Annotated in this window: 54 protein-coding genes (1 of these 54 running past the window's edge); 11 read left to right on the forward strand and 43 right to left on the reverse strand. The window is 73.6% G+C overall.

Features of this window, described 5'->3' with window-relative positions:
• A partial coding sequence (locus ACFFJG_RS02935; protein ID WP_378517116.1) for a M50 family metallopeptidase occupies positions 1-1,336 on the reverse strand: 1,336 nt, incomplete at its 3' end.
• Positions 1,337-1,350: 14 nt separating this feature from the next.
• Positions 1,351-2,439, reverse strand: a complete 1,089-nt coding sequence (gene dxr, locus ACFFJG_RS02940) for a 1-deoxy-D-xylulose-5-phosphate reductoisomerase (RefSeq protein ID WP_378517117.1) — start codon at positions 2,437-2,439, stop codon at positions 1,351-1,353.
• Between the two features lie 25 nt (positions 2,440-2,464).
• Here dxr and ACFFJG_RS02945 point away from each other — a divergent pair, with 25 nt between their 5' ends.
• From ACFFJG_RS02945 to ACFFJG_RS02960, 4 genes are read left to right on the forward strand one after another with little or no spacing between them, the layout of a single operon-like run.
• Complete coding sequence (locus ACFFJG_RS02945; protein WP_378517118.1) at positions 2,465-3,523, forward strand: tetratricopeptide repeat protein; 1,059 nt, start codon at positions 2,465-2,467, stop codon at positions 3,521-3,523.
• A complete protein-coding gene (locus ACFFJG_RS02950) occupies positions 3,520-4,578 on the forward strand; it encodes a tetratricopeptide repeat protein (protein ID WP_378517119.1) in 1,059 nt (352 codons plus the stop codon). The genes ACFFJG_RS02945 and ACFFJG_RS02950 overlap by 4 nt, the downstream gene beginning before the upstream one ends.
• Positions 4,579-4,598: 20 nt before the next feature.
• Positions 4,599-5,849, forward strand: coding sequence for an AAA family ATPase (locus ACFFJG_RS02955; RefSeq protein WP_378517120.1), 1,251 nt, complete (start codon positions 4,599-4,601; stop codon positions 5,847-5,849).
• An 11-nt stretch (positions 5,850-5,860) separates the two neighbouring features.
• Positions 5,861-6,913 (forward strand): tetratricopeptide repeat protein, encoded by a 1,053-nt coding sequence (locus tag ACFFJG_RS02960; protein WP_378517121.1) that lies wholly within the window; start codon positions 5,861-5,863, stop codon positions 6,911-6,913.
• Between the two features lie 9 nt (positions 6,914-6,922).
• Here the strand turns inward: ACFFJG_RS02960 and ACFFJG_RS02965 are convergent, their stop codons facing one another.
• Complete coding sequence (locus ACFFJG_RS02965; RefSeq protein WP_378517122.1) at positions 6,923-7,513, reverse strand: hypothetical protein; 591 nt, start codon at positions 7,511-7,513, stop codon at positions 6,923-6,925.
• Between the two features lie 7 nt (positions 7,514-7,520).
• A complete protein-coding gene (locus ACFFJG_RS02970; RefSeq protein ID WP_378517123.1) occupies positions 7,521-8,945 on the reverse strand; it encodes a M1 family metallopeptidase in 1,425 nt (474 codons plus the stop codon).
• 223 nt (positions 8,946-9,168) lie between these two features.
• Here ACFFJG_RS02970 and ACFFJG_RS02975 point away from each other — a divergent pair, with 223 nt between their 5' ends.
• Positions 9,169-10,065, forward strand: a complete 897-nt coding sequence (locus tag ACFFJG_RS02975) for a serine protein kinase RIO (protein WP_378517124.1) — start codon at positions 9,169-9,171, stop codon at positions 10,063-10,065.
• Between the two features lie 28 nt (positions 10,066-10,093).
• Here the strand turns inward: ACFFJG_RS02975 and ACFFJG_RS02980 are convergent, their stop codons facing one another.
• The gene (locus ACFFJG_RS02980; protein WP_378517125.1) at positions 10,094-10,681 is read right to left on the reverse strand and encodes a GNAT family N-acetyltransferase; all 588 of its coding nucleotides are present in this window, start codon (positions 10,679-10,681) and stop codon (positions 10,094-10,096) included.
• 79 nt (positions 10,682-10,760) lie between these two features.
• Here ACFFJG_RS02980 and ACFFJG_RS02985 point away from each other — a divergent pair, with 79 nt between their 5' ends.
• Positions 10,761-11,861, forward strand: a complete 1,101-nt coding sequence (locus ACFFJG_RS02985) for an LOG family protein (protein ID WP_378517126.1) — start codon at positions 10,761-10,763, stop codon at positions 11,859-11,861.
• Here the strand turns inward: ACFFJG_RS02985 and ACFFJG_RS02990 are convergent.
• Positions 11,842-13,047 (reverse strand): glycosyltransferase family 4 protein, encoded by a 1,206-nt coding sequence (locus ACFFJG_RS02990; RefSeq protein ID WP_378517127.1) that lies wholly within the window; start codon positions 13,045-13,047, stop codon positions 11,842-11,844. The genes ACFFJG_RS02985 and ACFFJG_RS02990 overlap by 20 nt on opposite strands.
• Before the next feature lie 107 nt (positions 13,048-13,154).
• Here ACFFJG_RS02990 and ACFFJG_RS02995 point away from each other — a divergent pair, with 107 nt between their 5' ends.
• Positions 13,155-13,646, forward strand: a complete 492-nt coding sequence (locus tag ACFFJG_RS02995; RefSeq protein WP_378517128.1) for a GNAT family N-acetyltransferase — start codon at positions 13,155-13,157, stop codon at positions 13,644-13,646.
• Here the strand turns inward: ACFFJG_RS02995 and ACFFJG_RS03000 are convergent.
• The 9 genes from ACFFJG_RS03000 to rpsB form a co-directional block, all read right to left on the reverse strand.
• Complete coding sequence (locus tag ACFFJG_RS03000) at positions 13,643-14,053, reverse strand: type 2 periplasmic-binding domain-containing protein (protein WP_378517129.1); 411 nt, start codon at positions 14,051-14,053, stop codon at positions 13,643-13,645. The two genes, ACFFJG_RS02995 and ACFFJG_RS03000, sit on opposite strands and share 4 nt — an antisense overlap.
• A gap of 10 nt (positions 14,054-14,063) precedes the next feature.
• Positions 14,064-15,203 carry a dual-specificity RNA methyltransferase RlmN gene (rlmN, locus tag ACFFJG_RS03005; protein WP_378517130.1) on the reverse strand — a complete coding sequence of 380 codons (1,140 nt, stop codon included), beginning with the start codon at positions 15,201-15,203 and terminating at the stop codon, positions 14,064-14,066.
• Positions 15,204-15,262: 59 nt separating this feature from the next.
• On the reverse strand, positions 15,263-15,613 hold the full coding sequence (locus ACFFJG_RS03010) for a hypothetical protein (protein ID WP_378517131.1): 351 nt from the start codon (positions 15,611-15,613) through the stop codon (positions 15,263-15,265).
• 10 nt (positions 15,614-15,623) lie between these two features.
• Positions 15,624-16,148 carry a histidine phosphatase family protein gene (locus ACFFJG_RS03015; RefSeq protein ID WP_378517132.1) on the reverse strand — a complete coding sequence of 175 codons (525 nt, stop codon included), beginning with the start codon at positions 16,146-16,148 and terminating at the stop codon, positions 15,624-15,626.
• Between the two features lie 36 nt (positions 16,149-16,184).
• Positions 16,185-17,081, reverse strand: a complete 897-nt coding sequence (locus ACFFJG_RS03020; RefSeq protein ID WP_378517133.1) for a phosphatidate cytidylyltransferase — start codon at positions 17,079-17,081, stop codon at positions 16,185-16,187.
• An 11-nt stretch (positions 17,082-17,092) separates the two neighbouring features.
• Positions 17,093-17,647: a ribosome recycling factor gene (gene frr, locus ACFFJG_RS03025; RefSeq protein ID WP_378519443.1), complete on the reverse strand. Its 555-nt coding sequence runs from the start codon at positions 17,645-17,647 to the stop codon at positions 17,093-17,095.
• 80 nt (positions 17,648-17,727) lie between these two features.
• A complete protein-coding gene (gene pyrH, locus ACFFJG_RS03030; RefSeq protein WP_378517134.1) occupies positions 17,728-18,444 on the reverse strand; it encodes a UMP kinase in 717 nt (238 codons plus the stop codon).
• A 172-nt stretch (positions 18,445-18,616) separates the two neighbouring features.
• Positions 18,617-19,429, reverse strand: a complete 813-nt coding sequence (gene tsf, locus ACFFJG_RS03035) for a translation elongation factor Ts (RefSeq protein WP_378517135.1) — start codon at positions 19,427-19,429, stop codon at positions 18,617-18,619.
• A 112-nt stretch (positions 19,430-19,541) separates the two neighbouring features.
• Positions 19,542-20,528 (reverse strand): 30S ribosomal protein S2, encoded by a 987-nt coding sequence (gene rpsB, locus ACFFJG_RS03040; RefSeq protein WP_378517136.1) that lies wholly within the window; start codon positions 20,526-20,528, stop codon positions 19,542-19,544.
• 421 nt (positions 20,529-20,949) lie between these two features.
• Here rpsB and ACFFJG_RS03045 point away from each other — a divergent pair, with 421 nt between their 5' ends.
• Positions 20,950-21,612 carry a M23 family metallopeptidase gene (locus ACFFJG_RS03045; protein WP_378517137.1) on the forward strand — a complete coding sequence of 221 codons (663 nt, stop codon included), beginning with the start codon at positions 20,950-20,952 and terminating at the stop codon, positions 21,610-21,612.
• A 416-nt stretch (positions 21,613-22,028) separates the two neighbouring features.
• Here ACFFJG_RS03045 and ACFFJG_RS03050 read toward each other — a convergent pair whose 3' ends face one another.
• From ACFFJG_RS03050 to ACFFJG_RS03120, 15 genes are all read right to left on the reverse strand, one after another.
• Positions 22,029-22,928, reverse strand: a complete 900-nt coding sequence (locus ACFFJG_RS03050) for a tyrosine recombinase XerC (protein ID WP_378519444.1) — start codon at positions 22,926-22,928, stop codon at positions 22,029-22,031.
• Positions 22,929-22,995: 67 nt separating this feature from the next.
• Positions 22,996-24,180, reverse strand: coding sequence for a DNA-processing protein DprA (gene dprA / locus ACFFJG_RS03055; RefSeq protein WP_378517138.1), 1,185 nt, complete (start codon positions 24,178-24,180; stop codon positions 22,996-22,998).
• Positions 24,177-25,775, reverse strand: a complete 1,599-nt coding sequence (locus ACFFJG_RS03060; protein ID WP_378517139.1) for a YifB family Mg chelatase-like AAA ATPase — start codon at positions 25,773-25,775, stop codon at positions 24,177-24,179. Before ACFFJG_RS03060 ends, dprA begins: the two co-directional genes overlap by 4 nt.
• Entirely contained in the window at positions 25,775-26,173 is a 399-nt protein-coding gene (locus ACFFJG_RS03065; protein ID WP_378517140.1) for a YraN family protein, read from the reverse strand. The genes ACFFJG_RS03060 and ACFFJG_RS03065 overlap by 1 nt, the downstream gene beginning before the upstream one ends.
• 183 nt (positions 26,174-26,356) lie before the next feature.
• Positions 26,357-26,665, reverse strand: coding sequence for a DUF2469 domain-containing protein (locus ACFFJG_RS03070; protein WP_378517141.1), 309 nt, complete (start codon positions 26,663-26,665; stop codon positions 26,357-26,359).
• On the reverse strand, positions 26,662-27,393 hold the full coding sequence (locus ACFFJG_RS03075) for a ribonuclease HII (protein ID WP_378519445.1): 732 nt from the start codon (positions 27,391-27,393) through the stop codon (positions 26,662-26,664). Before ACFFJG_RS03075 ends, ACFFJG_RS03070 begins: the two co-directional genes overlap by 4 nt.
• Positions 27,394-27,422: 29 nt before the next feature.
• Entirely contained in the window at positions 27,423-28,256 is an 834-nt protein-coding gene (lepB, locus tag ACFFJG_RS03080) for a signal peptidase I (protein ID WP_378517142.1), read from the reverse strand.
• Between the two features lie 58 nt (positions 28,257-28,314).
• Complete coding sequence (gene rplS, locus ACFFJG_RS03085; protein WP_378517143.1) at positions 28,315-28,665, reverse strand: 50S ribosomal protein L19; 351 nt, start codon at positions 28,663-28,665, stop codon at positions 28,315-28,317.
• A gap of 200 nt (positions 28,666-28,865) precedes the next feature.
• Positions 28,866-30,062, reverse strand: coding sequence for a tRNA (guanosine(37)-N1)-methyltransferase TrmD (gene trmD / locus ACFFJG_RS03090; protein WP_378517144.1), 1,197 nt, complete (start codon positions 30,060-30,062; stop codon positions 28,866-28,868).
• Entirely contained in the window at positions 30,059-30,661 is a 603-nt protein-coding gene (rimM, locus tag ACFFJG_RS03095; protein WP_378517145.1) for a ribosome maturation factor RimM, read from the reverse strand. Before rimM ends, trmD begins: the two co-directional genes overlap by 4 nt.
• A 124-nt stretch (positions 30,662-30,785) precedes the next feature.
• Entirely contained in the window at positions 30,786-31,028 is a 243-nt protein-coding gene (locus ACFFJG_RS03100) for an RNA-binding protein (protein WP_121139827.1), read from the reverse strand.
• Between the two features lie 5 nt (positions 31,029-31,033).
• The gene (gene rpsP / locus ACFFJG_RS03105; protein WP_378517146.1) at positions 31,034-31,552 is read right to left on the reverse strand and encodes a 30S ribosomal protein S16; all 519 of its coding nucleotides are present in this window, start codon (positions 31,550-31,552) and stop codon (positions 31,034-31,036) included.
• 201 nt (positions 31,553-31,753) lie between these two features.
• A complete protein-coding gene (locus tag ACFFJG_RS03110) occupies positions 31,754-32,410 on the reverse strand; it encodes a GNAT family N-acetyltransferase (protein ID WP_378517147.1) in 657 nt (218 codons plus the stop codon).
• Positions 32,411-32,461: 51 nt separating this feature from the next.
• Positions 32,462-33,550 (reverse strand): amidohydrolase family protein, encoded by a 1,089-nt coding sequence (locus ACFFJG_RS03115; RefSeq protein WP_378517148.1) that lies wholly within the window; start codon positions 33,548-33,550, stop codon positions 32,462-32,464.
• Between the two features lie 79 nt (positions 33,551-33,629).
• On the reverse strand, positions 33,630-35,669 hold the full coding sequence (locus ACFFJG_RS03120) for a glycoside hydrolase family 3 protein (protein ID WP_378517149.1): 2,040 nt from the start codon (positions 35,667-35,669) through the stop codon (positions 33,630-33,632).
• A 149-nt stretch (positions 35,670-35,818) separates the two neighbouring features.
• On the opposite strand from ACFFJG_RS03120, the gene ACFFJG_RS03125 reads away from it, so the two are divergent.
• Positions 35,819-37,006 carry an ROK family transcriptional regulator gene (locus tag ACFFJG_RS03125; RefSeq protein WP_378517150.1) on the forward strand — a complete coding sequence of 396 codons (1,188 nt, stop codon included), beginning with the start codon at positions 35,819-35,821 and terminating at the stop codon, positions 37,004-37,006.
• A gap of 22 nt (positions 37,007-37,028) precedes the next feature.
• Here ACFFJG_RS03125 and ACFFJG_RS03130 read toward each other — a convergent pair whose 3' ends face one another.
• From ACFFJG_RS03130 to ACFFJG_RS03155, 6 genes are all read right to left on the reverse strand, one after another.
• Complete coding sequence (locus ACFFJG_RS03130) at positions 37,029-37,391, reverse strand: hypothetical protein (RefSeq protein WP_378517151.1); 363 nt, start codon at positions 37,389-37,391, stop codon at positions 37,029-37,031.
• A 13-nt stretch (positions 37,392-37,404) separates the two neighbouring features.
• Positions 37,405-38,634, reverse strand: a complete 1,230-nt coding sequence (locus tag ACFFJG_RS03135; RefSeq protein WP_378517152.1) for an aminopeptidase — start codon at positions 38,632-38,634, stop codon at positions 37,405-37,407.
• 281 nt (positions 38,635-38,915) lie between these two features.
• Positions 38,916-40,487, reverse strand: a complete 1,572-nt coding sequence (ffh, locus tag ACFFJG_RS03140; RefSeq protein WP_378517153.1) for a signal recognition particle protein — start codon at positions 40,485-40,487, stop codon at positions 38,916-38,918.
• Between the two features lie 86 nt (positions 40,488-40,573).
• Positions 40,574-42,796: a [protein-PII] uridylyltransferase gene (locus ACFFJG_RS03145; protein WP_378517154.1), complete on the reverse strand. Its 2,223-nt coding sequence runs from the start codon at positions 42,794-42,796 to the stop codon at positions 40,574-40,576.
• 52 nt (positions 42,797-42,848) lie between these two features.
• A complete protein-coding gene (locus tag ACFFJG_RS03150) occupies positions 42,849-43,187 on the reverse strand; it encodes a P-II family nitrogen regulator (protein ID WP_121138992.1) in 339 nt (112 codons plus the stop codon).
• On the reverse strand, positions 43,184-44,491 hold the full coding sequence (locus ACFFJG_RS03155) for an ammonium transporter (RefSeq protein ID WP_378517155.1): 1,308 nt from the start codon (positions 44,489-44,491) through the stop codon (positions 43,184-43,186). Before ACFFJG_RS03155 ends, ACFFJG_RS03150 begins: the two co-directional genes overlap by 4 nt.
• A 215-nt stretch (positions 44,492-44,706) precedes the next feature.
• Between ACFFJG_RS03155 and ACFFJG_RS03160 the strand changes: the two genes are divergently transcribed.
• Both ACFFJG_RS03160 and ACFFJG_RS03165 read left to right on the forward strand, forming a co-directional pair.
• Positions 44,707-45,651 (forward strand): rhamnan synthesis F family protein, encoded by a 945-nt coding sequence (locus tag ACFFJG_RS03160; protein ID WP_378517156.1) that lies wholly within the window; start codon positions 44,707-44,709, stop codon positions 45,649-45,651.
• Entirely contained in the window at positions 45,641-48,622 is a 2,982-nt protein-coding gene (locus tag ACFFJG_RS03165; protein ID WP_378517157.1) for a glycosyltransferase family protein, read from the forward strand. Before ACFFJG_RS03160 ends, ACFFJG_RS03165 begins: the two co-directional genes overlap by 11 nt.
• Positions 48,623-48,777: 155 nt before the next feature.
• On the opposite strand, the gene ftsY is transcribed toward ACFFJG_RS03165, so the two are convergent.
• The 7 genes from ftsY to ACFFJG_RS03200 all read right to left on the reverse strand — a co-directional run.
• Complete coding sequence (ftsY, locus tag ACFFJG_RS03170) at positions 48,778-49,917, reverse strand: signal recognition particle-docking protein FtsY (protein WP_378517158.1); 1,140 nt, start codon at positions 49,915-49,917, stop codon at positions 48,778-48,780.
• 12 nt (positions 49,918-49,929) lie between these two features.
• Complete coding sequence (locus ACFFJG_RS03175) at positions 49,930-50,859, reverse strand: methyltransferase domain-containing protein (RefSeq protein ID WP_378517159.1); 930 nt, start codon at positions 50,857-50,859, stop codon at positions 49,930-49,932.
• A gap of 60 nt (positions 50,860-50,919) precedes the next feature.
• On the reverse strand, positions 50,920-51,096 hold the full coding sequence (locus ACFFJG_RS03180) for a hypothetical protein (RefSeq protein ID WP_378517160.1): 177 nt from the start codon (positions 51,094-51,096) through the stop codon (positions 50,920-50,922).
• A gap of 103 nt (positions 51,097-51,199) precedes the next feature.
• Entirely contained in the window at positions 51,200-51,676 is a 477-nt protein-coding gene (locus ACFFJG_RS03185) for an acyl-CoA thioesterase (protein ID WP_378517161.1), read from the reverse strand.
• The gene (gene smc, locus ACFFJG_RS03190) at positions 51,673-55,227 is read right to left on the reverse strand and encodes a chromosome segregation protein SMC (RefSeq protein WP_378517162.1); all 3,555 of its coding nucleotides are present in this window, start codon (positions 55,225-55,227) and stop codon (positions 51,673-51,675) included. The genes ACFFJG_RS03185 and smc overlap by 4 nt, the downstream gene beginning before the upstream one ends.
• A gap of 123 nt (positions 55,228-55,350) precedes the next feature.
• Entirely contained in the window at positions 55,351-55,815 is a 465-nt protein-coding gene (locus tag ACFFJG_RS03195) for a GNAT family N-acetyltransferase (protein ID WP_378517163.1), read from the reverse strand.
• 29 nt (positions 55,816-55,844) lie between these two features.
• Positions 55,845-56,846 carry the 3' portion of a hypothetical protein gene (locus ACFFJG_RS03200; protein WP_378517164.1) on the reverse strand. 627 nt of this gene lie beyond the right edge of the window, so 1,002 of the gene's 1,629 nt are visible here — the last part of the coding sequence; its start codon lies off the right edge, out of view; it ends in the stop codon at positions 55,845-55,847.

Consider the following 56,846-nt stretch of genomic DNA (forward strand, 5'->3'; position numbering starts at 1 on the left):
GCAGCGGCACGACGAGGTCGGCCACGATCAGCACGACCCCCATGACGAGCATGGCGAGCCCCACGACGTAGGCCACCGGCAGCAGCTTGGCGACGTCGACGTGCCCGGGGTCGGGACGCCCGCGCAGCCGGGCGAACCCGCGCTTGAGGCCCTCGTAGAGGGCGCCGGCGATGTGGCCGCCGTCGAGCGGCAGCAGCGGCACGAAGTTGAACATGCCGATGAAGAAGTTGAAGCTCGCCACCAGGAACAGCAGCGTGACCAGCTTGTCGGTGATCGGGAAGTCCTGGCTGGCCGCGGCCTCGCCGGCGAAGCGGCCGCCGCCCACGATCGAGACCGGGCCCTCGGGGTCGCGCTCCTGCAGGCCGACGATCGCCCGGCCGACGTCGTAGACCTTCACCGGCAGGTGCACCAGCGCCTGCAGGGTCTCGACGGTCATCGTGCCCATCTGCTCGGCGGTGTAGAGCGGGCCGCCCGTGGCGAGGTGGGACGCGGGCTGGACCCCGAGGAAGCCGACCTTCGTCAGGGTCTCGTCCTCCAGCGACGTCCGGCGCAGGGCCACCGTCGTGTTGGTCTCCAGGCTCAGCAGCCGGCCGTCGCGGCGCACCTCGATGACGGCGTCGCCGTCGGCGTTGGCGCGGATCTGCGACTGCAGTGCCTGCCACGTCGTGTAGGGGGTGCCGTTGAAGCTGACGATCTCGTCGCCGGGCTCGATGCCGGCCTTCTTCGCCGGGCTCACCGGGTCGTCGGCAGTGCAGGTAGTCCGCTGCTCGGCCACGGGGATCACGCACTCGGGCACGGCGGCGACGGTGGGCTCGACGACCTCGTCGCGCGGGTTGCCGTAGGTGGCGAAGAGCACCACGAAGAGGCCGAAGGCGATCGCGATGTTGACCAGCGGGCCGCCGGCCATGACCACGACCTTCTTCCACCACGCCAGGCGGTAGAACAGGCGGTCGGTCTCGTGCTGCTTGACGTACTCCCACTCCGCCGCGCGCGCGTCGGAGATGAGCTGGGTGAACATCCCGGTGTTGGAGCGGCGCACCTTGTGCACCGCCTCGCCGTCCTCGTCGTACGTCGTCTCCTCGACGAGCCCCTCGGCGCCCGGCGGCAGCATCCCGACGATCTTGACGTAGCCGCCGAGCGGGATGGCCTTGACGCCGTACTCGGTCTCGCCGATCTGCTTGCTCCACACGGTGGGCCCGAAGCCGATGAACCACTGCGGGACCTTGCAGCCGAACTTCTTCGCCGGGATCAGGTGGCCGAACTCGTGCAGCCCGATCGAGAGCAGGATCGCCACGACGAAGGTGACCACTCCCAGGGCGTAGAGCAGGGCTGTCATGAGGCTGGTCCTTGTCAGGAGATCAGGGCCGAGGCCTCGGCGCGCGCCCAGGCGTCGGCGGCGAGGACGTCGTCCACGGTGAAGTGCTCCCTCGATGGTACGTCGTGGGCGTCGAGGACCCGGGCAACCGTGGAGACGATCTGCGGGAACCGGATCCGGCCGTCGTGGAAGGCGTCGACCGCGACCTCGTTGGCCGCGTTGTAGACCGCGGGCGCCGTCCCGCCCTGCTCGCCCGCGCTTCGCGCCAGCACGACGGCCGGGAACACCTCGTCGTCGAGCGGCTCGAAGCGCCAGTCGGCCGCCTGGGTCCAGTCGATGGGCGTCTCGGCGTCGGGCACCCGGTCGGGCCAGCCCAGGCCCAGCGAGATCGGCACCAGCATGGTCGGCAGGCCGAGCTGGGCCACCACGGCACCGTCGGTGAACTCGACCATCGAGTGGATCAGCTGCTGCGGGTGGACCACGACGTCGATCCGGTCGAACGGCACGTCGAAGAGCAGGTGGGCCTCGATCACCTCGAGGCCCTTGTTGACCAGGGTCGCGGAGTTGGTGGTGATCACCCGGCCCATCGCGAAGTTGGGGTGGGCCAGCGCCTGCGCGGGCGTGACGTCGGCGAGCTCGGCGGCGCTGCGCCCGCGGAACGGTCCGCCGGAGGCGGTGAGGACCAGGCGCCGCACCTCGCCCGCCGACCCGGCGCGCAGGCTCTGCGCGATCGCGCTGTGCTCGGAGTCGACCGGGACGATCTGGCCGGGCCGGGCACGCTCCTTGACCAGCGGACCGCCGATGATCAGCGACTCCTTGTTGGCCAGCGCGAGCGTGGTCCCGGCGTCGAGGGCGGCGAGGGTCGGGCGCAGCCCGACGGCCCCGGTGATGCCGTTGAGCACGACGTCGCACGCGCGACCGGCGGCCTCGGTCGAGGCCTCCTCCCCCAGCCCCGAGAAGGCAGGGGCGAACTCGGCGACCTGCGCCTCGAAGAGGTCCCGGTTGCCACCGCCCGCGGTGAGGCCGACCACCCGGAAGCGGTCGGGGTGGGCACGGACCAGGTCGAGCGCCTGGGTGCCGATGGAGCCGGTCGAGCCGAGGACGACGATGTCGCGGACAGTCACCGCGCCAGTTTGTCAGGATGGCGCCGTGGACGACGACGGGCAGGACCTCGCGCGGGCCGAGGCGCTCGTGGAGCTGGGTCGCCTCGAGGAGGCAGAGCAGCGCTACCGCAGCCTGCTTGCGCACGACCCCGGTCTCGTCGACGCGATGCTGGGGCTGTCGCAGGTCCTCATCCTGCAGCGCCGCTTCACCGAGGCCGAGCACGCTGCCGCACAGTCGGTGATGCTCGCGCCCAGCGCGGCCATGGCCCACTTCCTCCACAGCGCCGCGTCGACGGAGACCGGACATCTGGACGGCGCGCTCCGCTCCGCGCGCACGTGCGCCGAACTGGCACCGCACTGGGCGCCCGCCCGGACGCAGGTCGCCTGCGTGCTGCTCGCCATGCCCGGTGCGGATGCGGAACAGGCGCTGGCGGACGCCGACCGTGGCGTCGAGCTCGATCCCCACGACGCCGACGCGGTCAATGTCCGGGGTGTGTGCCTCGACCGGCTCGGTCGGCGAGCGGATGCAGACGACGCCTTCCGCCGGGCCCTTGCTCTGGACCCCACCCATGTCGAGGCGCAGCGCAACATTGCCATGGGAGCCCTCGTCCGCGGCCGACTCGCCGAGGGCGTGGGGGTCCTTCGCACGGCTGCTGCCCTCGATCCGCAGGACGGGAGGATGCAGGAGGCGCTGGACGCCGCGGCGGGATCCGTCGTCAACCGCTGGCTGCTGTACCTGATGTCGGTGGCCCTCGTCCTCGGTGTCCTGGGTCGCTCCGAGTCCACGCACGGATGGCGTGTCGGCATCGGACTGGGGTCGCTCGTCCTGCTTGGCCTCCGCACGCAGCGCGTACGGCGTCAGTACCCCCGCGGGTCCCTCGGCCTCCACCGGCTGGTCAGGGGAGCGGACACGTCCATGCGCACCGACGTCGTCATGGTCGCGGTCCTGCTGGCCCTGGTGCTCTGCCTCACCTTCGCTCCTCCGGATCTCGCCGCCAGCGTCGGTCTCGCCGCCGTGCAGATGCTGACCGCGATCGCGGGACTCGGTCTCCTCGGCCTGGTCGTCGGCCTCTTCATCCGTGCCTTCGACCCGGAGCGACAGTGAGCGGAGCCCCAGAGCAGCGGCCGCTGGCCCACGCGGAGTCGTTGATGGACCTGCGGCGCCACGTGGAGGCGGCGGCGTTCCGCGACGTGCTCGCCCGCGACCCGGAGTCGGTGGCCGCGCTCCTCGGGCTCGGGTGCGCGCTGCAGCGCCAGGGTCGGCTCGAGGAGGCCGAGCAGGCGGTCCGCAGCGCGCTCGCCGTCGACCCGGAGCTGGCACGGTCCCACCACGTGCTGATCGACGTGCTGGTCGACCGGCGCAACGGGGCCGGTGCGGTCGCGGCGGCCGAGCGGGGCGTACGGCTCGAGCCCCACGACTTCACCTCGCACTACCAGCACGCCCGCGCCCTACTCGCCCAGCGCCGACCCCGGACGCGGGAGGCGTACGGCGCAGCGCTGCGCGCGGTCGAGCTGGCCCCGCACAGCGCCGACGCGCACAACCTCGTCGGGATCTGCCTCGACCAGCTCGGCGACCGCGACGCCGCTCAGCACGCCTTCCACAACGCGCTCGCGATCGACCCCCAGCACACGCTCGCCCAGAACAACCTCGCCGCGACCGAGCTCGACCGCGGGCGGCTGCGCCGGGCGGCCACGCTGTTGCGCACGGCGGTGGGAGCCGATCCCCAGGAGCGTCGCGTGCGCGACAACCTCGACGTGGTCCTCCTCGTGCTCCTGCGACGGGTGCTGTGGTCACTGGCGGTGGTCGCCGTCGTGCTCGGCGCACTTCTGGCGACGGGGGCACCGTGGTGGTCTCGTGCCTTCGCCGGGATCGCATACGTCGGCGCGGTAGGCGCGCTGCTGCAGCGCGTGCGGTCCGAGCTGCCTCGCCGTGTCGCCCGGTGGGGGCGAGGGCTGTGGCGGCGGGCCCGCTGGTCGGGTCGGTACCTGATGGGTCTGCTCGGTCTCGTCATTCCGACCGTGCTCGTGATGGCCCTTGCGCCACGTCCGGTGGCGGTTGCGGCGGGGCTCGCGCTCGCCGCCGCCCTCCGCGTCCTCGGCGGTCTCGCCGTCCTTGCCTGGATCGGCTACGCCGCGGTCAACCTCGTGCGGGGCCGATGAGCGGCACCTAGGGTGTCGCCGTGGACGACCGCCTGATCGACAGCCTCGCCGCCGCCGTGCGCGCGACACCCGACGACCTCATCCTCCGGCTCCACCTCGCCGGTCTGCTCGTCGACGCGGGCCGCGAGCCCGAGGCCGTGTCCCACGTCGCCACGGTGCTGGCCACCGAGCCCGGCTCACCCGAGGCGCTCGCCCTGATGGCCCGGGCGATGAGCGGTCCTGCCCCGTCCGAGACCGCCGCTGCGCCGGCAGCTCCCGCCGCCACGCCCCCGTCCGAGGATCCCGGAGATGACGGCACCACCGGGCGCGGCGGCTTCGACTGGCACGCCGCGGAGTCGGAGCTCGACGGTGCCGTCGGCCCGATGTTCGTCGACGGCTCGACCGAGGACCCTGGGCCCGCATACGACGTCAGGTCTGCCGGGGTCCGCCTCGCCGACGTCGGCGGCCTCACCGACGTGAAGAAGCGGCTCGAGGCAAGCTTCCTCGCTCCGCTCCGCAATCCCGAGCTCCGCGCTCTGTACGGCAAGTCGCTCCGCGGCGGGCTGTTGCTCTACGGCCCGCCCGGCTGTGGCAAGACGTTCCTCGCCAAGGCCGTCGCCGGCGAGCTGGGAGCGGCGTTCCTCCACGTCTCGCTCGCCGACGTGCTCGACATGTACATCGGCCAGAGCGAGCGCAACGTCAAGGAGCTGTTCGAGGTCGCCCGCAGCTCCGCGCCGTGCGTGCTGTTCCTCGACGAGCTGGACGCGATCGGGGGCAGGCGCTCGCTCAACCGCAACTCGGGGGCACGCACGACGGTCAACCAGCTGTTGACCGAGCTCGACGGCGTGGGGTCGGACAACGAGGGCGTCTTCGTGCTGGCCGCGACCAACCACCCGTGGGACGTCGACCCCGCGCTGCGGCGTCCCGGACGTCTCGACCGGACCGTTCTGGTGCTGCCGCCGGACCGCGAGGCGCGCGAGGCAATCCTGCGCACCCACCTGCATGACCGACCCGTCGAACGGATCGACACCCGCAGGCTCGCGAAGTCGACCGAGGGGTTCAGTGGCGCCGACCTCGCCCACCTCTGCGAGTCGGCGTCGGAGTACGCGCTCCTGGACTCCGTGGACACCGGCCAGGTCCGGATGATCGGCATGACCGACTTCGACCGAGCCCTCGGTGAGATCCGCCCCTCGATCGGCCCCTGGATGGAGACTGCGCGCAACGTCGCTCTCTACGCCAACGCGTCCGGCGAGTACGACGACCTGGCGAAGTGGCTGCGCAAGCAGCGCTGACCCGGACGCACATGGAACCCGACGCACTCGTCGCACGAGCTCGCACGCTGCTCGAGATCGGCCGCCCCGCGGAGGCAGAGGCCGAGGCACGCGCCGCGGTCGGGTCCGACCCGGCGAACCCGGCCGCCCACCTCGTGCTGTCCCGGGCGTACAGCAAGCAGAAGCGCCACGCCGAGGCCATCGGCGCGGCGCAGGCCGCAGTGGCACTGGCACCGGAGCTGGCGGAGGCGCACCTCGCCCTGGTCGGGGCTCTCCTCGGCGACGGTCCCAGCGACGACGCGGTGCGCGCGGCCCTGGTCGCCGTCCGGCTCGCACCTCACGACTGGGCCACGCACCACGCCCTGGGCTGGGCCCTGTTCGAGCTCGGCTCCCCGTGGGAGAAGGAGGCCCGCGACGCCGCCGAGCGAGCGAACGCGCTGGCTCCTTCCGTCCCCGGCACCTACGGGCTGCTCGGCCTCACGCTCGCAGCCTGCGGCAGGGCACGCGAAGGCCGCAAGGTGGTGCGGGAGGGACTGCGGATCGACCCGGACGACGCCCACCTGCACAACAACCTCGCCGCGATCGACCTCAACCACGGGGTACGTCTCGGGCGCGCCGCCCGTCACCTGCGCACGGCAGCCCAGGTCGCACCGCAGGACGAAGTGATCCACCACAACCTCGACGCGCTCGTCGTGCGCTTCGCGACGAGCCTGGCGTGGCCGACCCTGCTCGCCCTGGTGGTGCTGCGGGTGCAGGTCGACGACGTGGTCGCCTGGTCGGCGCGAGCCACGACGGGCGCGGCCCTCGTCGGCGCCCTGGTGCTTATGACCGCCTGGTTCGGCCGGCAGGTGCCGCGGGGTCACACGCCGTGGCGAAGCGGCTCGTCCGGCCGCATGCTCCTCGCCGCCACCGTCACGGCCGGGCTGGTGCTCTACCTCGCCCTCCTGGCGATGGTCACTGCGTTCGGTCCGCCGGGGTGGGCAGGCGCCAGCGCGGAGCACATCGGGACAGCGGTGCGCTACGGGCTGGGGGCACTGCTCATCGGAGGACTCGTGCGCCGCACGCCTCCGCGCGGTCGTCGCTGACCACCAGGGTCACGCAGCCGGGGCGGACGTCCAGAACCGTGCGTCGCCGATCTCGACGACGTGGAGCCCCGCGGGTGCGGCGAGGTCGTGCGCGCCGACCGCCTCGAGGACGGTGAGGGCGTCGGCGCCGCGGCGCGCGAGCACCGCGTCGCCGGGCACGTCGGCGCAGCCGGCCGGGTCGGTGCGGCCCGCTCGCATCGCCACGTCCCAGGGCAGGTCCTCGGCGTCGGCGCGGACCACGGCCTCGCCGTCGCGCTGCAGCACCGCGACGCGGGCGTCCGCGTCCTCGTCGTAGGTCGCCACGCCTCCGACGCGGGCCACCGCCAGCGCCACGACGAGCGCGGCCTCGGCCGGCAGGGCGCCGACGAGCACCGGGGCGCCGATCCCCACGCCGAAGGCACGCAGCACGCCTGCGCACGCCCCGACCTCCGCGAGCAGCCACGCGAAGGTGAGCGGCCGGCCGGCGAGGTCGAGGGCGACCTCGTCGGCCCGGCCGCGGATCACGTGCAGGTCGAGCGCCTGGTAGCAGGCGTTGAGCGTGCCCGGGTCGCCGTCCGAGGGCGTGCGGAACCAGGAGACTCCGGCGGGGACGTCAGCCATCGTCCGCTCAGGCCAGCCCGTTGTCGGCCGTGCGCGCCGGCTTGGACGGGGTGTGCAGCCACGCGGTGAAGAAGCCGGAGAGGTCGACGCCGCTGACGCGCGTGGCGGTGGCCTCGAACTCCTCGTTGGAGCCGTTGCCGCCGCGCTGCTCGCGGATCCAGGTGCGGATGATCTTCCAGAACGTCGCGTCACCGACGCGGTTGCGCAGGGCCTGGAGCGCCATCGAGCCGCGGCCGTAGACGGCGGAGTCGAAGACCTTGTCGGCGCCCGGGTCGGCCACCTGCACCTTCCAGAACGAGGAGTCGGCGTCCATGCTGGCGTAGTAGTCCTTGAGCGTCGCCGCGGCGGAGCGGCCGTCGTGCTGCTCGGTCCAGCGCCACTCCATGAAGGTCGCGAAGCCCTCGTTGAGCCAGATGTCGCGCCAGCTCTGCACGGCGATGTCGTCGCCGAACCACTGGTGCGCGAGCTCGTGCACGATCAGGCTCGTGGCGTTGCCACCCACGGCGGGGTAGGTCGGCCGGGTCTGGTTCTCCAGCGCGAAGCCGACGTCGAGGGAGGTGGTGAGGCCGCCGACGACGGAGAACGGGTACGCCCCGAGGTCCTTCTCCAGGCCACTGATCACCCGCGGCGTCTTCCTCATCAGCCGCATGCTCGCGCGCTGGTCGGCGCCGGGCAGCGCCTGGGAGACCGCCACCAGCCACGGCAGCCCGTCGTGCTTGCCCTTGGCGACGGCGAAGTCGCCGGCGGCGAAGAAGGCGAGGTAGGGGGCCATCGGCTCATCGGCGCGCCAGTGCCACGTGGTGGTGCGCTTGCCGACGTCGCGGCCCTTCAGCTCGCCGTTGGAGATCACCTCGCGGCCGTGGGGCACGGTCGTGCGGACGTCGACGATCGCCTTGTCGGAGGGGTGGTCGTTGGCCGGGAACCACCACGGCGCCATGTGCGGCTCGTTCATCGCCACGACCTCGCTGCTGCTCGCCAACCAGTTGGACTCACCGGCGTAGGAGTAGCGCGACGGCTTGTCGGCGTAGGTCACCTCGACGTCGTGACTGGTGCCGGCGACCAGCGGGGTCGCGGGCGTGATCCGCAGCTCGTGACCGCCGTCGGTCTTGGTGTACGACGCGTCGGCACCGTCGACCTGGACCCGCGAGACGCGCAGCAGGAAGTCGAGCGAGAAGCTGTGGAGGTCCTCGGTGGCGGTGAGCTCGACGGTGGTGCTGCCCGCCAGGCGCTTCTTGGCGAGGTCGTAGCGGTTGTCGATTCGGTAGGCCGTGACGTCGATGCCGCCGTTGCCGTCCAGCGGCCAGTACGCGTCACCCACGCCGGACGCCCCGTCGACCGGCACGCCGGCCTGGGCCGGGGCTGCTGCCGGGATCAGGAGGGCGGAGGCGGTCAACGCTCCGAGGGCACGGGTCACACGTCGCTTCAAGGTCACCGGACGAACGTAGCGCGTCCACCCGACGTCGTGGGGACCGGCCGACCTCCGTCGCGGATCGTGCAAATCGGTTGCGCCGCCCCGCCCCGCCATCCCACGATGTCCGCACACCCGTCCGTCGCGCCCGCGCGCGCCGGTGCCCCGTACGAGAGGAGCCGTGACATGTCCATCGCTGTCCTCGGCCTGCCCGCCGACCACCTCTCTCACACCCGGAGCACCCACGTTGCCGCAGCCCCCGTACGACCGCACCGTCCCGGAGGACTTCCTCCGGCCTGACGACCGCTCGCCCCTGGAGGGGATCGACGAGTCGTTCGTCTTCACCTACGACACCTACGCCGACGAGCTCGGCGAGCACCAGCGCTGGTCGCGCTGGGAGGACCTCGAGGCCCTGATGAGGGGTCCCGAGCCGCGCCCCGACTGGATCGTGACCTCCAGCGGCGCCATCGACACCGAGCTCGGCGTCCTCAAGACCGGCAAGGAGGCCGACGTCTTCCTGGTCGAGCGCGCGGACCCGCACCGCGCCGGCTCGGCCGTCGTGATGGCGGCCAAGCGCTACCGCACCACCGACCACCGCACCTTCCACCGCGCCGCCTCCTACACCGAGGGCCGCTCGATGAAGCGCTCGCGCGACGAGCGTGCGGTCAAGCGCAAGTCCACGTGGGGCAAGCAGGTCGCCGCGGGCGAGTGGGCGATCTCGGAGTGGAACGCCCTGCGCCGGTGCTGGGAGCTCGGGCTCCCGGTCCCCTACCCCGTGCAGATCGACGACACGGAGATCATGATGGAGTGGATCACCCACGACGGGGAGACCGCGCCGCGGCTCGCCCAGGTCCGGCCCGGTCCGGGGGTGGTCGAGGGCTACTACGACCAGCTCCGCGACGCGCTGGCCACCCTCGTGCAGGCCGGGCTGGTGCACGGAGACCTGTCGCCCTACAACACCCTCGCGGCCGGTGACCGGCTCGTGGTGATCGACCTGCCCCAGGTCGTCGACCTCGTCGGCAACCCGCAGGGCATGGACTTCCTGCTGCGCGACTGCACGAACATGTGCGGGTGGTTCCGCAGCCGGGGTCTCGACGTCGACGAGCAGGACCTGTTCGGCGAGCTGATGGCCCACGCCTTCTGATCCGCGCCGTCAGGTCCGGTCGAGGCGGTCAGGCCGGGTCCACCTGCAGCTCCATCACGCAGTTGCCCTGGCCCTTGGGGCGGACGTAGGTGAAGCCGACCCGCTCGTACATCGTGCGGGTGGCGTTGTAGAGGAACGAGGACGACATCTTCTTCCCCGGCGGGAGGTCGTGCGGGTAGGACTCGACGCGACCCCCGCCGGCCTCGGCGACGAGGGCGACCGCGCCGCGCACGGCGACCTCGGCCAGGCCGCGGCGGCGGTGGTCCTTGCGCACCTGCACGCAGGTGATCCGGTAGTCAGGGGGCACGGCGGTCTCGGCCTCCCACTGCTTGCGGTGCTGGATGTTGGGGAGCTCGGCGACCGTGCCGTACTCCGCCCAGGCGACCGCCTCGTCGCCGTCGAGCACCAGCGCGGCATGGGCCACGCCGTCCTCGACGAGCATCCGCTTGAACGCCGGGTTGCCCACCGCGGCGCGCTCCGGCGGGTCGGGCAGGCAGTGGAAGTGCACGCACCAGCACCCTCCGAACAGGCCGGAGTGCGACGCCATGCCGGCGAACAGGTCCCAGGTCTGGGGTGTCAGCGGCACCACCCGGTGCCCGTCGACGGTCAGGGTCATGGGGCCACGGTAGGACCGGATGCGGACGATCGGGCACCGGTTCGCGTCGCCGTGGGGGGTGGGCCCCTAGGTTGTCGGCGTGAAGCACTCGCGCGGTCGCGTCCTCGACGTGACGACCCTGGCCGACCTCGACCGCCGCCTGGCCGCGGGCGCCCGCTCGCTTGCCGGCTGGCGGGTCCTCGGGCTCGACCTCACCGAGCGGGGGCCGGCGCTGCTGGAGCGCTCCCTGGCCCAGTCGCTGTTCCTCGGGTGCGAGTTCGCCGACGGCGACGACGACGCCGCCCGCAGGGCCGGCGCGGTCGTGCTGCCCGACCTCCCCGGCAGCCCGGTCGACCCGTACCGCTCCACCCTCTACTCCCCCGGTGAGCTCTACGACGCCCCGCGCTACGCCGACAGCACCGACGCCCGCGCGTACGCCTGGTCGCGGCGCCGCAACGGCCCGGAGGACACCCTCGCCATGGCCCTGCACGACCACCACGTCGACGAGGCGCTGGAGACCTGGGTGGCCGGGCGCTCCCTCGTGGGCGTGATGGGCGGGCACGCCGTCCAGCGCGGGACGCCGGACTACGCCGACGCGGCGCGGCTGGGGCACGGGCTCGCTGACGGGTTCACCGTCGCGACCGGCGGTGGCCCGGGTGCGATGGAGGCGGCCAACCTGGGGGCGTTCGTGCCCGGCGGCCGGCACGACCTGCTCACCGCGGCGCTCGCCCGCCTCGCGGAGGTGCCGTCGTTCACGCCCGACGTCGGGGCGTGGGCCGGCGCCGGGCTCGAGGTGGTGGCCGAGGTCGACGGGGCCGGGCGTGACTCGCTCGGCATCCCGACGTGGCACTACGGGCACGAGCCGCCCAACGTCTTCGCGACCGCGATCGCCAAGTTCTTCCGCAACGCCCCGCGCGAGGCGGTGCTGCTCGAGATCTGCAACGCCGGGATCGTGTTCCTCCCCGGCGCGGGCGGCACCGTGCAGGAGGTGTTCCAGGACGCCTGCGAGAACTACTACGCCGACGAGACGTCGCTCGCGCCGATGGTGCTGGTGGGGCGGCGCCACTGGACCGAGGAGCTGCCCGCGTGGCCGCTGCTGAAGGCGCTCGCGCGCGGGCGCGCCATGGAGCCGCACGTCCACCTCGTCGACAGCGTCGAGGAGGCCGTCGACGTCGTCGCGCTCAGCCGGCGCGGCGGCTGAGCACCGGGCGGGCCACCTCGCGGTAGTGCTCGACCAGACGCTCGTTGACCGCCTGCCAGGTGCGACCCTCGACGCTGCGCCGGGCCGCCACGCCCATCCGGCGTCGCAGCACGGGCCGGGTGGCGAGCCGCTGGACGTGCGCCGTCAGCTCGCGGGCGTCGCCGGGCTCGTAGAGGAAGCCGGCGACCCGGTCGTCGACGACGTCGATCGGACCGCCGGCCCGCGGTGCCACGACGGGCACCCCGCTGGCGAGCGCCTCCTGGGCGGACTGGCAGTACGTCTCGTGGCGACCGGTGTGCACGAACACGTCGAGGCTGGCGTGGGCCGCCGCCAGCTCCTCGCCGTGGAGCACCCCGAGGAACGCGGCCCCCGGCAGCAGTGCGCGCAGGCGGGCCTCCTCGGGCCCGCCGCCGACCATCACCAGGCGGACACCCGGCAGGCGGTCCACGCGGGCGAGCAGCTCGAGCTCCTTCTCGGCGGCCAGGCGTCCGACGTAGCCGACGAGCACCTCGCCCGACGGCGCCAGCCGGCTCCTCAGCCCCTCGTCACGCCGGGCCGGGTCGAAGAGGACCTGGTCCACGCCGCGGGGCCAGCGGTGCACCTCGGGGACGCCGAGGCGCGCGAGCTGGGCGATGCTCGCCGTCGACGGCGCCAGGGTGCGATCGACACCGAGGTGGATGCGCCGGGTGGCCCGCTCCATCGCCCGGGCACCACCGGGGAGGTGGTAGCGGTCGGCGAAGCCGACGAGGTCGGTCTGGTAGATCGCCACCGTCGGGATGCCGAGCGAACGGGCGGCTCGCGCCGCCTGGAGGCCGAGGGCCGCGGGCGAGGCGAGGTGCACCACGTCGGGCCGGAAGCGCTCCATCACCGCGCGGAGCCGGCGCCGGCTCTCCAGGCCGACCCGGAAGTCGGAGTAGAACGGCAGCGCCGCGCCCCGGGCGTGCGTCACCGGGAAGCCGGCGTAGGTCACCGGGCCGGTCGGCGCGATGAGCTCGGCCACGTGGCCCTCGGCGGCGAGGTGCTCCAGCACCCGGCGCACCGAGTTGGTGACCCCGTTGACCTGGGGCAGGAAGGACTCGGTGACCACGAGCACCCGCAGTGCTGCGGGGTGCGGACCGGGGAGAGGGACGGGGAGTCGGACGAGGTGTGCCGGGCGGCTGCGACGCCGCCTCTCGAGCAGGTCCATGGCCGCGACGCTAGGCAGCGGCGGGCAACGGCCACCCCGTCCCGCGAGGACGGCACGTGAACGATCACCGACGCCTCGTCGTCGTCCTCGCGCACTAGGTTGGGCCCGTGAGCCGCCCGTCGCCGACGTCCCTGCAGGTCGTGCCGCTGACCCGGGCCCACGCCGTCGACATCTGCGCCTGGCGCTACGACCCGCCCCTCGACCGCTACGACATGACCGGGGCCGACCCCGACGGCCTGCTCGACCCGTCCGCCGGCTTCCACGCGCTGGTCGCGGACGACGTGCTCGTCGGCTTCCGCTCCTTCGGCCACGACGGCCGGGTCCCCGGCTGGGCCTACGACGACACCGCGCTCGACACCGGCGGCGGCCTGAGACCCGACCTCGTCGGCCGCGGCCTGGGTCGCCCCGCGATCGCCGCGGGTCTGGCGTACGGCCGCGAGCGCTTCTCCCCCGCGGCGTTCCGCGTGACGGTGGCGTCCTTCAACACCCGTGCCCTCCGGGTCGTGGAGTCGCTCGGCTTCTCCCGCGTCGGTCGTTTCGACGCCACCCACGACGGCACGTCGTTCGACGTCCTCGTCCGCCCGGAGGCGGCTTGCTAGCTGGCTCGACCAGCGCCGAACGGAGGCGGCGCGACCCCGAAGGCTCGGGCACAGACCGCCATCGTCTCGATGAGCATGGCCTTCATCGTGTGATCGTCCTGCGGCCCGATCACGAGGTCGTCGCTGAACGTGCAGATCACGTTTCCGGCTCGAGTGCTGCGGAGCACCGGTGGTGCGTCGGTCTCCACGAACTTCCAGGTCACGTGCGCGTCACCGCAGGCGGCCCGCAACCGCCCGGTCCACGCCACGAGATCGGGGTTGCCGTCGCACAACTCGTCCCAACAGCGACTTCTCCTGTCGGTCTGAGCGATCGAGTCGTCGATCGCGATGCGCGGGCTGATGGCAGCGGTGTTGATCGGCGGCCCGGGGTACCGCGGTGCGTACCAGTCGTGGTCGTCGAAGGACACCGGCGCGGCCTCAGGACTCGGTGGCGGCGAGCTGGCCGCAGGCTCCGTCGATCTCGCGCCCGCGGGTGTCGCGGACGGTGGTCGGGATGCCCTTGGCCTCCAGCCGGCGGACGAACTCGCGCTCGTCGGCCGGGTCGGAGGCGGTCCACTTCGACCCGGGGGTCGGGTTCAGCGGGATCAGGTTGACGTGGACCCAGCCGTGACCGCGGGCGTTGAGCACGTCGGCGAGCAGGTCGGCGCGCTCGGCCTGGTCGTTGATACCGCGCATCATGGCGTACTCGATGGAGACCCGGCGGTGGGTGCGGTCGAAGTAGGTGTAGGCGGCGTCGACGGTCTCGTCGACCGAGAAGCGGGTGTTGATCGGCACCAGCTCGTTGCGCAGCTCGTCGTCGGGCGCGTGCAGGCTCAGCGCGAGGGTGACGGGGATGCCCTCCTCGGAGAGCTGCAGGATCCGCGGCACGAGGCCGACCGTCGACACGGTGATGCCGCGCGCGCTCATGCCCAGGCCCGCCGGCGAGGGGTCGGTGAGGCGCCGCACGGTGCCGATGACGGCCTTGTAGTTGGCGAGCGGCTCGCCCATGCCCATGAACACGACGTTGGACACGCGACCCGGGCCGCCGGGCACCTCGCCGCGGGCCATCGCGCGGGCGCCGGCGACGACCTGCTCGACGATCTCGGCGGTCGACATGTTGCGCTGGAGGCCGCCCTGGCCGGTGGCGCAGAACGGGCAGGCCATGCCGCAGCCGGCCTGGCTGGAGACGCACACCGTGGCGCGGTCGGGGTAGCGCATGAGCACCGACTCGACGAGGGCCCCGTCGAACAGCTTCCACAGCGTCTTGCGCGTGGTGCCCCGGTCGGCCTCCATCGTGCGCAGCGGCGTCATCAGGTCGGGCAGGAGGGCGCCGACGAGGTCGTCGCGCTGACCGGCCGGCAGGTCGGTCATCTCGGCCGGATCGTCGACCAGGCGCCCGAAGTAGTGGGTGGACAGCTGCTTGGCCCGGAAGCCCGGCAGCCCCATCTCCTCCAGCAGCTCCTTGCGACCGGCCTCGTCGAGGTCGGCGAGGTGGCGCGGCGGCTTCTTGCGGCCCCGCGGCTCGTTCATCACGAGGGGCAGGGTGCGGACGGGCTGGTCGGGCTGCTCGGTGGACATCGCCACAGATCCTCCCACCCCGGGGGCTGCGGGCGCGATTCAGCGCCCGGCGAGTGACGTCAGTCGCCGGCCATGAAGTAGAGCACCAGCGACGCCACGCCGAGCACGACGAGCGCGGTGATGACCATGCCGATGAACATGTACTGCCCGAAGCGGCGGGTCTTGCGCTTGACCAGCAGCGTGATGGGCAGCGCCAGCGCGACCGCCACGAGCGGGAACAGCGTCTCGGCCGTCTCGTAGCTGAAGAGCAGCCGCAGGACGCCGACGAACGCGCCCGGAAGTGCGGTCACGAACAGCATGCCGGCGAAGAAGCCGGTGATGGCCGCGAAGGTCGGGTGGCTGTGGTGCCACCACTCGAAGGTGCGCTCGCGCTGCTCACGAGGTACGTCCGTGGTCTGGGGCGCGCTCATGGGGTCCATCCTAGGTGCGCGGGGGCGTCGCGACGGTGATCAGGTCGGGCATGGCGAGCCCCGCCCACCGGTCCACGTCGGGCGCCTCCCCGGTGAGGTCCGCGACCACGAGCGTCCAGGCCGTGCCGTGCCCGACGAGCACCACGTCGTCGTCGCCGTGGACCTCGAGCACCCGGCGCACGGCCGGCACCACGCGGTCGCGGCAGCTGCTCAGGGGTTCCCACCCGGGGAGTGCCGGCTCGTCCGGCGAGGCGAAGGCGCGTCGCACGGCGCCGTCGAGGTCCTCGACCCACTCCGCCGACCGGACGTGCTCGCCGAGGTCGGGCAGCACGCCGAACCCGGCGTCGGTCAGCAGCTCGGCGGTCTGCTGCGCCTTCGGCTCGGCCGAGCTGAACCAGGCCGCTCGCGCCGGCAGCCGCCCCGAGGCCCGCAGCGCCCAGACGTCGTCGTACGCCGCCGGGTCGAGGTCCCACTCGGCGGCGGGCACACCCGGGACGACGAGCGGCCGCCCGTGGCGGACGAGGTGGAGGGTCACCGGAGCCCCCGGGCGCCGGTCACGGGCGGGCGCACGTCAGAAGACCAGGTAGTGCAGGACCAGCCAGATCGGGGCGATGGTGGCCAGCAGCGAGTCGAGCCGGTCCATCAGGCCGCCGTGGCCGGGGATGACCTGGCTCATGTCCTTGATCCCGAGGTCGCGCTTGATGACCGACTCGCACAGGTCGCCGAGCGTGGCCATGACGACCGTGATGAGGCCCAGCAGGACGCCGACCCACCAGTCGCCGTCGAGGAAGGCCGAGACCAGCCAGACGCCGACCGCGACGCACGCCACGGCCGACCCGGCGAAGCCCTCCCAGGACTTCTTCGGGGAGATGACCGGCGCCATCGGGTGCTTGCCGAACAGCACGCCCGCGACGTAGCCGCCGGTGTCGGAGGCCACGGTGATGGCGATGAAGGTGATGATGCCGCGCACGCCGTCGTCACCCAGGTCGAGCCCGAAGCCCGGCAGTCGGCTGCCCTCGGCGAGCAGGAGCGCGACGAACGAGCCGAGGAACGGCACGTAGACCAGCGTGAACACCGACGCGGTGGCGTTCTTGACGTAGCCCTCGACGCCGCGCCGCAGCAGCCACAGCATGATGACCAGCGCGGTCACCGCCGTCGCGGTGACCAGCGCCGGGGCTCCCCAGACGTAGGCGACGACGACCATCACGGCGCCGCCCAGCATGAGCGGCTGCTCGGGGATGTCGATGTCCTTGGCCGACAGCCCACGGTGCAGCTCCCAGATCGCGACGACGACGGCCACCGCGACGATCGCCATGAAGGCGGTCTTCCAGAAGAACAGCGAGAGCAGGATCGCCCCCACCAGCACCACGGCCGACCCGATCGCCGCCGGCAGGTCCCGGCCGGCGCGGCCGTGGTCCTTCGGCGCGGGGGTGGAGGCCGGGCTCGCCGGGCTGTCAGGTGTGGTCATCGATGGGGTGCTCAGACCTCGAGCAGCTCGGCTTCCTTGTGCTTGAGCAGCTCGTCGATCTTGTCGGTGTGGGTCTTGGTGAGGCCGTCGAGGCGCTTCTCGGCACCGGTGACGTCGTCCTTGCCGACCTCGCCGTCCTTCTCCATCTTCTCCAGCGACTGCTTGGCCGTGCGACGGATGTTGCGCACCGACACGCGGCCGTCCTCGGCCTTGCCCCGGGCGAGCTTGATGTAGTCCTTGCGGCGCTCCTCGGTCAGCTCGGGGAACACGCAGCGCAGGACCCGGCCGTCGTTGGCCGGGTTGACCCCCAGGTCGGAGTCGCGGATCGCGCGCTCGATGTTGCCCATCGCGCCGATGTCGAAGGGCTGGATCAGGATCGTGCGCGCGTCCTGGGAGGTGAAGCTCGCCAGCTGCTGCAGCGGCGTCTGGGTGCCGTAGTAGTCGGCGGTGATCTTGGAGAACATCGCCGGGTTGGCACGGCCGGCACGGATCGCGGCGAACTCCTCCCGGGTGGCCTCGACGGACTTGCCCATCTTGGAGTCGGCATCGTTCAGGACGTCGTTGATCACGGGTGCGCTCTCTTTCGTGGTGCTGGCCGCGCCCGCGGTGTGCGGTGCGACCAGGGGTCGTGCGGAAGCGGGTGGGGTCAGCCGTCGCGGCTGACCAGCGTGCCGATCCTCTCACCCCGGACGATGCGCAGGATCGCGCCCTCGTCGTCGGCACCGAAGACGACCAGCGGCATGTCGTTCTCCATGCAGAGCGCGAACGCGGTGGCGTCGGCGATCCGGAGGCCCTGCTGGAGGGCGTCGGAGAAGCTGAGCGTGTCGTACTTCGTGGCGGTGGGGTCCTTCTTCGGGTCCGCGCTGTAGACGCCGTCCACGCCCTGCTTGGCCATCAGCACGACCTCGCAGTGGGTCTCGAGGGCACGCTGGGCGGCGACGGTGTCGGTGGAGAAGAACGGCATGCCGGCGCCGGCGCCGAAGATCACGACGCGGCCCTTCTCGAGGTGGCGCATCGCGCGGCGCGGGATGTAGGGCTCGGCGACCTGACCCATCGCGATCGCGGTCTGCACCCGGGTCTCGATGCCCTCCTTCTCCAGGAAGTCCTGGAGCGCGAGGCAGTTCATGACCGTGCCGAGCATGCCCATGTAGTCGGCGCGGCTGCGGTCCATGCCGCGCTGCTGCATCTCGGCACCGCGGAAGAAGTTGCCACCGCCCACGACGATGCACACGCCGACGCCCTCGCGGACGACGGTGGCGATCTCGCGGGCGATCTTCGAGACGACGTCGGGGTCCACCCCCACGGTCCCACCGCCGAACACTTCACCCGAGAGCTTGAGCAGGACACGCTTGTATGCCGTCAACTTCGATCCCTTCGCACGGCGTGGTGGGTCGGCGAGAAACCTACCGGTCCGCACGGCGCCCGGTCGAACCGCAGGTCCGCGCGCGTGACGTGACCCACGCGGGTGCCCCCGCGGACGCGAGCGGGGCCCGTACGCAGTGCGTACGGGCCCCGGTCGGGTGGTGCGGGGTGCGTCAGGCGCCGACCTCGAAGCGGGCGAAGCGCGTGACGGTGGTGCCGGCGGCGTCCAGGACGGCCTTGACCGTCTTCTTGGACTCGGTGACCGACTCCTGCTCGAGCAGGACGATCTCCTTGTAGAAGCCACCGAGGCGACCCTCGACGATCTTGGCGATCGCCTGCTCGGGCTTGCCCTCCTCGCGGGTCTTCTGCTCGGCGATCGAGCGCTCGGACGCGACGAGGTCCGCGGGGACCTCCTCGCGGGTGAGGTACTGGGCCTTCATCGCGGCGATCTGCATCGCGGCGGCGCGGGCGGCAGCCTCGTCACCCTCGAACTCCACCAGCACGCCGACGGCGGGCGGCAGGTCGGCCGCACGCTTGTGCATGTAGGTGACGGTGGTGCCGTCGAAGTAGGCGACCTCGCCCAGCTCGATCTTCTCGCCGATGGTGATCGCCAGGTCCTGGACGACCTCGCCGACGGTCTTGCCGTCGAGCTCGGCGGCCTTGAGGGCCTCGGTGTCGGTGGCCTTGACGGAGTTCGCGACCTCGGCGATCTGCTGCGCCTTGGCGATGAAGTCCTCGTTCTTGGCCACGAAGTCGGTCTCGCTCTTGAGCTCGACCAGCGCGTTGCCGGCGGTGGCGACGAGGCCGGCCGCGGTCTCGCGCTCGGCGCCGCGGGCGGCAGCCTTGGCGGCACCCTTGACGCGGAGCAGCTCGACGGCCTTGTCGAAGTCGCCGTCGGTCTCGGTCAGCGCCTTCTTGCAGTCCATCATCCCGGCCTGGGTCAGCTCACGGAGCTTCTTGACGTCGGCGGCGGCGAAGTTGGCCATGGGGTCCTTCTTCCTTGCAGTCGGGGCCGGTCCTGCCCAGCGGCGGGACCAGGGGTGGGTGGGGACAGCACGGTGCCGGCCGCGGGCAGGGCCCGCGACCGGCGTCGCGCGATCAGTCCTGCTTGGCCTCGGCCTCGGCGGGGGCCGCGGTCGACTCCTCGGCCGGAGCCTCGGCGGCGGCCTCCGTCGACTCCTCGGCGGGGGCCTCGGTGGCGGCGTCGGCAGCGGCCTCGGCCTGCGGGGCCTCGGACGCGGCACCCGTGGCCTCGGAGGCGGGGGTCTCGGCGGCGGCGTCACCGGTGGCGGCCGCGGCGGCCTGGTCGGCGTCACCGGTGAGCAGCTCGCGCTCCCACTCGGCCAGCGGCTCCTCGGCGCCCACGGTCTCGCCGGCCTCGGCGCCCTTGGCACCGGAGCGGGCGATGAGGCCCTCGGCGACGGCGTCGGCGACCACGCGGGTCAGCAGGCCCACGGCGCGGATGGCGTCGTCGTTGCCCGGGATCGGGAAGTCGACCACGTCGGGGTCGCAGTTGGAGTCGAGGATGCCGATGATCGGGATCCGGAGCTTGCGCGCCTCCTCGACGGCCAGGTGCTCCTTGTTGGTGTCGACGATCCACACCGCGGAGGGGACCTTGGACATCTCGCGGATGCCGCCGAGGGTCTTGTCGAGCTTGGCGTGCTCCCGCTTCATCTGCAGGAGCTCCTTCTTGGTGCGACCCGAGCCGGCCACCGTCTCGAAGTCGACGTCGTCGAGCTCCTTGAGGCGGTTGATCCGCTGGTGCACGGTCTGGAAGTTGGTGAGCATGCCGCCCAGCCAGCGCTGGTTGACGTAGGGCATCCCGACGCGCGTCGCCTGCTCGGCGATGGCCTCCTGAGCCTGCTTCTTGGTGCCGACGAACATGATGACGCCGCCCTTGGCCACCGTCTCCTTGACGAAGGCGTAGGAGCGGTCGATGTAGGCCAGCGACTGCTGCAGGTCGATGATGTAGATGCCGTTGCGCTCGGTCATGATGAAGCGCTTCATCTTGGGGTTCCAGCGACGGGTCTGGTGACCGAAGTGGACGCCGCTCTCGAGCAGCTGGCGCATGGTGACGACTGCCATGGGTTCTCCTGTTGTAGCGGAGGCGCTCACCCGATGCGCCCGACCTTCGTGCAGGCCGGACCGGGGAGCGGGGCTCCTGTTGTGTTCAGTTGCTGCGCCCGTCGGGTGACGGGTGCCCTGACGCCTGCGCGGCGACCCGATCCGCGCCGGTGGGGCTGGCGGGAACTGAGGGCCGCCGCCCGTGGACGGTCCGGGACGCAGGAGCATCTCGGCACGGTCAGCGGGCGTGCGAAGTCAGTCCGGGTGGACTGCTCCGCACATCGTAGGCCCACTCCTCCCCCGGCGGCGAATCGCAGTGGCTCCGCCTCGGAGCCGCCGGAACCGGGCCACGCGGCGTCCACAGGACGGCGTGCCGCGAGTGCGTCCACAGCCCGCAGCACCGCTGGTCGCGCGGGTCGCGCGCCACCTCGACGATCGGTCGATGCGCTCCTTCGACAGCACGCTCGCGACCCTGGTCCTCCCCCTGGTGCTGCTGCCTGCCCCAACCGTGCCGCCGGGGGCCACGCCTGCTCTCGCCACGGATGTGTCAACGCCCGTCCCCGCGACCCCCGCCGCGGCGACGCGGGTCGCCTCGTCCGACGCCGACCCGACGGGGGTGTGGCCGCTCGACCCGCGGCCCGAGGTCGTGCGCGGGTTCGAGCCGCCGGCCGGTCCATACGCCGCCGGGCACCGCGGCGTCGACCTCGCCGGGGCGCCCGGCCAGGGCGTGCGGGCTGCGCTGGCGGGCACCGTGGGCTTTGCCGGGTCGATCGGCGGCAAGCCCGTGGTCACGGTGCTCCACGGCGGGCGCCGGACGACGTACGAGCCCGTGGTGGCCACGGTGGCGGCCGGGCAGGAGGTCGCGGCCGGGGACGTGATCGGCCGGCTGGCGGTGGTCGGCAGCCACTGCTTCCCGGCGGCGTGCCTGCACTGGGGCCTCGTGGAGGGCAGCGGCGACGCCCGGACCTACCTCGACCCGCTCAGCCTGGTCGGCGGCGGACCGATCCGGCTGCTGCCCCTCTGGAGGGACGAGCCGGCCACCCTGCGGCTGCCCTGGACGCCGCCGCTCGGCGCCTGGCGGCGACCGCTCGACGGTCCGGCCTGACGCGATCTACCCGTCGGCGGGCTCGGCCGTTGCGACCGCCACCCTGGCGGCATACGACATTGCCAACGGCCCACGGCATGTCGTCTGCCGCCACCCTCAGCCCCGACCGCCGGCGGGCGCGGTCGTGGCGACCGCCACCCTGGCGGCATACGACATTGCCAACGGCCCACGGCATGTCGTCTGCCGCCACCCTCAGCCCCGACCGCCGGCGGGCGCGGCCGTGGCGACCGCCACCCTGGCGGCACACGACATTGCCAACGGCCCACGGCATGTCGTCTGCCGCCACCCTCAGCCCCGACCGCCGGCGGGCGCGGTCGTGGCGACCGCCACCCTGGCGGCACACGACATTGCCAACGGCCCACGGCATGTCGTCTCCCGCCACCCTCAGCCGGCCGGCGCAGTCCCTGAAGCGCGCGTCAGGCGCGGGGGTGGGCCTGCTGGTAGGCCCGGCGGAGCCGGTCGGTGGTGACGTGGGTGTAGAGCTGGGTGGTGGCGAGGGAGGCGTGGCCGAGCAGCTCCTGCACCGAGCGCAGGTCGGCGCCGCCCTCGAGGAGATGGGTGGCGGCGGTGTGGCGGAGGCCGTGGGGACCGATGTCGGGCGCTCCCGGGACGTCCGCGATGCGGCGGTGGACCAGGTCGCGCACCGCCCGCTGGTCGATGCGCCGGCCCCGGACGCCGAGGAACAGCGCTGCTCCCGAGCCCTCCACCCGGAGGGCGGGACGCCCGGTGGCCAACCAGCGGTCGAGGGCACGGCCCGCGGGGACGCCGTAGGGCACCGACCGCTCCTTGCGTCCCTTGCCGAGCACGCGCACGACCCGGCGGCCGTCGTCGACGTCGTCGATGTCGAGGCCGACCAGCTCCCCGACCCGGATCCCGGTGGCGTAGAGCAGCTCGAGCATCGCGACGTCCCGTACGCCGACCGGGGTCCCGTCGTCGGCCCGCTCGGCGGCCGAGCGGATCAGCGACTCGGCCTCGTCGGCGCGCAGCACCGGCGGCAGGGTCTTGAGCTTCTTCGGCGAGCCGAGCGCGGCGCCCGGGTCCGTCGGCAGCCGCCCCGTGCGGTGCAGCCACGCGGTGAACACACGGGCGGCCGTGGCCCGCCGCGCGATCGTCGTACGACTGCGGCCGGTGGTCTGGAGCCGGGCGAGCCAGCTGCGGAGCGTGCGCAGGTCGAGGTCGGCGACGTCGTCCTGGCCGAGGCGGGCGCAGTGGTCGAGCAGGCTCGACACGTCGCCGAGGTAGGCCCGGACCGTGTGGGGCGTCAGGTCACGCTCGGAGACGAGGTGCCGCTCGTAGTCGCCGAGGATCCGCACCATCGGCTCGGGGAGGCCGATGTCGGTCGTCGTGTCGCTCACCCCCCGAGCCTAGGCGGGCCGGCGCCGCTCACGGCTCAGGCGCGAGCCGCCAGCCGCCGACCTCCTGCCGCACGAACCCCTTGGTCCTCAGCCGGCGCAGCGCCGACTCGGTGGTGCGGATGTGGAGCCCGCACAGGCGGGACACCGAGTCGACCGCCGCGGGCTCGCTGACCGGCACCCACTCCACCACCTGCCGCTCGGTCGGGGTGAGGTCGTCACGTCGGCGCCTCTCCCCACGCCGGGGCTCGACGAGGTGCTCGCCCGCCCTGCCCACCAGCTCGAGGACCTCCTCGCCACGGGTCACCACCGTGCCGCGGCCCTCGCGCAGGAAGTTGTTGACCCCCTGGGAGGTGTAGCTGGTCACCGGCCCCGGCACGCCCATGACCTGGCGGTGCAGCGCCTCGGCCCAGCCCGCCGTGTTGAGCGCACCGCTGCGCAGCGCCGCCTCGACGAGCACGGTGCCGCTCGTCATGGCGGCGATCAGCCGGTTGCGGGCGAGGAAGCGTGGACGGGTCGGGGCCGAGCCGGGCGGCTGCTCGGAGACCACGGCGAACTCGGCGCCGAGGTGCTGGAGCAGCCGGCGGTTCTGGGCGGGGTAGACCCGGTCGACGCCGCAGGCCAGCACCGCGGCGGTCGTGCCCCCGGCGGTGAGGGTCGCGTCGTGCGCGACGAAGTCGATGCCGAGGGCGCCGCCGGAGACGACCGGGACGCCGGCGTCGGCGAGGTGCCCGCACAGGTGGCGGGTGGTCTCGACGCCGTAGACCGAGGCGGCCCGTGACCCCACGACGGCCACCGAGGTGGCGAGCTCGCCGAGCGGCATCGGCCCCTTCACCCACAGCCCGGGCGGCGTGCCGCCGAAGCCCTCGAGGGTGACGGCGTCGTCGAGGAGGTCGAGGCCCTCGGGCCACTCGGGGTCGCCGGGGACCAGGAACCGGATGCCGCACCGCGCGGCCTCGTCGAGGCGACGGACCGGGTCGACCTCGGCCAGCCGCTCCGCGAGGCGCTCGGCCACCCCGGTGGGGCTCGTCGACGTGCGGCACTGCTCGAGCGCGCGCACGGCACCGAGCTGGCGGACCAGCGAGGAGGTCGTGCCGTCGCCCGGCTCCACCGCGCAGCTCAGGATGACCCGTGCCAGCCGCTCGCCGTCCGGTACCGGGGTCGCGGGCTCCGGGCCCGCCCCGTCGGCCACGGCGCCGGGGGGTGCGCCGCTCATGACGCCACCCGCACGGCTGCGGCGGGGAGCACCCGTGCCGGGTCGACCGAGCGCAGCGCCAGGGCGATCTCGGCCTCGCGGTCGCCCGGGCGGGCGACGCCGGCGCAGTCGGCGACGGTCCAGGCGAGCCGCTGGGCGCGGGTCACGCCCCGACGCGTGAGCGTGCCGGCGGTCAGCTCCTGGTCGATGCGGTGCTGGGCCTCGGGCTCGAGGGGCCAGTGCTCGGCCAGCGCCGGCCCGGGGCACGAGGCGTTGAGCAGCCACGGGCAGTGGCGGTAGCGCAGCGCCTGGCGCTGCCGGGCCTCGGCCACGCGGGCCCGGACGTCCTCGGACGACTCCACCTCGGGCCCGAACGTCGAGCGCGCCCGGGCCTGCGGACGCACCTCCATCCAGATGTCGACCCGGTCGAGGATCGGACCGGTGAGCTTGCGCCGGTAGTGCTGGCGCTGCACCTCGGAGCACTCGCAGCTGCCTCCGGAACGACCGTGGAAGTTGCCGCACGGGCACGGGTTGGCGGCCAGGACGACGAGCGAGCGCGCCGGGTAGGTCGCGGACTCCTCGCCCCGCGCGATGGTGACCTCGCCGGACTCGAGCGGCTGGCGCATCGCCTCGATGACGTCGGTGCGGAAGTGGGGGAACTCGTCGAGGAACAGCACACCGTGGTGGGCCAGGCTCACCTGGCCGGGGCGGACCCGGCCGGTGCCGCCGCCCAGGACGCTCGCGGCGGTCGCGGAGTGGTGCGGGGCGAACCAGGGCGGGCGCCGGAGCAGCCCACCGCCTTCGGGCAGGCAGCCAGCGACGGAGTGGAGCGCGGTGACCTCGAGCGCCTGCTCGGTGGTGAGGTCGGGCAGGATCGAGGGGATCCGCTCGGCGATCGACGTCTTGCCGGTGCCGCGCGGCCCGATGAGCATCGTCGGATGACCGCCCGCGGCAGCGACCTCCACGGCGTAGCGGACGTCCTCGAGGCCGTCGAGGTCGCGCAGGTCGAGGTCGTCGAGCCGGTCCTCTCCCCGCCAGGTGGCCAACGGGCTCGCCGACGGGGCGACGACCGGGTCGGCCTCGGGGACCTCGACGTCGCGCAGCACCGCGGAGACCTGCGCCAGCGAGCGGACGCCGAAGACCGTCATGCCCGGCACGAGCGCCGCCTCCGCCGCCTGCGGCTCGGGCACGAAGACCCGGGTGATGCCGTGGGCCGCGGCCGCGATCACCATCGGCAGCACCCCCGGCACCGGCCGCAGGCCGCCGGACACCGACAGCTCCCCCACGAACGCCCAGCCGACGAGGTGCTCGGGCTGGAGCTCCTCGTGCTGCTTGTCGGCGGCCAGCACCGCCATCGCGATGGCGAGGTCGTAGTGGGTGCCGCCCTTGGGCAGGTCGGCGGGCGCGAGCAGGATGGTGACCCGCTTGGTGGCCGGCCACCGGCCGCCGCCGTTGTTGATCGCCATCCGCACCCGGTCGCGCGACTCGGAGAGGCTCTTGTCGACCCGGCCGATGATCGTGGTGCTCACCAGGCCCGGCGACACGTCGACCTGCACGTCGATGACGTGGCCGTCCGCACCCTTGAGCGCCAGCGAACGGGCCGTCGCGAAGGCCATCAGCCGACCCCCTCGACGTGCTCGACCTCGACCGGACCGCCCGGCGGAGCGAGCACCCCGACCAGGTCGACCCGGACGTCGTCGGGGTGGCAGCTGTGGGCCAGGAGCCACCGCACCCCGAGGCGGCGCAGCCGGTCGGCCTTGCGGCGGTCGACCGCCTCCACCGGGTCGCCGTAGTCACGCGAGGAGCGGGTCTTGACCTCGCAGATCACCAGCACCCGGCCGTCACGCAGGACCAGGTCGATCTCGCCGGCGTCGCAGCGCCAGTTGCGGTCGAGCACGACCATCCCGAGGGAGGTCAGGTGGCGGGCGGCGAGCTCCTCACCGCGCCGGCCGAGGTGTCGGTTGTGAGCGGCGACGGTGTCGCGGGGCGGGAGCGGTGCAGCGGGACGGGACATCGTGGGTGCCTTCCGGTCGAGCGGGAGGCACCAGCAGACCGCGCCGCACCGACGGCAGGGAGGGGGTGGCACGACGTCCTGTGGACGACGCCGGTCGAGCGGGTCCTGTGGACGTCTGGTGGGCCGGTCCGGGCGAGAGGCGCGCCGGTGGGCGTAAGAGGAGGGCCAACCGGTCCGGGAGGCTCAGTCCTTGGGCGGGTCGATCTCCTGGGGCGCGAGCTCCTCGACGTTGACGTCCTTGAAGGTGAGCACCTTGACGTTCTTGGCGAACCGGGCGGGGCGGTACATGTCCCACACCCACGCGTCGCTCATCGACACCTCGAAGAACACGTCGCCGCTCTCCGAGCGGGCCTTCACGTCGACCTGGTTGCACAGGTAGAAGCGGCGGTCGGTCTCCACGACGTACTTGAAGATCCCGACCACGTCGCGGTACTCGCGATAGAGGGTGAGCTCCATCTCGGTCTCGTACTTCTCGAGCTCCTCAGCGCTCATCGGTCCTCCTGCTCGCCCGCGACACGTCCCGGCCCTGCTGACCGTCCCTCGGCCCCGACACTAGTGGCCGGCCCCAGCGTGGACGGGGCGGGCTCCTCGAGCCCGGCGGCGCGCCGCACGTTGACGAAGCGCATCCGGTGCTGGGGGCACGGTCCGTGCGCGAGCAGCGCCGCGTCGTGCTCGGAGGTGCAGTAGCCCTTGTGCGTCCTGAAGTCGTAGGCCGGCCACTCGTCGTCGAGGGCGACCATCAGCCGGTCGCGGGTCACCTTGGCGATCACCGACGCGGCCGCGATGCAGGCCGCGACGCGGTCGCCCTTCCACACCGCGAGCCCGGGCACGCCGAGGCCGTCGACGGGGAACCCGTCGGTGAGGACGTACGACGGCCGCGTGCCCAGGCGCGCCACGGCCCGACGCAGCGCCTCCAGGTTGGCGACGTGCATGCCGAGGCGGTCGCACTCCTCGGGCTCCACGACCACGACCGACCAGGCCAGCGCCCGGCGCACCACCTGGGCGTAGACGCGCTCGCGCGCGGCCTCGGTCAGCAGCTTGCTGTCGGCGAGTCCCGGCACGATGCCCGCCTTGCCGGGCGGCAGCACCACCGCGCCCGCCACGAGGGGGCCGGCGCACGCGCCGCGACCGGCCTCGTCGACCCCTGCGACCGGGTCGAAGCCGGCCCGGCGCAGGGCGCGCTCGTAGCCGTAGAGCCCGGCGTCGCGGCGGATGGTCACGCCGCCCGGCACGGGCTGGGGCGGGAGGGTCACGACGGGTCCGGGACGTCCTCGAAGGCGTCCGGGCGGGTGTTCCAGCGGAACCGGTCGGCGGGCCAGAGCAGGACGAAGACCTTGCCGACGACCAGGTCGACCGGCACGAACTCGTCGCCCGGGACGCAGTCGGTCACCGTCGGCTTGCACATGTGGAACGAGGAGTCGGCCGAGCGGTTGCGGTTGTCGCCCATCACGAAGACGTGGCCCTCGGGGATCGGGCCGACCTCCCAGTCGTCGGTGCACTGGTCCACCATCGGGCCGTCGCAGGACGCGCCGCCGCGCTTGACGAACGCCTTCTCGTCGAGGGGCTTGCCGTTGACCATCAGCCGGCCCTGGTCGTCGCAGCACTGGATGGTGTCGCCGGCGACCCCGATGACGCGCTTCACGAGGTGGCCGCCGGTCGGGTAGAGCCCGATCTTCGCCATCGCCTTCGCGACCGGGTTGGTCGGGCCGGCGGCGTCGGCGGGGTTGAGCCAGCCGCCCGGGTCCTTGAAGACGACCACGTCGCCGCGCTCGGGACCGCTGTCGCCCCAGTAGGACGGCTTCTCGACCAGGATCCGGTCGTTGAGCACCAGGCCCGGCTCCATCGACTCCGACGGGATGTAGAAGGCCTGCACGAAGAAGCTCTTGATGACGATCGCCAGCACGAGCGCGATGCCCAGGAGCAGGACCGTCTCCTGCCACAGCGGCAGCTGCTTGCGCCTGCTGCGGCCGCGGCGGTCCTCGCCTCCGCTCGACACCTTGTCCTCCTCGTGGGGCTGCTGACGCGACGACCGCGGCTCTTCGTCCATCGAGGTGGACGAGGAGCCGCGGTCGTCTGAAGTCACGCGCAGAGACTAACCAGTCCCTGGTCGGTCCTACGCCTCGCGGCGCGCGGACCAGGGATCACGCCTCGCGGCGCTCCTTGATCTTGGCAGCCTTGCCGCGCAGGTTGCGCAGGTAGTAGAGCTTGGCGCGACGCACGTCACCGCGGGTCACGACCTCGATCTGCTCGAAGATCGGGGAGTTGAGCGGGAAGGTGCGCTCCACGCCGACGCCGAAGGAGACCTTGCGGACGGTGAAGGTGCGGCCGATGCCCGAGCCGTGGACGCGGATCACGACGCCCTGGAAGACCTGGACACGCGAGCGGCTGCCCTCGATGACCTTGACGTGGACCTTGACGGTGTCGCCGGCGCGGAAGGCCGGGACGTCGTCGCGCTTGAAGCTGGCGCCGATGTCGGCAATGACGTTGCTCATCGCTGTGCTCCTCGCGAGTGCCACAGGTCAGCCGCGGTGGTGGTGGGTGGTGGTTCGGTGCGGGTGCTCGTCGTGGCCGGCCGTCGCGCCCCCTGTGGCAGGTGCGGTACGACAGTCCCCGGGGTGGTGCACCGAGCGGTGCGGGTCCGGGCGACCCTGGCCTCGAGCAGACCGAGGACGAAGTCTGCCAGAACGTCCGGTCAGCCGGAAATCGACCGGCGCGGTCCGGTCCGCCGCGGGGCGCGCTTGGTCATCACCACGGCTCCCGCCGGCGCCTCCCGGTCGGGCCGCAGCCGGAAGCCCGCCTTCTTGTACATCCGCTGGTTGGCGCTCGAGCGCGCGCCGGTGAACAGGACGAACGTCTCGACGCCGGCGGGCGCGAGCCGCTCCACCAGCTCCAGGAGCCCGCGCCCGAGGCCGCGGCCCTGGAGGTCGGGGGCGACCATGACCCGCCCGATGTCCCACTCGCCGTGCTCGTCGAGGCGGCCGCGGACCGCGCCCACGAGGCGACCGGAGGAGGGTTCGCGGGCCATCATGACGGTCCACTCCCCCAGCCCACGGCGTACGTCGTCGAGCGACTCGCGCAGCGCGGGGATCTCGACGCCGGGGTTGGCCTCCAGCTCCTGGAGCCAGCAGGCGCGCTGCAGGGTGAACAGCTCGCCGGCGTCGGCGGGCACGGCGGCGCGCACGTCGAGGTCGGCCAGCGCCCCGACCGCTCCCGTCGCGGGAAGCAGGTCGGGGCGCCGCAGCGCCGTGCGGTGCTCGGCCTGCTCGCGCCGCCAGGCGGCGATCCGGGCGTGGTCGCCCGAGAGGAGCACGTCGGGGACCTCGCGGCCGCGCCAGGTGGCCGGCTTGGTGTAGACGGGGTACTCCAGCAGGCCGTCGGTGTGGGACTCCTCCACGAGCGACTCGGCGTTGCCCATGAAGCCGGGCAGCAGCCGGACCACCGCCTCGGTGATCGCCAGGGCGGCCACCTCGCCCCCGTTGAGCACGTAGTCGCCTAGCGACACCTCCCGCACGGTGCCCACCGTCGCGGCGTGGTCGATCACCCGCTGGTCGATGCCCTCGTAGCGCCCGCAGGCGAACACCAGGTGCTCGTGGCCGCTCAGCTCCTCGGCCAGCCGCTGCGTGAACGGCTCGCCGCTCGGCGTCGTGAAGACGATGGTCGCGCCCCCGGCGACCGCGTCGAGCGCCTCGCCCCAGGGCTCGGGCTTCATCACCATCCCGGCGCCGCCGCCGTAGGGGGTGTCGTCGACCGTGCGGTGCCGGTCGGTCGTCCACTGGCGCAGGTCGTGGACCCGGAGGTCGAGCAGGCCCTTGTCACGCGCCTTGCCCGGCAGGCTCAGGTCGAGCGGCGCGAGGTAGTCGGGGAAGATCGTGACGACGTCGATCCTCATGCGGGCGCGTCGCCCCTCGCCCCGGCCTGCTCGTCGGCCCGCTCGTCGGGCTTGTCGTCGGGGAAGGGCGCGACCAGCCCGGGGCGGTCGGCGACGACGACGCGGCCGGCGGCCAGGTCGACCTCCGGCACCAGCGCGGAGACGAACGGCACGAGCGCGTCGCGCCCGTCGGGGGTGCGGACGCCCAGCAGGTCCTGGGCGGAGCCGTGGACGACGGCGCGGACCTCGCCGATGTGGGTTCCGTCGAGGTCCACGACGGCCAGTCCGACCAGCTGGTGGTCGTAGAACTCGTCGGGGTCCTCGGGCGTCTCGTCGGCGGCCAGGGTGGCGTGCAGGACGGTGCCGCGCGCTGCCTCGGCGGCGTTGCGGTCGGCCAGCTCCTCGAACGTCACCAGGAGGGTGCTCTGGTGCCAGCGGGCGCGGGCGACGGTGAGCGACGAGGGGCGACGGTCGGCGCCGGCGGGGGCCTGGGCACGCAGGACCGCGCCGGGGGCGAAGCGCCGCTCGGGCTCGTCGGTGCGGACGTCGAGGGTGACCTCCCCGCGGATGCCGTGGGGCTTGCCGATGCGGCCGACCACGACCTCGATGTCCTCGCTCACGCAGCAGAGATTATCGCCGTCCCGGCGATCCCGGGCCGCCGGGACCCCGCCGCGCAGGGACCGCGGAACGACGACGGGCGCCACCCCGGTCAGGGTGGCGCCCGTCGTGCAGGCTGTGCGTCGCTCAGCGGCGCCGGTCGGTGTCGACGAAGTCGACCCGCGCACCGCCGCGGCCCGCAAGGGCCGAGACGACGGTGCGGAAGGCCGTCGCGGTGCGGCCGTTGCGGCCGATCACCTTGCCGAGGTCGTCGGGGTGGACCCGGACCTCGAGGATCGAGCCACGACGCATCTGCTTGTCGCGGACGATGACGTCGTCGGGGTGGTCGACGATGCCACGCACCAGGTGCTCGAGAGCCTCGGCCAGCACGTCGCTCACGCCTCGCTCTTGCCGGCGTCCTCGGCGGTCACCGTCTCCGACGCCTCGGCGGCGTCAGCGGCACCCTCGGGGGTCTCGTCGGCGGGGACCTCGGCAGGCGCCTCGGCGGCGGGCTCCTCGGTCTTCTTCTCGGCCTTCTTCTTGGTGGTCGTCGCCGCACCCTTGGGCTCGGCGGCGGCCTCCTTGAGGGCCTCGTTGAAGATGTCGAGCTTGGAGCGCTTGGGCTCCTTGACCTTCAGCGTGCCCTCGGCGCCCGGCAGGCCCTTGAACTTCTGCCAGTCACCGGTGACCTTCAGCAGGACCTCGACGGCCTCGGTGGGCTGGGCGCCCACGCCGAGCCAGTACTGCGCCCGGTCGGAGACGACGTCGATGAGCGACGGCTCCTCCTTCGGGTGGTACTTGCCGATCTCCTCGAGGACCCTGCCGTCGCGCTTCTTGCGCGAGTCGACGACGACGATGCGGTACTGCGGCACCCGGATCTTGCCCAGGCGCTTCAAGCGAATCTTGACGGCCACGTTTGTGGTGTCTCCTCAGAAATTGTCGTGGGTGAGGGGCCGGTCCGTAGGTGGGGACACCAGGGCCGGGCAACTCGATGGGCGCTGCCTGCTCGGATGAGAGGGTCCGGGCAGGCAGGACACGAGGGAAGATTCTGCCAGACGACGGCCGTGCGCGACCAATCCGGTGGTCCTCCGCGCTGCGGGCGGCCTCCCGGGTCGTCAGGCGTCGCCGATCCCGATGAAGCCGCGCACCGCGGCGGCCCCCGTCACCTCGAGGGGTACGTCGTCGCGCACGAACGTCCCGGGCGTCAGCAGCAGGCCCTGCGTGCGGGCCAGCTCGCCCTCGCGCCGCCTCACCCGGGTCACGCCCGTCTCGGTGTAGCCGACCTTGCGCGAGACCCCCAGCGAGGCCGGGTTGTCGAGGAACGCCGCCGAGGTGATCTCCTCGAAGCCGAGGTGGTCGAAGAGCAGGGCGCAGAACACGCGCCGCATCGCGGTGCCGATGCCGCGACCCTGGAACTCACGCCCCAGCCACGAGCCGGTCTCACCGGTGCGGGTCACGGGGAAGTTCCTCGCCGCCACCCCCTGCGCGCCCACCACACGGCCGTCGACCAGCACGGCGAGGTCCAGGCAGAAGTCGTCGGGGCTGAAGGTCGCGCGCTTGCCCCAGTGGTACTGCGCGGTGTTGCGCGACAGCTCGCCGGCGGGCGCGGACGACCACGGGACGTAGAACGGCATCTCGTCGGGGTCGTGGATGCCGCGCTCCGCGACGTCGCACAGCTCCAGGAGCAGCTCGTCGGTGAGACCGCGCATCTCGATCGGGCCGGCGACCACGCGAAGCCCGAAGGGCGGGTAGACGTCGGCGGCGGTCCTCATGCCCGGCATCCGCACCGACGCCCGGCGGGCGGCACAAACCGTTTCGGCCGGTCAGGCACGCGGCCCGACCAGCGCGCCGCGGAGCACGATCGCGCGAGGGGTGCGCAGCACCGAGAGGTCCTCGACCGGGTTGCGGTCGTAGACCACGAAGTCGGCGGACGCGCCCTCGGTGAGCCCGTCGACCCCCAGCCACTCCCGCGCTCGCCAGCTCGCGGCGCCGAGGGCGTCGAAGGCCGGCATCCCGATCCGGACCAGGGCCTCGACCTCGCCCGCGATGTTGCCGTGGCGGCTGATCCCGCCGCCGTCGGACCCGGCGTAGATCGGCACGCCGGCCTCGTGGGCGGCCATGACCGTGGCCGGCATCCGTGCGTAGAGGTCGGTCATCGTGGCGGCGTAGTCGGGGAACTTCTCGCGCCCGGCGGCGGCGTGCTCGGGGAACTTGTCGAGCTGCATGACCGTCGGCACCAGGCGCGTGCCGTGCGCGACCATCGCGTCGATGAGGTCCTCGGTCAGGCCGGTGCCGTGCTCGATGCAGTCGATCCCGGCCTCGATCAGGCCGGGCAGCACGCCGTGGCCGAAGCAGTGGGCGGTGACCTTGGCGCCCTCGGCGTGGGCGGCGTCGATGGCCGCCGCGAACGCCTCGGCCGGGAACGACGGGGCGAGGTCGCCCTCGTCGCGGGAGATCCAGTCACCCACGAGCTTGATCCACCCGTCGCCGTTGCGCGCCTCCTGCGCGGCGTAGGTGGCGAGCTCGTCGGGCTCGACCTCGTGGGCGTAGCCCCGGATGTAGCGCCGGGTGGCGGCGATGTGGCGCCCGCAGCGGATCAGCCGGGGCAGGTCGTCGCGGTCCTGCACCCAGCGGGTGTCGGCGGCGGACCCGGCGTCGCGGATCAGCAGCGCTCCCCCGTCGCGGTCGTCGAGGGCCTGCTGCTCGGTCGCGGCGTCGTCGGTGGCGCCGAAGTCGTCGAGCCCGAGGTGGCAGTGGGCGTCGACGAGACCCGGCACGATCCAGCCCTCGGCGACGGTGTCGGCGCCCGGCTGCACCTCCCACGTGACGCGGCCGTCGACGACGTAGAGGTCGCGCGGCTCGCCGTCGGGCAGGACCGGGCCGCGGAAGCGCAGGGCGGGCTCAGGGGACATGGACCGACCCTAGCGAGCGCGACCGTGGCCCGACCCGGGTCACGGGTCGGGCCACGGTGGATCGGTGGGTCTGTGCCGTTCAGCGGCGCGCGCGCAGGCCCCAGCCGTAGGGGAACAGCGGGTCGTAGTCGGCGTCGCCGACGTTGATGGGCTCCTGCGCCACGCTGCGCGGCCAGCTCACCGGGAGCCTGCCGGTGTAGGGCTTGCGGCCGAACAGGACGTCGGTGACGCCCTCGCCCTGGCTGCCGGGAAGCCACGCGGCCTGCAGCGCGTCGATCGAGGAGAGCAGGGACGGGTCGATGACGACGGGTCGCCCGGACAGCAGCACCACGACGCAGGTCTCGACCTTCGCGCACACCGAGCGGACGAGGTCCTGGTCGGAGGTGGAGAGCTCCATGGTCTGGGCCGGGCGCGGGACGTTGTTGTCGGCCGGGTCGTAGGCCCACTGCGGGCCCCCGACGTCGCCGAAGCCCTCGGCGTACGGCGTCTCGCCCACGACCACGACCGCCGAGGCGCCCTGCGGCACCGGCTTCGAGCCGTCCGGGCTCCAGGTCACCCTCGTCGCCTCGCCGCGGACGCCGTCGAGGATCGTGTTGCCGGGGATCTCGTTGGTCGACCCGCCCTGCCACGTCACGGTCCAGCCACCGGCCTGGTCGCCGATGCTGTCGGCCTTGGCGCCGGCGACGTAGACCGGGTGCCGGCGGGCGAGGGGCACCGCCCGGCGCTCGTTCTTGAGCAGCACCTGCGACTCCGCGACCGCCGTGCGGGCGACCCGGCGGTGCTGGGCGCTGCCGATGTCGTCGAGGTGGCGCCGGTCGGTGAAGGGGTGCTCGAAGAGGCCGAGCTCGAACTTCTTGGTGAGGATGCGGGTGACCGCGTCGTCGATCCGCGACACCGGCACCTCGCCGCTGTCGACGAGGTCGGTGAGGGTGGGGATGAACTCGTCCCAGCCAGTCGGGTTGTTGGGCGCCTGGATCGGCTCCATGAACATGTCGACACCGGCCAGCACGGACGCCCGGACCTGGTCGCGGTAGGTGCCCGGCAGCTGGCGGATGGCGCGCCAGTCGGAGATGACGATGCCGTCGAAGCGCAGCTCGCCCTTCAGCACCCCGGTGATGAGCTCGGCGTTGGCGTGCATCTTGGTCGGGTTGCCCAGGCCGTCCTCGGTCCAGTCGACGCTGGAGAACGACGGCATCACCGAGCCGACGTCGTACTTGCGCACGGCCGGCCAGTACGGCGCCAGGGCGAGCTCGTCGAACGTCTCGTGGTCGACCTGGGTGACACCCTGGTCGATCGGGTAGGCACCCGTGCCGGCAGCCGACTCGTCGTAGGTCGTGAGCCCGTCACCGGCGAAGTGCTTGGCGGAGGCGAGCACGTGGGTCGGGTCGTCGAGCTGCCCGGGACGGCCCTGGAGCCCGCGGATGGCGGTGGTCATCGAGGTGACCAGGTCGGGGTCCTCGCCGAACGACTCGTAGGTGCGGCCCCAGCGGTCGTCGCGGGCCACGCACAGGCACGGTGCGAACGCCCACTGGGGGCCGCTGGCCCGCGTCTCCTCCGCCGTGATGGCACCGATCCTCTCCACCAGGCGCGGGTCGCGGGTCGCCCCGAGCCCGATGTTGTGCGGGAAGATCGTCGCGCCGACGAGGTTGCCGTGACCGTGCACGGAGTCCACGCCGTAGAGCAGCGGGATGCCGAGCCGGGTCGCGAGCGCGGCCTGCTGGTAGCGGTCGACCATGTCGGCCCACGCCTCGGCCGTGTTGGGCGTGGGCGTCGAGCCGCCCCCGGACAGCACGCTGCCGAGGCCGTAGGTGGTGATGAGCGAGGTGTCGGCGTCGATGTCGACGCGCTCGGCCTGCGCCATCTGCCCGATCTTCTCCGCGAGCGTCATCCGGCCCAGCAGGTCGGCGACCCGCCGGGCGACCGGGAGGCGCGGGTTGCGGTAGGCCGCTGCGGCCGGCGCCTGCGCGGTCGAGGCGGCGCCGTCGTCGGTGGCGCCCGACGGCGCCGTGACGGCGAGCGACGAGGCGCCCAGCACAGCGGCGGCGAGGAGGCCGGTGACGGGACGCAGACGCCGTCGTGGCCTGCGTGAGGGCGTGGCGGACGGGTGGTCTGATGGCATGGCGTGCTCCCTGGGACCCGAGATCGAGAGCGGGCGCCTGACGTGACGCCCGTCACACGCGAACGTAGGAAGCGGCTATCGTGCGCGTCAATGCCGAGAAAGCCGCCCGGCACCGATCTTTCGTCCGCTTCCCGTCGGAAAGGCCCGACGTGCCCGTCCCCACTCCCCCGCGTGGCCGCGGCGGGTCCCTCGAGGACCTGCGGCGGGCGAACCGCCGGCGGGTGCTGGGCCAGCTCGCGGCGGCCGGTCCGCAGAGCCGCGCCGAGCTCGCCCGGGCGAGCGGGCTGTCGACGACGACCGTCTCGGGCCTGGTGCGCGAGCTGCTCGACGCCGGCCAGGTCCGCGAGACCGGGCGCAGCCGCCCGCACAAGGGCGGCTCGGGACGCCCGCCGGTGCTCGTCGAGCTGGCCACGGCGCCCGGGGGCGTCGTGGGGGTCGACGTCGGCCACGGGCACGTCCGGGTGGCGGCAGCAGGGCCGACGGGCGAGATCCTCGCCGAGGAGACCCGGCACCTCGACGTCGACGTCGCCGGGCCCCCGGTCCTCGACCTGGCTGCCGGACTGGTGCGCTCGACGCTGGCCTCGGCCGGGCTCGACACGGAGACGGTGCACGCCGTCGGGATGTGCGTGCCGGCTCCGGTCGACCGCGCGAGCGGGACGGTCAGCATCGCGATCCTGCCCGGCTGGCGCGGCGTCGACCCGGGCGCGGAGCTCGAGCGGCGCCTCGACGCGCCCGTCATCGTCGACAACGACGCCAACCTCGGGGCGCTGGCCGAGGTGCGCCACGGCGCCGCCCGCGGCCACCACGACGTGGTCTACGTCAAGCTCGCCAGCGGTGTCGGGTCGGGCCTGGTCCTCGGCGGGAGGGTGCACCGCGGAGCCACCGGGACGGCCGGGGAGCTCGGCCACGTGCAGGTCGGCGACGACGGCGACGTGTGCCGGTGCGGCAACCGGGGCTGCCTGGAGACCCGGGTCTCGGCCCGCGCCCTGCTGCGCGCCGTGCAGCCGGCCCACGACGACGAGCTGACCCTCGAGCGGCTGCTCGAGCTCGATGCGGCCGGCGACGCGGGCGTGAGGCGGGTGCTGGGCGACGCGGGTGCGACGGTCGGTCGCGCGCTCGCCGACCTGACCCACCACCTCGACCCGGCCGTCCTCGTCCTCGGCGGCACGGTGGGGCGCTCGAGCACGGTGGTCGACGGTGTACGCCGTGCGGTCGACCGCTACGCCCAGCCCGCCGCCGCCCGGGCGCTGCGCGTGGTCCCCGGCGAGCTCGGCGAGCGGGCGGAGGTCGTCGGTGCCGTCACGATGGCCGTGGCCGTCGCGACCTCGGGCGACTGAGGACCGGCCTCAGCCCATCCGGTCAGACCCGGTCGAGCAGCCACGACGGGCTGACGACCTGTGCGGGCGAGACGTTGGCCCCGAGCATCCGGTCGGCCGTCACCACCGTCACCACGTGCCCGGCGCCGAGGGCGCGGTCCACCTGCGCGCGGATCTCGGAGTCACCGTCGCGACCGGCGTGCACGGTGCGCACGTGCGCGTCGCGCCCGGCCCGTACACCGCCCTTGGCCTGCCCCTCCAGCACCAGCACGATCTCGTCGTAGGACGTGTCGCCCACGAGCAGCCGCTCGTGCAGGCGGCGCGCGGCACCCGCGCGGTCCTTCCACCAGCCGTCGGGCACGGACCCCACCACGTTGGCGGCGTCGACGACCAGGACCGTGCTCACCCGGTCCAGTGTGTCAGTCGCTCAGCACGAACTCGTTGCCGCGGGTGACCGCCACCGACGAGCCGTCGGCGTGGATGCCGTCGATCTGGACCTCCGGGCTGCCGATGACGATGTCGACGTGGGTGTTGGCCTGGTTGAGGCCCTCGTCGATGCGCTGCTCCTGGCTCAGCTGGACCGTGTCGTCCATCGCGGCGGTGTAGCCCATCCCCCACGCGATGTGGGAGCCGACGTTCTCGTCGAAGAGCATGTCCTTGTAGACCAGCCCCGTCGCCGCCACGGCCGAGTCCGCGTCGACGATCGCGACCTCGCCGAAGTGGCGCGAGCGCGGGATCAGGTCGAACTGCGCCTGCACCGCCTCCTCGCCCCGCTCGGCGGTGGCACCGGTGACGGTGCCGTCACGGACCTCGAGCTCGAGGCCCTCGACCAGGGCCCCCATCGAGGCGAGGAAGAACGGTGCGGACGTGCGTACGGTCCCCTCCGCGCGACGCCAGTCCGGGGAGACGAAGACCTCCTCGGTCGGCATGTTGGGGACGAACTCGACGCCTGCCTCGTTCTGCACCGCGCCCCCGATCCACCGCGAGCGTGAGGTGAGGCCGAGGGTGAGGTCGGTGCCGGGGCCGCGGTAGCGGATCTTGTCGAAGCCGTGGGCGTTGAGGACGGCCGCGCGCGCCCCGAGCCTGGCGACGTGCGCCTGCCAGGCCGCGATCGGGTCGGCCTCGTGCAGACGCATGCTGGTGGCGACCGCGTCCCACAGGGCGGCGACGTCGCTGACCCCGACGCTGTCGGCCCATCCCTTGGTCGGCGCGCCGACCACCGTCCAGGCGACCTGGTTGGTCGTCGTCAGCGGCATGACCTCCTGGATCAGCTCGACCGGGACCGCCTTCGCGAGCCGCGCCGGGTCGAGCCCGTCCATCAGCGTCGGGTGCGGGTTGCCGGTGAGCGAGATCATCGCCGGGCGGGTCTGCTTCCAGCCGCGCACCTGGACGAACTCGTGCTCCTGCGCCTTGCCGAGCATCTCCTCGGGCCCGTGCTCCACCGCCGCGCGCTTGGCGAACGGATCGCGGTACTCGAGGGTGACCCGCGACGCCCCGACGCGGTAGGCCTCGGCGGTGATCGCCCGGGCGGCGTCGGCCTGCTCGGGGAGCGCGCTGACCACCACCTCCTGGCCGGGCTGGACGTTGGCGCCCACCCGCACGACGAGTCGGGCGTACTTCTCCAGCAGGTGGTCGAACGGCTCGGTCATGCGTGTCCCCCTCGGTGGTCCGGCGTACGCCGTCCACCCAACCACCCGCGGTCCGGGTTGGACAGGGTGCCGCCGACCGGGTGCGTGCATCGCGCGCGCGACACGCCCGGGCTGCACCTTGAGTCTCCCAGCGACTCAGGGTCGAGGGCCGCGCGACGGCGGGCGGGGCTGGACGGCGGCCCGGCCGGGGGCTGGTGGAGATCGCGGAAGATCCGAGTCGTCACGTGGCCCGGATCTTCCGCGATGTCGCAGAAGCGGCGGGCAGCGTCAGCCCGCCGGCCTCACTTCAGGAACTGGGTGAAGTCCTTGGGGAGGTTGAGCTGCTCGGCGGCCTTCTCGTAGTCGACCTCGCCGCCGGCGGGGTTGCCGAACGGGTTGCCGGCCTTCTGCGCGGCAGCGGCCTTCTGGGCAGCGGCCTGCTGCGCGGCCTTGGCGGGGTTGCCCGAGCCGCGCTTGCTCTTGCCCTTCTTCGCCTGCTGCTTGGCACCGGCGCGCTTGCCGCCGCCGAGCCCCGGCATCCCGGGCATCCCCGGCATGCCGGGCATCCCGCCGCCGCGGGCCATCTGCTCCATCATCTTGCGCGCCTCGAAGAAGCGGTCGACGAGCTGGTTGACGTCGGAGACCTGGCGGCCCGAGCCCTTGGCGATGCGGGCGCGCCGGGAGCCGTCGATGATCTTGGGGTTCTCCCGCTCGGCGGGGGTCATCGACTGGATGATCGCCTGGATCCGGTCGATCTCGCGCTCGTCGAAGTTCTCGAGCTGGTCGCGGAACTGGCCCATCCCGGGCAGCATGCCCATGATCTTGGTCATCGAGCCGAGCTTGCGGATCTGCTGCATCTGCTGGAGGAAGTCCTCCAGGGTAAAGCCGCCCTTGGTGCCGAGCTTCTCCGCGGCCTTGAGGGCCTGGTCGGAGTCGAACGCCTTCTCCGCCTGCTCGATCAGGGTGAGCATGTCGCCCATGTCGAGGATGCGCGAGGCCATCCGGTCGGGGTGGAAGAGGTCGAAGTCGGTCATCTTCTCGCCGCTGGAGGCGAACATGACCGGCTTGCCGGTGATCGAGCGGATCGACAGGGCCGCACCACCGCGGGCGTCGCCGTCGAGCTTGGTGAGCACCACGCCGTCGTAGCCGACGCCGTCGAGGAAGGCCTGGGCGGTGACGACCGCGTCCTGGCCGATCATCGCGTCGACGACGAAGAGCACCTCGTCGGGCTGGACGGCGTCGCGGATGTCCTTGGCCTGCTGCATGAGCTCGGCGTCGACACCGAGGCGACCCGCGGTGTCGATGATGACGACGTCGTGGAGCTTGCGCTTGGCCTCCTCGATCGAGGCGCGGGCGACGTCGACCGGGTTGCCGGTGCCGTTGCCCGGCTCGGGGGCGAAGACCGGCACGCCGACGCGCTCGCCGTTGACCTGGAGCTGCTGCACCGCGTTGGGGCGCTGCAGGTCGGCCGCGACCAGCATCGGGGTCTTGTCCTGGTCCTTGAGCCAGAGCGCGAGCTTGGCGGCCAGGGTCGTCTTGCCGGCACCCTGGAGGCCGGCGAGCATGATGACCGTCGGACCGCTCTTGGCGTAGCGCAGCCGGCGGGTCTCCCCGCCGAGGATCGTCACGAGCTCCTCGTGGACGATCTTGATGATCTGCTGCGCGGGGTTCAGCGCGCCGCTGACCTCCTCGCCGCGGGCGCGTTCCTTGACCGCGCCGACGAACTCCTTGACGACGGGCAGGGCGACGTCGGCCTCGAGCAGCGCGATGCGGATCTCGCGCGCGGTGGCGTCGATGTCGGCCTCGGAGAGCCGGCCCTTCCCCCGCAGGTTCTTGAAGGTGTCGGCGAGCCGGTCGGAGAGTGTGGCGAACACGGTGTGGTCAGTCCTCGCATCGTCGGGTGGTACGGCGGCCCAGCCTAGCCGCCGGACCTCGTCGGGCCCGCCTCGGCGGCGGCGGGTCAGCCGCCGAGGGCCGTGCGGACCGCGTGGGCGGCGGCCGCGGCGCGCTCCTCGGTGGGGCGCACGCCGCCGACCTCCTGCACGTAGAACACGTCGACGGCCTGCGGGCCGAGGGTCGACACGTGGGCCGAGGCGACCGTCAGGCCGAGCTCCGCGAGCGTGGTCAGCACCCGGTGGACGACCCCCGGACGGTCGGCGGTGCGGATCTCCAGCACGAGGGAGGCCCGCGAGGCGTCCGGGCGGACCTCCACGATCGGCGGCAGCTCGTCCTCCTTGCGGGCCGCGAGGCCGGGCAGCGCCTGCGCGCCGTCGGCCACGCGACGGATCCGGTCGCGCACGACGGCCGCGTCGAGGTAGGCGTCGGGCACCTCCCAGGCGCTGACGGCCCACTCCCCCTCCCCGTCGACCTGCGACCACGCCCGCGCTGCCTTGACCGGCACCCGCAGGGCGGCCAGCCCGCCCGCGACGTCGGCGAGCAGCCCGACGCGGTCGGCGGCCACGACGGTCACGGTGGCCCCGACCTCGTGGGGGGTGATGGTCACCGCGACGGCGGTGGCGTCGCGGCGTACGACGTCGGGCACCGGCAGCTGGTCGGTCGGGAGGGCGTGCGCGATCTCCGCCCCCAGCGCGGCGCCGGCTCGGGCGACGAGCTGGTCGACGAGCGAGGCGCGCCAGGTGGTCCACGCCGCCGGCGAGGTGGCGCGGGCGTCGGCCTCGGTGAGCGCGCGCAGCAGCTCGAGGCTCGCGGCGTCGGGCACGTGGGCGAGGAGCTCGGCCGTGGTGGCCGGGTCGTCGGGGTCGCGGGTGGTGCCGAGGTCGGCCAGCAGCAGGTGCCAGCGCACCAGCGAGGCCACCACCTCGGCGTCGAGGTCGGTGAAGCCCATCCGGGTCACGATCTTGCGGGCGACCGGCTCCCCGGCGACCGAGTGGTCGTGCAGCGAGCCCTTGCCGATGTCGTGGAGCAGCGCCGCGACCAGGAGCAGGTCGGGGCGGCGAACGCCGCGGATGAGCGCACCCGCCTCGGCACAGGTCTCGACGACGTGCCGGTCGACGGTGAAGCGGTGGATCGCCGAGGCGTGCGGCAGCAGCCGGACCTGCTCCCACTCGGGGAGGAACGTCTCGATGCCGTCGACCTCGTCGAGGGTGTCCCACACCGGCAGCAGGGCGGGCCCGCTGGCCAGCAGGCGCACCAGGGCGTCACGCGCCGGTGCCGGCCACGGCACCGGGAGCTCGGCGCCCTCCCGCACGAGGCGGGCCGCGGTGGTCGGGGCGAGCACGGCGTCACGGCTGGCGGCCTCGGCCGCCGCGCGGAGCAGCAGGGTCGGGTCGTCCGCGGGCCGGGTCCCGGCGTCGAGGACGACCTCGCCGCGCGAGAGCGCGAGGCCGGGTGCGATGCGCTCGAGGGCGGGGGTCCGGCGTCCCTTCTCCCCCTGGGGCCGCGCGAGCACGGCGTCGGTGCGCCGCCACGCCAGCCGCGACAGGTGGGCGATGCGGCGCCCGAGGGAGCGGACGTGGCGCTGGGCGGCGCCCGCGCCGTCGAGCCCGAGGCGCTCGGCCAGCGGCGCCCAGGCCTCAGGGGCGATCCGGTCGGCGGGCCGTCCGGCCAGGTCCTGCACCTCGTCGCGGACGTCGAGGAGCAGCAGCCGGGCGGCCTCGAGCGCGGGGGTCGAGGCGTCGACCAGCCAGCTGGCCTCGATCGCCTTGAGCACGCCCGCGTCGCGCAGGCCGCCCTCGGCCTCCTTCACGTCAGGGACCGAGGCGTGCGCGAGCTCGCCGGTGACGCCGTGCCGCTTGCGGGTCATCGCCTTGAGCTCCGGCAGCCGCGAGCGCGCCTGGCGCCGCCAGTCGGCCAGCATCGTGGTGCGCAGCCGCAGCGTGAGGCCCGGGTCGCCGGCGACGTGGCGGGTGTCGAGGAGGCCGAGCGCGACGCGCAGGTCGGCGGCTGCCTCGAGCACCTGCGACATCGAGCGCACGGAGTGGTCGAGGCGGCGCCCGGAGTCCCACAGCGGGTACCACAGGGTGCTGCCCAGGTCGCCGATGTCGAGCCCGTCCTCGTGGACCAGCACGACGTCGAGGTCGGACCACGGGGCGAGCTCGCCGCGCCCGTAGCCCCCGACCGCGACCAGGGCCACCCCGGCGTCGGGCCCACCGCAGGCGGCGTACGCCTGCCGGCAGAGCTCGTCGGCCGAGGCGGCCCTGGTCCGGCGATCCGTGGCGGTCACGCGCCCTCCCCCACGCGGAGGGCGGTGCCACCGGTCCCGAGACGTGCTGCCATCAGAGCGCGGACGCGTCCTGCTCGCCGGTCCGGACCCGTACGACGGTGTCGACCGGGCTGACCCACACCTTGCCGTCACCGATGCGACCGGTCTGCGCGGTCTTCACCACGATGCCGACCACGTCGTCGGCGTCGGCGTCGTCGACCACGATCTCGATGCGGATCTTGGGCACCAGGGCGATGTCGTACTCCGCGCCGCGGTAGACCTCGGTGTGGCCCTTCTGGCGGCCGTAGCCGCTGACCTCGGAGACCGTCATCCCGGCGACGCCGAAGGTCTCCAGCGCCTCGCGGACGTCCTCCCACTTGTGCGGCTTGATGACCGCGGTCACGAGCTTCATGCGTTGGCTCCTTCGGTGGAGGTGGAGGTGGCGGCGGCCAGGACGCTCGAGCGCCCGCCGCTGGTGCCGCTGTGGAGGTCGTAGGCCGACTCGCCGTGCGCAGCGAGGTCGATGCCGTTGACCTCGTCCTCCTCGTCGAGGCGCAGGCCGATCGTGAGCTTGATCGCCAGGCCGATGACCAGGGTCAGCACGCCGGAGTAGAGCACGGCCACGAGCACGCCGAGCGCCTGGTCGCCGAGCGAGCCGAAGCCTCCGCCGTAGAGCAGCCCGTCGACGCCACCGGCGCCGTCGGAGGTCGAGAACACCCCGATGAGCACGGTGCCGATGATGCCACCGACCAGGTGCACGCCGACCACGTCGAGCGAGTCGTCGTAACCCAGCTTGTACTTCAGGCCCACGGCCCAGGCACAGACCGCACCGGCGATCGCGCCGATGGCCACGGCGCCGGAGAGGTTGACCGCACCGGCGGCCGGGGTGATCGCGACGAGGCCGGCGACGATGCCGGAGGCGGCGCCGAGCGAGGTGGCCCTGCCGTGCAGGAGGCGCTCGACGAGCAGCCAGCCCAGGATGGCGGCCATCGTGGCGAGCGTGGTGGTGCCGAAGGTGCGACCGGTCTCGGACATGAAGCGGGCGGAGAACGCCTCGCCCTCCTCGCCGGCGAAGACGATCGAGCCGACGTTGAAGCCGTACCAGCCCATCCAGAGCAGACCGGCGCCGAGCATGGTCAGCGTCAGGTTGTGCGGGCGCATCTGCTCCTTCGGCCAGCCGACGCGCTTGCCGAGCAGCACGACCAGCACGAGGGCCGCGACGCCGGCGTTGATGTGCACCGCGGTGCCGCCCGCGTAGTCCTGCGCGCCGATGCGGCCGCAGATGAGGGAGTCGTCGGTGCAGCTGAAGACCATGTGGGCCATCGGGAAGTAGACGATGACCGCCCACAGCGGGACGAACAGGACCCAGGCGGAGAACTTGAGCCGGTCGGCCACCGCACCGCTGATGAGGGCGGCGGTGATGATTGCGAAGGTCATCTGGAACATCACGTAGATGTAGCCGTCGGTGGACACACCGTCGAGCCAGAGCAGCTCGAAGGGATTGGCGAACAGCGTGCCGTCGCCGCCGAAGCCCATCGACCAGCCCACCGCGACGTAGAGGATGCCGACGATCGCAGCCGCGACGTAGGACATCATCATCATGTTGAGCACGGACTTCGACCGTGACATGCCGCCGTAGAACAGGGCCAGCGCGGGCACCGTCATCATCAGGACGAAGGCGGTCGCCACCAGCATGAAGGCGTAATAGCCGTCCACAGAACCTCCAGGAAACGTGCGTTCGTGTGGTCCGCCGGGGTCATGACGCCGGTGTCATGCAGGGGTCCACATGTTCATCCAGAGCGTGCGGCCGCGATGTGACGCCCGGCCGCAGCGGATGTTGCGGGCAGGCAACGGATCGCCGCGTCGTGTTACGGCTGTGTGAACGCCGCGGCACACGGCCCGGCACCGGGCCCCCTTGTTAGGGTTCGGCCGTGTCCAGACTGGCCGTGATGGCGCACTACGACGTCGCCGGGGAGCTGCGGCCCCACGTGCGCGGCCAGGTCGAGGCGCTGGCCGCGTCGGTCGACCGGCTGCTGGTCTGCACGACGGCCTCCCTGCAGGACTCCGCGCGCGCCTGGCTCTCCGAGCGGGCGCAGCTGGTGGAGCGCGCCAACTACGGCTACGACTTCTTCAGCTACAAGGTCGGCCTCGACGCCGCCGGCGACCTGTCGTCCTACGACGAGGTGGTGGTGTGCAACGACACCTACGTCTTCGCGCTCGACTCCTACGCCCCGGTCTTCGACGCGATGGCGACCCGCCCGTGCGACTTCTGGGGGCTGACCGCCGCCGAGCGCCTCGCGCCGCACATCCAGTCGTTCTTCGTCGCCTTCCGGCCCTGGGTGGTCGGCTCGCGCGCGTTCACGACCTTCTGGGAGGAGATGGAGCCGATCTCCAAGCGGCGCCAGGTGATCCGGCGCTACGAGATCGGCATGTCGCGGCGTCTCTACGAGGCCGGGTTCGTCTCCGACACCTACTTCGTCGAGACGCCCGAGGACCGGCGCATCGCCCGCGAGCGGATGCGGTGGTGGGCGGCCCACCGCTCGTCCTTCCCGCGCTCGCGCGCGGAGGTGCGCGAGTGGCGCGAGCGCGCCAACGAGCCGTGGAACCCCGCGCGCAGCCTGGCCGACCGGGTGCTCGACGACGCCCGCCTGCCCTACGTCAAGATCGACACCCTGCGCTACGACCCCTACAACCTCGACGCCGAGCGGCTCCTCGAGCTCTGCGAGCAGCGCTTCCCCCAGCGCTTCGCGGGCGTGCGCCAGTTCCTGGCCGACACCGCGCCGTACTACCCCGTCCGCGACACCGAGCGGCTGCTGCCGACGCCCCTGGCGCTCGAGCCGCTCTTCCCGCGGGTGAGGTACGCCGATGCGCGGTGAGCGCCGGCGGCCGGCCCCGGTGAGGTTCGACGACCCCGTGGAGGTCCTCGTCGAGGCGGGCCTGGTCGACACCGACTTCGTCTCCGCCCAGCTCGGGCGTCCGTTCGGGTCGGTCCACGACGCCGCCCGGGCGGCCGTCGAGGCCGGCGACGTCTCCCCGCACCCGCTCTTCGAGGCGCACTGGATCGGCCGGCGCCGGTCGTGGCAGCGCGCCGGGCAGCACCCCGCCGTCTGGTACGTCTCCGAGCGCCGCCGACGCAACCGGATCAGCCCCCACCCGCTGGTCGACCCCCGGATCGTCTTCGCCTCGATGCCCGAGGCACGGCTGCACCCCTACGGCGCCCTCGCCCACTGGCTCTCGGTGGCCACGCCCGGCACGCCGCTGCCCACGCGGGTGCTGTCGCGCAAGGTCTCCTGGGGCAGCTACCGGGCCGCCGCGATCGAGGCCGCCGCCGCCTGGCGCGAGGAGGTCGTGGTCGAGCGGCCCGAGCTGGTCGGCCCGGCCCCGGCGCTGCCCGCCTCCCTCGGCGCGTCACCGGCCGTGACGGTCGTGATGTCGGCGCAGGACTCCGGCCCCGCCGTGCGCGCCACCATCGCCTCGCTGCAGGCGCAGTCGTTCGCCGACTGGCAGCTCGTCGCGGTCGACCGCGGCTCGCTCGACGACACCGCCGCGGTCCTGGAGGGCGTGGCCGCCTTCGACGAGCGGATCACGCTCGTGCGCGAGACCCGCTGCGGGCAGGCCCGCGCCCTCAACGTCGCCCTCGAGCACAGCACCTCCGAGCACGTCGCGTTCCTGCCCGTGGGCCGGGAGTGGCTGCCGGGGATGCTCGCCGACCTCCTCGCCCACGCCCACGACTCGGGTGCCGCCGTGGTGCTCGCCGGTGCCGGGGCGGTCGCCCGCAGCCGCCGCGAGCTCCTCGCCGGACGTCCGGTCGACCTCGCCACCGCGCTGCTGCGCCGCGACGCGATCAAGGACGTCGGCGGCTTCGACGAGACCCTCGACGCCTCGGTCGAGCGCGACCTCGTGCTGCGGCTGACCGGCGACCACGAGCCCCTCCCCGTCGACGTACCCGTCCTCAGGCGCCCCGAGGGCGCTCCGGCCGGGCACGGCGACGACTGGGACTCCGCCGCCCTGGAGCGACAGCTCGTCGACTGGGCGGCCGCGGCGGCCCGCCCCACGTCCGACGACCTCGTCAGCCACGTCCTGCCGGTCGGGCCCGAGCCGCGGCGCACCGTCGAGTGGCTGGGCGCGATGCCCCGCGAGGGTGCCGAGCTGGTGCTGGTGGGCGTCCGCCTGCGCCGGGCGCACCACGTGCTGGCCGCCTCCATCGCCGCCGTCACCTCGGGCGCCCGGTTCGTCTCCGTCCCCGCGCCCGTGTCGACCTCGACCGCGACCAACGTCGGCATCGCCCACGCCTCCGGCAGCACGGTGCTCCTCATCCGGCCCGAGGCGATGCCCCCGCGGCAGCCGATCGCCGACCGGCTGCGCCAGGTGCTCGACGAGCCCGGGGTCGCGCTCGTCCAGCCGCTCGTCGTCGACCTCGACGGGGTGGTGCTCAGCGCCGGCGCACGCTTCACCGCCGACAACCCGCACCCCGGTCTGCTCCTCGCCGGGCTGCCGAGCAGCGACGCGGTCCGTGCCGGCGCCCGACGGGTCGCGGCCCCGGCCTCCCCGGTCGTGGCCCTGCGCACGTCGACGGCCGTCACGCTGCGCGGGCTGTCAGCGCGCTTCCACTCCGTGCTGGCCGAGACCGACCTCGGCCTGCGCGCCCGCGCGGCCGGCCTCGGCGACACGGTCGTCGTCCCGGACGCCGTGATCACCTCGCGCACGCCGTACGCCGAGCCCGCCGAGCTCATCGGCGCCACCGCCTCCCTCCGACGCAGCGGCCTGCGCCCGCCCGCCGACACCACCCGCGACCTGCTGCGCGACGCCGGGCTGGAGATCACCGACGAGCGCCAGCACCGCGTCACCGCCGACCCGGAGGACCGCACGGCCCCGTCCGTGCTCGTGCCCGAGCCCGTCGTGCGCTCGCTCCTCGGCGTGCAGGAGTCACCGCCGCGGCTGCGGTGGGCCGTCGACATCGCCGCGCCCGCCGCCTCCCGCGGCGACCGCTGGGGCGACACCTACTTCGCCCGTTCGCTCGCCGACGCCCTGGAGCGGCGCGGCCAGCACGTCGCCATCGACCGGCGCGACGCCCGCGACCGCGACTCGCGCGACCTCGACGACGTGCTGCTCGTGCTGCGCGGCCTGGACCGCGTGACCCCGCGCCCCGGGCTGCTCAACGTCGAGTGGATCATCAGCCACCCCGACATGATCGCGCCCGACGAGGTCGCCGCCTTCGACCTGGTCTACGCCGCCAGCACCAGCTGGTCCGAGCGGGTCAGCCGCGAGTGGGGCACCGCGGTGACACCGCTCCTGCAGTGCACCGACACCCGCTGGTTCCACCCCGACCGCGCCGAGCCCGACACCGGGCCCGCGCTGCTCTTCGTCGGCAACTCACGCGGCGTCTACCGCTACGCGGTGCGCAGCGCCCTGGCCATCGGCGCCGACCTCACCCTCCACGGCAACGACTGGACCGAGTTCGTCGACCGCGACCGGATCGCCTCCGGCGGCGTCGCCAACGAGGAGGTGGGGGCGCTCTACGCCTCCGCCGGCATCGTGCTCAACGACCACCACCTCGACATGCGCCGCGACAGCTTCGCCTCCAACCGGCTCTTCGACGCCGCGGCCTGCGGGGCGCGGATCCTGAGCGACCGCATCGACGGCCTGCAGGAGATCTTCTCCGGCCTCGTGCTGCCGTTCGACGACGAGCGCGATCTCGCCCGCCTCGCCGCTCCGCCGTACGCCGCGTTCCCCGACGACGCCACCCGCCGCGAGATCGCCCGCGGCATCATCGCCGACCACAGCTTCGACCGCCGGGCCGAGACGCTCGTCGACGACGCCGTGCGCGCCATCCTCGCCCGCCGCTGACCTGACGCGTCCGCACGCGCGCGGCACCGCGGCGTACGCCACAGGTCGGCGGCTCGGCTGGGCGACCTCGAGGTCGGAGCTGCCGCTTCGTACGCGACGTTTCCACCTCGAAGCGGCAACTTCCCCGGATGTCCGGGGAAGTCGCCGGCAAGCGGTCAGCCGAGGAGGGCGTCGACGAAGGCGGCGGCGTCGAAGGGGGCCATGTCGTCGGCGCCCTCGCCGAGGCCGACGAGCTTGACCGGTACGCCGAGCTCGCGCTGGACCTGCACGACGATGCCGCCCTTGGCGGAGCCGTCGAGCTTGGTGAGCACGATGCCGGTGACGTCGACGATCTCGCTGAAGACGCGGGCCTGGATCAGGCCGTTCTGGCCGGTGGTCGCGTCGAGGACCAGGAGCACCTCGGTGACCGGCGCCTGCTTCTCGATGACGCGCTTGACCTTGCCGAGCTCGTCCATCAGGCCGGCCTTGTTCTGCAGGCGGCCGGCGGTGTCGACCAGGACGGTGTCGACACCGTCGTCGGTGCCGCGCTTGACCGCGTCGAAGGCCACGCTGGCGGGGTCGCCGCCCTCCGGGCCGCGCACGACCTCGACGCCGACGCGCTCGCCCCAGGTGGCGAGCTGGTCGACCGCCGCCGCCCGGAAGGTGTCGGCTGCGCCGAGGGTGACGGTGAGGTCCTCGGCGACGAGGATGCGGGCGATCTTGCCGACGGTCGTGGTCTTGCCGGCGCCGTTGACGCCGACGACGAGCACCACGCCGGGCTTGCCGTCGGTGCCGGTGACCTGGACCCGGCGGTCCATGTCGGTGCCGACGAGCTCGATGAGCTCCTCGCGCAGCACGGACCGCACGTCGCTCGAGCGGTCGCCCTCGACCCGCAGGCGCGTGCGCAGCTTCTCCACCAGCGCCTGGGTCGGCGCGACGCCGATGTCGGCGGTGAGCAGGAGGTCCTCGATCTCCTCCCACGTGTCCTCGTCGAGCCGGTCGCGGCTCAGCAGCGACAGCAGTCCCTGGCCGAGGCCACCCTGCGAGCGGGCCAGCCGCTGGCGCAGGCGCACGAGGCGCGACGCCGTGCCCTCGGGCTTCTCCAGGACCGGGGCCGCGGGCTCCTCGGTGACGACGGCCGGCTCCGGCGGCGCCTCGACCGCGGCCTCACCCTCGGTGGGGGGCGGGGGCGCGATGACGTCGGTGCCTCCCGACGGGGGCAGCTGCCCCTTGCGCCTGCCCGAGACCAGCAGCCCGGCGAGCGTGAGGACGCCGACGACGGCGATCGAGACGATCAGGTAGATCCAGTCACCCATGGGGCAATCCAATCAGAGGCGCGCGAGGTGACGAAGCCGGGTGAGCAGCCCGTCGCCGTCGTGCCCGGCGCGCGCCGCCGGCGCGGCCCGGGCCAGCCGGGCGCGCAGCGCGTCGCGCTGCGCGGCCAGCCGGTCGGCCCGGGCCCGGGCACGGTCGCGCTGGTCGCGCGTCTGCTCGAGGTCGGCCAGAATCGCGTCGAAGGCGTTGCTCAGGCCGGTGGCCGGTCCGCCCGCGAGCATCGCCGGCGCCACCCCCTTGCCGTGGTGGGCGATCCACACCACCTCGTGCGGCATGAGGCCGAACCACCGCACCGCGGCCTCGCCGACCAGGGCGGGCGGGGTGACCCGCAGCGACGACAGCCCGGCGTCGGAGAGCCGGTCGTCGAAGTCGTCGCCGTACCACCGCACGTGGTCGTCCTGGCCGAACCGGCGCAGCCGCTCCTCCGGCGGGGCGCCGGGGTCCTCCTCGGTGCTCACCCCGAGCCGGATCGGCACCTCGAGCAGCGCCGTGCCGTGCGGGCTCAGCACGCGGGCGATCTCACGCATCGCCGCTCCGTCGTCGGGCACGTGCTCCAGCACGTGGTAGCAGACCAGCAGGTCGACCGAGGCGTCGCGCAGCGGCAGCGCGCACAGGCTCGCCAGCGCGTCGACCTGGCGGTTGTCGCAGCCGAGGTCGAGGCTCAGCCGCCGCCGCGCACCGAGGCGGTCGAGCAGCGGGGTGGTCTGCCGCGACGGCGCGATCTCCACGATCGTGTCGAGGTCACGCAGGTCAGGGGCGAGCATCCCGAGCAGCAACGACAGGAACCGGTGGCGCTCCAGGCTCCCGCAGCGCGGGCACACCGCGTCGGGGCGTCCGTCGGGCCCGGGGCGGAACTGCCGGGTGACCTTGGCGCCGCACGCGGCGCAGTAGGACCTGCGGACCGCTGACGTGACGTGCGACACGTTCGGCACGGTAGCCCGTGACGGGCCGCGACCGCGACGGCGCGCCGTCGGGCAGCCGTCTCACACGCGGGACTCGGAGTCCTCCAGGACCGGGAGGGCGTCGACGCCGCGGCGCATGGCGTCGCCGAGCTGCGGGGCGACGGGCAGCTGCTCGCCGCGGTGGGGGTAGGCGACGTAGACGGCGACGGCGCCGGCCACGAGCAGGCCGAGGGCCATCATCAGGACGATCGCGAGCACGGGGTTCCTCCGAGGTGGTCCGGCTGGGCTTTGCTCAGCCTCACACACGCGGGGTCGCCCGGCGGCGTCGGTCGCCGACCCGGGCGCGTCGCTGTGGGACCCGTCACTGCTCGCGCAGCAACGGCTCCACCGCGGCACGGACGACGTCGGGGACCGGGGTCACCGGCCGGTCGCCCGCGCCGCGGGCGTTGTCGACGTAGACATGCACGAAGCGACCCTCCGCGGCCGCCTCGTCGGACGGGCCCTGGAACAGGCCGACGCGGTAGACGACCGAGCTGGTGCCGATGCGGTCGACGACGAGCCCCATCTCGATCGGCTCGGGGAAGCCGATCTCGCGGAAGTAGCGGCAGCCGGTCTCCGCCACCACGCCGATCTGCGGCAGCGCCCGCACGTCGACGCCCGTGGCCTCGTAGAGGTGGGCGTTGACGGCCGTGTCGAAGAGCTCGTAGTAGGTGGCGTTGTTGAGGTGGCCGTAGGCGTCGTCGTCGCGCCACCGCGTCGTCGCGGTGCGCCACGCGACGTAGTCGGCGCGGGTCGGCCGCGGCGGCCGGCCCGAGGAGGAGGTCGAGGTGCTCGTCATGCCGGCTCCGCGTCGCGCAGCCGCTGGCTGATCACCGCGGAGACGCCGTCGCCGCGCATCGTCACGCCGTAGAGGGCGTCGCCGACCTCCATCGTGCGCTTCTGGTGGGTGATGACGAGCAGCTGGGAGTTCTCGCGGAGCTCCTCGTAGATCTGGAGCAGCCGGCCGAGGTTGGTGTCGTCGAGGGCGGCCTCGACCTCGTCGAGGATGTAGAACGGCGAGGGCCGGGCCTTGAACAGCGCGACCAGGAACGCCACGGCCACCAGCGACCGCTCGCCGCCGGAGAGCAGCGAGAGCCGCTTGACCTTCTTGCCGGGCGGGCGGGCCTCCACCTCGACGCCGGTGGTGAGCATGTTGGCGGGGTCGGTGAGGACCAGGCGGCCCTCGCCGCCGGGGAAGAGCCGGGCGAAGGTGTGGTCGAAGGCCTTCTCCACGTCGGCGTAGGCCTCGGTGAAGACCTGCTCGACGCGGGTGTCGACCTCGCGCACGATGTCGAGGAGGTCCTTGCGGGTGCGCTTGAGGTCCTCGAGCTGCTCGGTGAGGAACTTGTGGCGCTCCTCCATCGCGGAGAACTCCTCGAGGGCGAGCGGGTTGACCCGGCCGAGCATCGACAGCGCCCGCTCGGCGGCGCGCAGCCGCTTGACCTGCTCGTCGCGGACGTAGGGGGTGGGCGCGGGCGGCTCCTCCCCGTCGGCCACCTCGCCGCTGAAGGGCACCGGCTGGTCAGGGCCGTAGTCGGCCACCAGGCCGTCAGGCTCGAGGCCGAGCTCGTCGAGCGCCCGCCCCTCGAGCTGCTCGATGCGCATCCGCTGCTGGGTGCGGGCCATCTCGTCGCGGTGCACCGAGCTGACCAGCTCGTCGTGCTCGCGGCCCAGGTCGCGCAGGGTGGTGCGCACGGTCATCAGCTCCTGCTCCCTGCCCCGGCGCGACTCCTCGACCTCGGCGCGCTCGTCGGCGGCGAGCATCACCGATCGCTCGAGGTGGTGCAGGACCTGGCGCACGCCCGCCGCCACGGCCCGGGCGGCACGACCCTCGCGCAGCAGCCGCTCGCGCCGCTCGGCCGCGCGGGCCCGCGACTCGCGCTCGGCCCGGGCGGCCCGCAGCAGCGAGTCGGCGCGGCCGTGGATCGCCCGGGCCCGCTCCTCCGCCGTGCGCAGCGCGAGCCGGGCGTCCATCTCGGCCTGCCGCGACTCGCGGGCCGCCTCGGCGAGGCGCTCCCGCTCGGCGGTGTCGGGCTCCTCGTCGGTGACGTCCTGGGCGGCCGCGAGCCGCTCCTGGAGCTCGGCGAGGCCGGCCAGGTCGGCCTCGCGCGCCTCGGTGGCGGTGCGGATCGAGCGCTCGAGGCGCTCCGCCTCGCCGCGCGCCGCGCGCGCCTGCGAGCCGTGCTGACCCAGCTCCTCGGCGACCGCGGCCAGGGTCGCGTCGGACTCGTGGAGCCGGGCGAGGGCGACGTCGACGCGCTTGAGGGCGTCGTGGCGGGCCGCCTCGAGCCGGGAGATCTCGAAGCCCAGGCGCTCGGTGGCGGCGGTGGCCTCGGCGAGCCGCTCCCCCGCCTCGTCGACCGCCGCCTGGATCTCGATGAGGGTGGGCTGGCTCGTCGAGCCGCCCGCCGCGAAGTGGGCACCGAGCAGGTCGCCCTCGCGGGTCACAGCCACCACGCCGGGCAGCTCGGTGACGAGGCCGCGCGCGGTGGCGAGGTCGTCGACCACCGCGACCTGGTGGAGCAGCCGGGCGAGCGCGGGGCGCACGTCGTCGGGCGCGGACACGACGTCGACGGCCCAGCGTGCCCCCTCGGGCAGCGACGGCCAGTCGCGGTCGGTGGCAGGGGCCGACCCGAGGACCAGCCCGGCCCGGCCGAGGTCGTCGTCCTTGAGGTGGCCGATGGCCGCGAGCGCGGCGTCGGTGCCGGTGACCACGACGGCGTCGGCGGCCGAGCCGAGCGCGGCCGCGACCGCGGTCTCCCAGCCGTGGTCGACGTCGAGCAGCGCAGCGACCGAGCCGCGCAGCCCGTCGACAGCGTCGCCGGCGGCGAGCAGCGCACCGGCGCCGTCCTTGCGGTTGAGGCCGAGCTCGAGCGCGTCGCGGCGGGCCAGGTGCCCGGCGCGGTCGCGGTCGGCCTGCTGCGCGGCCTCGCGCGCGGCCGCGAGCTGCTCCTCGACCTCGTCGAGCGCGGCGACCGCCTCCTCGTGCTCGGAGTCGAGGCCCTCCTCGCCCGCGTCGAGGCCGGCCACCCTGGTCTCGAGGGCGGTGAAGTCGCGCTGCGCGCGGTCGGCGCGCGCGACGGCCTCCTCGCGGGCGTCGGTGAGCCGGGCGATCTCGGCGTCGGCGGCCTCGGCGCGGGAGGTGAGGGCGTTGACCTGCCCGGTGAGGCGGGCCAGCCCCTCGCGACGGTCGGCAGCGGCGCGCTGGAGGGCGGCGATGCGCTTGTCCTCCTCGGCGGCGGCCTCCTCGGCGGCCCGCTTGGCCGCGACGGCGGCCTCGAGCGCGCGGCGGTGCTCCTCGACCTGGGCCGCGATCTCGGCCTCCTGCTGGCGCACGCGCTCGGCCTGTGCCTCGAGGTCGTCGGGGTCGCGCCCGGTGTCGAGGCCCTCGGCGTCACCCGCGCCCGCGGCGTTGCGGATCCGCTCGTCGGCGAGGGAGGCGGTGCCGCGCAGGCGCTCCTTCAGGCCCGACAGCGCGAACCACGTCTCCTGCGCCGCGGCCAGGCGCGGCAGGTCCTCGCGCAGGGCGGCCTCGAGTCGCGCCTCGTGCTCGCGCCCGGTGGCGATCTGCGCCTCGACCTCCTCGCGGCGCTGCACCAGCAGCGTCTCGTCGGCGAGCTCGGTCTCGAGCGCGGTGCGGGCAGTGACGAGGTCGTCGGCGAGCAGTCGCGCCCGGGCGTCGCGCACGTCGGCCTGCACCGTCTGTGCCCGGCGGGCCACCTCGGCCTGCCGTCCCAGAGGCTTGAGCTGGCGGCGGATCTCCGAGAGCAGGTCGGCCAGCCGGGTGAGGTTGCCGTCGGTGGCGTCGAGCTTGCGGAGCGCCTTCTCCTTGCGCCTGCGGTGCTTGAGGACGCCGGCGGCCTCCTCGATGAAGCCGCGTCGGTCCTCGGGCGTGGCGTGGAGGATCGAGTCGAGCTGGCCCTGCCCGACGATGACGTGCATCTCGCGGCCGATGCCGGAGTCGCTGAGCAGCTCCTGCACGTCGAGCAGCCGGCAGCTGCTCCCGTTGATCGCGTACTCCGAGCCGCCGTTGCGGAACATCGTGCGGCTGATGGTGACCTCGGCGTAGTCGATGGGCAGCGCGCCGTCGGAGTTGTCGATCGTCAGCTGCACCTCGGCCCGGCCGAGCGGCGGGCGGCCGGAGGTGCCGGCGAAGATGACGTCCTCCATCTTGCCGCCGCGCAGGCTCTTGGCCCCCTGCTCCCCCATCACCCACGCGAGCGCGTCGACGACGTTGGACTTGCCCGACCCGTTGGGCCCGACGATGCAGGTGATGCCCGGCTCGAGCTGCATCGTCGTCGAGGACGCGAAGGACTTGAACCCCTTGAGGGTCAGGCTCTTCAGGTACAACGCGGGCTCCTACCGGGACGGGTCAGGGCCCTCGGTCGACGGGCCACGGGGTACTGGGGAAGCTCAGCGCGGCTCACCCTACCCGTGGGCGGACGGACGCCACCGCAGGCGGAGCGGGCGTCGTCACAGCCCGCGCGTCATCTGCTGGGCGGTCACCTCGTAGCCCAGGGACTCGTAGAGCCGTCGCGCGGCGGTGCTGTGCCCGAAGACGTTGAGCCCGACGCTGCTCGCGCCCAGCCCGGCCTCGTGCAGCGCCTCCATGAGCGCCCGGCCGAGGCCCTCGCCGCGGCGCGACTCCTCGACCCGTACGTCGAAGACCCACGCCGACGTGCCGTTCGGGCGCTCCCGCAGCTCGACCCACGCCAGCCCGACGGGCTCGTCGTCGACCTCCGCGGTCCACAGGTGCATCCGCGGGCTGCCGAGGCCGTCGGGGAGCAGCTCGTCGAGCTCCCGGGCCGACTGCTCCGCCGCCGACTGCTCGTCGAGCCGCCTGGCGGTCGCGATCTCGGCGGCGTACTCCTGCTCCGAGCGCTCGCGGAACACGGCGTACTCGGACGGGGTCATCGACCGGAGCCGCAGCGCTGACATGGACGCCAGGCTACGGCCCCCGGTCGGCGTCAGAGGGTCAGCCGGACCTTCCGCGCGCCGCGGACCACCTCGATGCGGGTGCCCTTCACCGGTCCGGTGCCGTGGAGGCGGAGGGTGCCGCGTCGTACGTGGGCCCGGTCGACGACGGTCCGGCCGTCGAGGAGGCGTACGGCGCTGCCCCGGCGCGCGGTCGTGCGGCAGGTGACGGTCCAGCTGCCCTTGCCGCTGACCTTGCAGGCGGAGATCGCGGGCTGCCCGACGGCGCCGGTGCTGGCGCCGAAGCCGGCCGGCGGCTCGAGCACCACCCGCAGCGACTGCCAGCGGCTGCGCGGCTTCCACCGGAGCGCGAAGCGCCCTGCTCGGTCGGCGGTGCCGGCGGCCACGGCGGTCCACGTGGTGCCGGCCGCCGTGCGGGCCTCGAGCACCACCCTGGCGCCGGTGAGCGCGCGCGTGGGGGTCAGACCGTCGACGGGTCGTCCGACCCGACCGGTGACCTTCGCCGGAAGGACCGCCCGCGTGGGGGACGGACGCGCGACCTGGACGGCGGTGGCGTGGAGCGTCCCGGGGCCTGCACTGACCGAGCCGTCCGGCACGTCGGCGCCGGGCGCGACCGAGAAGGTGCGCTGCGTGGTCTGCACCCGGCCGGAGGCCAGGGTGGCGCGGGCGGTGGCGGTGTAGGTGCCGGCGCCGAGGGTGAAGGCCGCGCGCCAGCCCCCGACGGCGTCCACGGTCGCGGCGACGGCGGAGGAGCCGATGCTCACGCTGACGCCGTCGACGGCGTCGGGCTGCGAACCGGCGAGCTCGGTGGCGAGGTCGGCGGGCCGGGGCACGACCGAGCACGTCTCCCCCGTGGCCACGGCCATCTTGTAGAGGCTGCCGACCGGCCGGCAGCTGGCCTCCGTGCCGATGCCGAAGCTGCGCAGCCGCACCCCGGAGGAGCCGAGCCGCGAGAGCACCGCGTCGTCGATCCCGGACTGGCCGTCGGAGAGGAACATGATCCACTTCGGGCCGGCCGGCGCGGCGGCGAGCGT

Source organism: Nocardioides zeicaulis, assembly GCF_042432345.1.
GTDB classification, from domain to species: domain Bacteria; phylum Actinomycetota; class Actinomycetes; order Propionibacteriales; family Nocardioidaceae; genus Nocardioides; species Nocardioides zeicaulis.

What these genes read in the sequence shown, in the direction of transcription:
- tsf (WP_378517135.1), bottom strand. Translation starts at nt 19,429, where the DNA reads ATGGCCAACTTCGCCGCCGCCGACGTCAAGAAGCTCCGTGAGCTGACC.
- ACFFJG_RS03150 (WP_121138992.1), bottom strand. Translation starts at nt 43,187, where the DNA reads ATGAAGCTCGTGACCGCGGTCATCAAGCCGCACAAGTGGGAGGACGTC.
- ACFFJG_RS03110 (WP_378517147.1), bottom strand. Translation starts at nt 32,410, where the DNA reads ATGAGGACCGCCGCCGACGTCTACCCGCCCTTCGGGCTTCGCGTGGTC.
- ACFFJG_RS03010 (WP_378517131.1), bottom strand. Translation starts at nt 15,613, where the DNA reads ATGAGCGCGCCCCAGACCACGGACGTACCTCGTGAGCAGCGCGAGCGC.
- trmD (WP_378517144.1), bottom strand. Translation starts at nt 30,062, where the DNA reads ATGAGGATCGACGTCGTCACGATCTTCCCCGACTACCTCGCGCCGCTC.
- ACFFJG_RS03020 (WP_378517133.1), bottom strand. Translation starts at nt 17,081, where the DNA reads ATGACCACACCTGACAGCCCGGCGAGCCCGGCCTCCACCCCCGCGCCG.
- ACFFJG_RS03065 (WP_378517140.1), bottom strand. Translation starts at nt 26,173, where the DNA reads ATGTCCCGTCCCGCTGCACCGCTCCCGCCCCGCGACACCGTCGCCGCT.
- ACFFJG_RS02980 (WP_378517125.1), bottom strand. Translation starts at nt 10,681, where the DNA reads ATGACCCTGACCGTCGACGGGCACCGGGTGGTGCCGCTGACACCCCAG.
- rlmN (WP_378517130.1), bottom strand. Translation starts at nt 15,203, where the DNA reads ATGTCCACCGAGCAGCCCGACCAGCCCGTCCGCACCCTGCCCCTCGTG.
- ACFFJG_RS03060 (WP_378517139.1), bottom strand. Translation starts at nt 25,775, where the DNA reads ATGGCCTTCGCGACGGCCCGTTCGCTGGCGCTCAAGGGTGCGGACGGC.
- rplS (WP_378517143.1), bottom strand. Translation starts at nt 28,665, where the DNA reads ATGAGCAACGTCATTGCCGACATCGGCGCCAGCTTCAAGCGCGACGAC.
- ACFFJG_RS03115 (WP_378517148.1), bottom strand. Translation starts at nt 33,550, where the DNA reads ATGTCCCCTGAGCCCGCCCTGCGCTTCCGCGGCCCGGTCCTGCCCGAC.
- ACFFJG_RS03195 (WP_378517163.1), bottom strand. Translation starts at nt 55,815, where the DNA reads ATGTCAGCGCTGCGGCTCCGGTCGATGACCCCGTCCGAGTACGCCGTG.
- ACFFJG_RS03070 (WP_378517141.1), bottom strand. Translation starts at nt 26,665, where the DNA reads ATGAGCGCTGAGGAGCTCGAGAAGTACGAGACCGAGATGGAGCTCACC.
- ACFFJG_RS02965 (WP_378517122.1), bottom strand. Translation starts at nt 7,513, where the DNA reads ATGGCTGACGTCCCCGCCGGAGTCTCCTGGTTCCGCACGCCCTCGGAC.
- dprA (WP_378517138.1), bottom strand. Translation starts at nt 24,180, where the DNA reads ATGAGCGGCGCACCCCCCGGCGCCGTGGCCGACGGGGCGGGCCCGGAG.
- ACFFJG_RS03120 (WP_378517149.1), bottom strand. Translation starts at nt 35,669, where the DNA reads ATGCCATCAGACCACCCGTCCGCCACGCCCTCACGCAGGCCACGACGG.
- ACFFJG_RS03185 (WP_378517161.1), bottom strand. Translation starts at nt 51,676, where the DNA reads ATGACGAGCACCTCGACCTCCTCCTCGGGCCGGCCGCCGCGGCCGACC.
- ACFFJG_RS03165 (WP_378517157.1), top strand. Translation starts at nt 45,641, where the DNA reads ATGCGCGGTGAGCGCCGGCGGCCGGCCCCGGTGAGGTTCGACGACCCC.
- ACFFJG_RS02960 (WP_378517121.1), top strand. Translation starts at nt 5,861, where the DNA reads ATGGAACCCGACGCACTCGTCGCACGAGCTCGCACGCTGCTCGAGATC.
- ACFFJG_RS03045 (WP_378517137.1), top strand. Translation starts at nt 20,950, where the DNA reads ATGCGCTCCTTCGACAGCACGCTCGCGACCCTGGTCCTCCCCCTGGTG.
- ftsY (WP_378517158.1), bottom strand. Translation starts at nt 49,917, where the DNA reads ATGGGTGACTGGATCTACCTGATCGTCTCGATCGCCGTCGTCGGCGTC.
- ACFFJG_RS03050 (WP_378519444.1), bottom strand. Translation starts at nt 22,928, where the DNA reads ATGGTGCGGATCCTCGGCGACTACGAGCGGCACCTCGTCTCCGAGCGT.
- ACFFJG_RS02990 (WP_378517127.1), bottom strand. Translation starts at nt 13,047, where the DNA reads ATGGACCTGCTCGAGAGGCGGCGTCGCAGCCGCCCGGCACACCTCGTC.
- rpsB (WP_378517136.1), bottom strand. Translation starts at nt 20,528, where the DNA reads ATGGCAGTCGTCACCATGCGCCAGCTGCTCGAGAGCGGCGTCCACTTC.
- ACFFJG_RS03135 (WP_378517152.1), bottom strand. Translation starts at nt 38,634, where the DNA reads ATGACCGAGCCGTTCGACCACCTGCTGGAGAAGTACGCCCGACTCGTC.